At 62.6% G+C, this 56,885-nt stretch carries 53 protein-coding genes (2 of these 53 only partly in view); 27 read left to right on the top strand and 26 right to left on the bottom strand.

All coding sequences use genetic code 11. The features are described 5' to 3' along the window. From ACYQ47_RS08235 to ACYQ47_RS08190, 10 genes are all read left to right on the top strand, one after another. Positions 1-203 carry the end of a LysR family transcriptional regulator gene (locus ACYQ47_RS08235; RefSeq protein WP_459905053.1) on the top strand. The gene continues 706 nt to the left of window position 1, outside the view, so 203 of the gene's 909 nt are visible here — the last part of the coding sequence; its start codon lies off the left edge, out of view; it ends in the stop codon at positions 201-203. Between the two features lie 188 nt (positions 204-391). Further along, positions 392-1,006, top strand: coding sequence for a sigma-70 family RNA polymerase sigma factor (locus ACYQ47_RS08230; protein ID WP_244829830.1), 615 nt, complete (start codon positions 392-394; stop codon positions 1,004-1,006). Further along, positions 1,003-1,731 (top strand): anti-sigma factor, encoded by a 729-nt coding sequence (locus tag ACYQ47_RS08225; protein ID WP_244829831.1) that lies wholly within the window; start codon positions 1,003-1,005, stop codon positions 1,729-1,731. Before ACYQ47_RS08230 ends, ACYQ47_RS08225 begins: the two co-directional genes overlap by 4 nt. Before the next feature lie 233 nt (positions 1,732-1,964). Then, entirely contained in the window at positions 1,965-2,753 is a 789-nt protein-coding gene (locus tag ACYQ47_RS08220) for a DUF1295 domain-containing protein (RefSeq protein WP_459905052.1), read from the top strand. A 16-nt stretch (positions 2,754-2,769) separates the two neighbouring features. After that, a complete protein-coding gene (locus ACYQ47_RS08215; protein WP_459905051.1) occupies positions 2,770-3,912 on the top strand; it encodes an SAM-dependent methyltransferase in 1,143 nt (380 codons plus the stop codon). Then, positions 3,909-4,508, top strand: coding sequence for a lipocalin family protein (locus tag ACYQ47_RS08210; RefSeq protein WP_459905050.1), 600 nt, complete (start codon positions 3,909-3,911; stop codon positions 4,506-4,508). Before ACYQ47_RS08215 ends, ACYQ47_RS08210 begins: the two co-directional genes overlap by 4 nt. Before the next feature lie 112 nt (positions 4,509-4,620). Then, positions 4,621-5,922: an NAD(P)/FAD-dependent oxidoreductase gene (locus ACYQ47_RS08205; protein ID WP_250494407.1), complete on the top strand. Its 1,302-nt coding sequence runs from the start codon at positions 4,621-4,623 to the stop codon at positions 5,920-5,922. After that, a complete protein-coding gene (locus ACYQ47_RS08200) occupies positions 5,907-6,716 on the top strand; it encodes a DUF1365 domain-containing protein (RefSeq protein WP_309846675.1) in 810 nt (269 codons plus the stop codon). The genes ACYQ47_RS08205 and ACYQ47_RS08200 overlap by 16 nt, the downstream gene beginning before the upstream one ends. Before the next feature lie 18 nt (positions 6,717-6,734). Further along, a complete protein-coding gene (locus ACYQ47_RS08195; protein ID WP_459905049.1) occupies positions 6,735-7,937 on the top strand; it encodes a class I SAM-dependent methyltransferase in 1,203 nt (400 codons plus the stop codon). Positions 7,938-8,023: 86 nt separating this feature from the next. Beyond that, positions 8,024-9,067 (top strand): sensor domain-containing diguanylate cyclase, encoded by a 1,044-nt coding sequence (locus ACYQ47_RS08190; RefSeq protein WP_459905048.1) that lies wholly within the window; start codon positions 8,024-8,026, stop codon positions 9,065-9,067. Positions 9,068-9,131: 64 nt separating this feature from the next. On the opposite strand, the gene ACYQ47_RS08185 is transcribed toward ACYQ47_RS08190, so the two are convergent. The 8 genes from ACYQ47_RS08185 to ACYQ47_RS08150 form a co-directional block, all read right to left on the bottom strand. Then, the gene (locus tag ACYQ47_RS08185; protein WP_459905047.1) at positions 9,132-10,733 is read right to left on the bottom strand and encodes a tetratricopeptide repeat protein; all 1,602 of its coding nucleotides are present in this window, start codon (positions 10,731-10,733) and stop codon (positions 9,132-9,134) included. Positions 10,734-10,978: 245 nt separating this feature from the next. After that, complete coding sequence (locus ACYQ47_RS08180) at positions 10,979-11,677, bottom strand: SDR family oxidoreductase (protein ID WP_459905046.1); 699 nt, start codon at positions 11,675-11,677, stop codon at positions 10,979-10,981. 48 nt (positions 11,678-11,725) lie between these two features. Then, positions 11,726-12,520, bottom strand: coding sequence for an amidohydrolase family protein (locus tag ACYQ47_RS08175; RefSeq protein ID WP_459905045.1), 795 nt, complete (start codon positions 12,518-12,520; stop codon positions 11,726-11,728). Continuing rightward, positions 12,517-13,542: a hydroxyacid dehydrogenase gene (locus tag ACYQ47_RS08170; RefSeq protein WP_459905043.1), complete on the bottom strand. Its 1,026-nt coding sequence runs from the start codon at positions 13,540-13,542 to the stop codon at positions 12,517-12,519. The genes ACYQ47_RS08175 and ACYQ47_RS08170 overlap by 4 nt, the downstream gene beginning before the upstream one ends. Positions 13,543-13,562: 20 nt before the next feature. Further along, on the bottom strand, positions 13,563-14,615 hold the full coding sequence (locus tag ACYQ47_RS08165; protein ID WP_244829842.1) for a LacI family DNA-binding transcriptional regulator: 1,053 nt from the start codon (positions 14,613-14,615) through the stop codon (positions 13,563-13,565). Between the two features lie 32 nt (positions 14,616-14,647). Continuing rightward, a complete protein-coding gene (locus ACYQ47_RS08160) occupies positions 14,648-16,546 on the bottom strand; it encodes a TRAP transporter large permease (protein ID WP_459905042.1) in 1,899 nt (632 codons plus the stop codon). 5 nt (positions 16,547-16,551) lie between these two features. Beyond that, entirely contained in the window at positions 16,552-17,583 is a 1,032-nt protein-coding gene (locus ACYQ47_RS08155; protein WP_250469012.1) for a TRAP transporter substrate-binding protein, read from the bottom strand. Between the two features lie 138 nt (positions 17,584-17,721). Beyond that, positions 17,722-19,266 (bottom strand): MFS transporter, encoded by a 1,545-nt coding sequence (locus ACYQ47_RS08150; protein WP_459905041.1) that lies wholly within the window; start codon positions 19,264-19,266, stop codon positions 17,722-17,724. A gap of 113 nt (positions 19,267-19,379) precedes the next feature. Between ACYQ47_RS08150 and ACYQ47_RS08145 the strand changes: the two genes are divergently transcribed. The 5 genes from ACYQ47_RS08145 to ACYQ47_RS08125 all read left to right on the top strand — a co-directional run bounded on the left by ACYQ47_RS08145 (position 19,380) and on the right by ACYQ47_RS08125 (position 23,448). Further along, positions 19,380-20,252: a LysR substrate-binding domain-containing protein gene (locus tag ACYQ47_RS08145; protein WP_459905040.1), complete on the top strand. Its 873-nt coding sequence runs from the start codon at positions 19,380-19,382 to the stop codon at positions 20,250-20,252. Between the two features lie 220 nt (positions 20,253-20,472). After that, complete coding sequence (locus ACYQ47_RS08140) at positions 20,473-20,643, top strand: hypothetical protein (protein ID WP_244829849.1); 171 nt, start codon at positions 20,473-20,475, stop codon at positions 20,641-20,643. Between the two features lie 221 nt (positions 20,644-20,864). Further along, entirely contained in the window at positions 20,865-21,659 is a 795-nt protein-coding gene (locus ACYQ47_RS08135) for a hypothetical protein (RefSeq protein ID WP_459905039.1), read from the top strand. Between the two features lie 209 nt (positions 21,660-21,868). Then, on the top strand, positions 21,869-23,134 hold the full coding sequence (locus tag ACYQ47_RS08130) for a PQQ-dependent sugar dehydrogenase (RefSeq protein WP_244829851.1): 1,266 nt from the start codon (positions 21,869-21,871) through the stop codon (positions 23,132-23,134). Continuing rightward, positions 23,134-23,448, top strand: coding sequence for a c-type cytochrome (locus tag ACYQ47_RS08125; protein WP_459905037.1), 315 nt, complete (start codon positions 23,134-23,136; stop codon positions 23,446-23,448). The genes ACYQ47_RS08130 and ACYQ47_RS08125 overlap by 1 nt, the downstream gene beginning before the upstream one ends. Before the next feature lie 511 nt (positions 23,449-23,959). On the opposite strand, the gene ACYQ47_RS08120 is transcribed toward ACYQ47_RS08125, so the two are convergent. From ACYQ47_RS08120 to ACYQ47_RS08110, 3 genes are all read right to left on the bottom strand, one after another. Then, on the bottom strand, positions 23,960-24,145 hold the full coding sequence (locus tag ACYQ47_RS08120) for a hypothetical protein (RefSeq protein WP_250510881.1): 186 nt from the start codon (positions 24,143-24,145) through the stop codon (positions 23,960-23,962). A gap of 153 nt (positions 24,146-24,298) precedes the next feature. Further along, positions 24,299-24,979 carry a glutathione S-transferase family protein gene (locus ACYQ47_RS08115; protein WP_459905036.1) on the bottom strand — a complete coding sequence of 227 codons (681 nt, stop codon included), beginning with the start codon at positions 24,977-24,979 and terminating at the stop codon, positions 24,299-24,301. 4 nt (positions 24,980-24,983) lie between these two features. Then, positions 24,984-25,769 (bottom strand): enoyl-CoA hydratase/isomerase family protein, encoded by a 786-nt coding sequence (locus ACYQ47_RS08110; RefSeq protein ID WP_459905481.1) that lies wholly within the window; start codon positions 25,767-25,769, stop codon positions 24,984-24,986. 304 nt (positions 25,770-26,073) lie between these two features. Between ACYQ47_RS08110 and modA the strand changes: the two genes are divergently transcribed. Genes modA through modC form a run of 3 tightly spaced genes read left to right on the top strand, consistent with a single transcriptional unit; the run spans position 26,074 to position 28,624 of the window. Beyond that, entirely contained in the window at positions 26,074-26,829 is a 756-nt protein-coding gene (gene modA, locus ACYQ47_RS08105; protein WP_250510878.1) for a molybdate ABC transporter substrate-binding protein, read from the top strand. 9 nt (positions 26,830-26,838) lie between these two features. Further along, positions 26,839-27,519 (top strand): molybdate ABC transporter permease subunit, encoded by a 681-nt coding sequence (gene modB, locus ACYQ47_RS08100; RefSeq protein WP_459905035.1) that lies wholly within the window; start codon positions 26,839-26,841, stop codon positions 27,517-27,519. After that, positions 27,512-28,624 (top strand): molybdenum ABC transporter ATP-binding protein, encoded by a 1,113-nt coding sequence (gene modC, locus ACYQ47_RS08095; protein WP_459905033.1) that lies wholly within the window; start codon positions 27,512-27,514, stop codon positions 28,622-28,624. The genes modB and modC overlap by 8 nt, the downstream gene beginning before the upstream one ends. Here modC and ACYQ47_RS08090 read toward each other — a convergent pair. Beyond that, complete coding sequence (locus ACYQ47_RS08090; RefSeq protein WP_459905032.1) at positions 28,546-29,208, bottom strand: NUDIX domain-containing protein; 663 nt, start codon at positions 29,206-29,208, stop codon at positions 28,546-28,548. The two genes, modC and ACYQ47_RS08090, sit on opposite strands and share 79 nt — an antisense overlap. A gap of 80 nt (positions 29,209-29,288) precedes the next feature. On the opposite strand from ACYQ47_RS08090, the gene ACYQ47_RS08085 reads away from it, so the two are divergent. The 3 genes from ACYQ47_RS08085 to ACYQ47_RS08075 all read left to right on the top strand — a co-directional run bounded on the left by ACYQ47_RS08085 (position 29,289) and on the right by ACYQ47_RS08075 (position 31,107). After that, positions 29,289-30,044: a DeoR/GlpR family DNA-binding transcription regulator gene (locus ACYQ47_RS08085; RefSeq protein WP_309958267.1), complete on the top strand. Its 756-nt coding sequence runs from the start codon at positions 29,289-29,291 to the stop codon at positions 30,042-30,044. A gap of 171 nt (positions 30,045-30,215) precedes the next feature. Then, positions 30,216-30,566, top strand: a complete 351-nt coding sequence (locus ACYQ47_RS08080; RefSeq protein ID WP_244829861.1) for a hypothetical protein — start codon at positions 30,216-30,218, stop codon at positions 30,564-30,566. Positions 30,567-30,582: 16 nt separating this feature from the next. Next, entirely contained in the window at positions 30,583-31,107 is a 525-nt protein-coding gene (locus ACYQ47_RS08075) for a YMGG-like glycine zipper-containing protein (protein WP_244829862.1), read from the top strand. 60 nt (positions 31,108-31,167) lie between these two features. Here ACYQ47_RS08075 and ACYQ47_RS08070 read toward each other — a convergent pair whose 3' ends face one another. The 7 genes from ACYQ47_RS08070 to ACYQ47_RS08040 form a co-directional block, all read right to left on the bottom strand. Beyond that, a complete protein-coding gene (locus tag ACYQ47_RS08070) occupies positions 31,168-31,998 on the bottom strand; it encodes a hypothetical protein (protein WP_250494389.1) in 831 nt (276 codons plus the stop codon). Positions 31,999-32,027: 29 nt separating this feature from the next. After that, positions 32,028-32,777: a lipoate--protein ligase family protein gene (locus ACYQ47_RS08065; protein WP_250468967.1), complete on the bottom strand. Its 750-nt coding sequence runs from the start codon at positions 32,775-32,777 to the stop codon at positions 32,028-32,030. Between the two features lie 114 nt (positions 32,778-32,891). Continuing rightward, positions 32,892-34,019: an acetoin dehydrogenase dihydrolipoyllysine-residue acetyltransferase subunit gene (locus ACYQ47_RS08060; RefSeq protein WP_459905029.1), complete on the bottom strand. Its 1,128-nt coding sequence runs from the start codon at positions 34,017-34,019 to the stop codon at positions 32,892-32,894. Beyond that, on the bottom strand, positions 34,019-35,035 hold the full coding sequence (locus ACYQ47_RS08055; protein ID WP_244829866.1) for an alpha-ketoacid dehydrogenase subunit beta: 1,017 nt from the start codon (positions 35,033-35,035) through the stop codon (positions 34,019-34,021). Before ACYQ47_RS08055 ends, ACYQ47_RS08060 begins: the two co-directional genes overlap by 1 nt. Positions 35,036-35,070: 35 nt before the next feature. After that, positions 35,071-36,075, bottom strand: coding sequence for a thiamine pyrophosphate-dependent dehydrogenase E1 component subunit alpha (locus ACYQ47_RS08050; protein WP_459905027.1), 1,005 nt, complete (start codon positions 36,073-36,075; stop codon positions 35,071-35,073). Between the two features lie 20 nt (positions 36,076-36,095). Beyond that, the gene (locus ACYQ47_RS08045; protein WP_250468948.1) at positions 36,096-37,160 is read right to left on the bottom strand and encodes an ATP-NAD kinase family protein; all 1,065 of its coding nucleotides are present in this window, start codon (positions 37,158-37,160) and stop codon (positions 36,096-36,098) included. A gap of 226 nt (positions 37,161-37,386) precedes the next feature. Then, the gene (locus tag ACYQ47_RS08040) at positions 37,387-39,390 is read right to left on the bottom strand and encodes a sigma-54-dependent Fis family transcriptional regulator (protein ID WP_459905026.1); all 2,004 of its coding nucleotides are present in this window, start codon (positions 39,388-39,390) and stop codon (positions 37,387-37,389) included. 198 nt (positions 39,391-39,588) lie between these two features. Between ACYQ47_RS08040 and ACYQ47_RS08035 the strand changes: the two genes are divergently transcribed. After that, complete coding sequence (locus ACYQ47_RS08035; RefSeq protein ID WP_250468944.1) at positions 39,589-39,819, top strand: hypothetical protein; 231 nt, start codon at positions 39,589-39,591, stop codon at positions 39,817-39,819. An 18-nt stretch (positions 39,820-39,837) separates the two neighbouring features. Here the strand turns inward: ACYQ47_RS08035 and ACYQ47_RS08030 are convergent, their stop codons facing one another. Both ACYQ47_RS08030 and ACYQ47_RS08025 read right to left on the bottom strand, forming a co-directional pair. Beyond that, on the bottom strand, positions 39,838-40,605 hold the full coding sequence (locus ACYQ47_RS08030; protein ID WP_244829871.1) for an SDR family oxidoreductase: 768 nt from the start codon (positions 40,603-40,605) through the stop codon (positions 39,838-39,840). A gap of 122 nt (positions 40,606-40,727) precedes the next feature. Beyond that, complete coding sequence (locus tag ACYQ47_RS08025) at positions 40,728-41,225, bottom strand: hypothetical protein (RefSeq protein WP_459905025.1); 498 nt, start codon at positions 41,223-41,225, stop codon at positions 40,728-40,730. A gap of 401 nt (positions 41,226-41,626) precedes the next feature. On the opposite strand from ACYQ47_RS08025, the gene ACYQ47_RS08020 reads away from it, so the two are divergent. Next, positions 41,627-42,331, top strand: a complete 705-nt coding sequence (locus tag ACYQ47_RS08020) for a glutathione S-transferase N-terminal domain-containing protein (RefSeq protein ID WP_459905024.1) — start codon at positions 41,627-41,629, stop codon at positions 42,329-42,331. A gap of 292 nt (positions 42,332-42,623) precedes the next feature. After that, complete coding sequence (locus ACYQ47_RS08015; protein ID WP_250468939.1) at positions 42,624-42,977, top strand: hypothetical protein; 354 nt, start codon at positions 42,624-42,626, stop codon at positions 42,975-42,977. A gap of 74 nt (positions 42,978-43,051) precedes the next feature. On the opposite strand, the gene rpoD is transcribed toward ACYQ47_RS08015, so the two are convergent. The 5 genes from rpoD to ACYQ47_RS07990 all read right to left on the bottom strand — a co-directional run bounded on the left by rpoD (position 43,052) and on the right by ACYQ47_RS07990 (position 51,230). Beyond that, positions 43,052-45,055: an RNA polymerase sigma factor RpoD gene (gene rpoD / locus ACYQ47_RS08010; RefSeq protein ID WP_459905023.1), complete on the bottom strand. Its 2,004-nt coding sequence runs from the start codon at positions 45,053-45,055 to the stop codon at positions 43,052-43,054. A 229-nt stretch (positions 45,056-45,284) separates the two neighbouring features. Next, positions 45,285-46,631: a replication protein O gene (locus ACYQ47_RS08005; RefSeq protein ID WP_459905022.1), complete on the bottom strand. Its 1,347-nt coding sequence runs from the start codon at positions 46,629-46,631 to the stop codon at positions 45,285-45,287. A 316-nt stretch (positions 46,632-46,947) separates the two neighbouring features. Next, positions 46,948-47,919 carry a ParB/RepB/Spo0J family partition protein gene (locus ACYQ47_RS08000; RefSeq protein WP_459905021.1) on the bottom strand — a complete coding sequence of 324 codons (972 nt, stop codon included), beginning with the start codon at positions 47,917-47,919 and terminating at the stop codon, positions 46,948-46,950. Beyond that, positions 47,920-49,098, bottom strand: coding sequence for a ParA family protein (locus ACYQ47_RS07995; protein WP_459905020.1), 1,179 nt, complete (start codon positions 49,096-49,098; stop codon positions 47,920-47,922). Between the two features lie 155 nt (positions 49,099-49,253). Beyond that, positions 49,254-51,230 carry a phage integrase family protein gene (locus tag ACYQ47_RS07990; RefSeq protein ID WP_459905019.1) on the bottom strand — a complete coding sequence of 659 codons (1,977 nt, stop codon included), beginning with the start codon at positions 51,228-51,230 and terminating at the stop codon, positions 49,254-49,256. A 211-nt stretch (positions 51,231-51,441) separates the two neighbouring features. On the opposite strand from ACYQ47_RS07990, the gene ACYQ47_RS07985 reads away from it, so the two are divergent. From ACYQ47_RS07985 to ACYQ47_RS07975, 3 genes are all read left to right on the top strand, one after another. Further along, positions 51,442-52,785 carry an Nramp family divalent metal transporter gene (locus ACYQ47_RS07985; RefSeq protein WP_310391584.1) on the top strand — a complete coding sequence of 448 codons (1,344 nt, stop codon included), beginning with the start codon at positions 51,442-51,444 and terminating at the stop codon, positions 52,783-52,785. A gap of 273 nt (positions 52,786-53,058) precedes the next feature. After that, a complete protein-coding gene (locus tag ACYQ47_RS07980; protein WP_459905018.1) occupies positions 53,059-56,619 on the top strand; it encodes an autotransporter family protein in 3,561 nt (1,186 codons plus the stop codon). 80 nt (positions 56,620-56,699) lie between these two features. Beyond that, positions 56,700-56,885 carry the 5' end (the start) of a cytochrome P450 gene (locus ACYQ47_RS07975; protein WP_459905017.1) on the top strand. The gene runs 2,052 nt beyond the window's last position, so only the first 186 of its 2,238 coding nucleotides appear in the window; its start codon is at positions 56,700-56,702; its stop codon lies beyond the right edge, outside the window.

Below are 56,885 nucleotides of genomic sequence, written 5' to 3'. Positions count from 1 at the left end.
TGGCGGGACTCGGCGTCATTCAGACGTTCGCCTATGCGGCCAATGCCGCGATCGCGCGCGGCGAACTCGTGCCGCTGCTGCAAGGCTGGCAGCCGGCGCCTTATCCGTTCTTTCTCGTCTATCCGCCCGACCGGCATATGAGCCAGCGGTTGCGCGTGTTTATCGACTGGGCGATGGCGCGCTTTTCCGAGGCGTTCGAATAGCCGCGGCTTGCATCCCGTGCGCGTTGTGATCCGTATCTTCCCTGAGAATACGAACGGGATGCCGGAAGGACACGGACATGACGAGGCTTCTTTATAGCGCCCTGGCGACAGATTGCTTGCAGCGCGCCGGCACGGTGATATATTTCGGCAGGACCTCACCCCCGAGCGCGGCTCGACCCATTCTGCCCATGACGGACACTACCTCCGGCAGCACCGGCAATTACTCCGACCGAAACGACGGCAGCGACACCGACGCCGGCCTGTTGCGGCGCGAGCGCCTGAACGACATGCTCGTGCGTGTCGCGAAGGGAGACCAGAAAGCGTTCGCGGAGTTGTACCGCGTGACCTCGTCGCGCGTGTTCGGCGTGATCTTGCGGATGATGCACGACCGAGGCGAAGCCGAGGACATCCTGCAAGAGGTCTACGCCGCCGCCTGGCGTCGCGCCGATTCCTTCGATCCCGAACGCGGCAGCGCCATCACCTGGCTCATTACGCTCGGGCGCAATCGCACCATCGACCGCATGCGTCAGCGCCGCGAGGAATTGCTCGGCGACGACGAAACCCCCGAAATCGCCGACGATGCCCCGACGCCCGCCGCCGCGGCCGAATCGAGCGAAGAGCGGCGGCGGCTCGAACAATGTCTCGACCGTCTGGAGCCGCAGCAAGGCCGCGCGGTGCGCGAAGCGTTCTTCACGGGCGCGACGTATAACGAGCTGGCGCAACGTCTGGCAGTGCCGCTCGGCACCATGAAGAGCTGGATTCGCCGAAGCCTCATGCAACTCAGGACGTGCCTCGAACAATGAACACGCCCGCCCAAAACGAAGACGATCTGCGCTGCGCCGAGTACGCGCTCGGCGTACTCGACCTGCAGGAGCGCCGCGCGCTGGAAACGGACGTGACGCGCAATCCCGGTCTGCAACGCACGCTGGATGACTGGCACGAGCGGCTCGCTCCGCTCGCGCAGGACATCGCGCCGGTGACACCGCCCGCACGCATCTGGACGCGAATCCAGCGCGATCTCGGCTTCCTGCCGGAAGGCTCGGTGGCCAAGAAGAGCGGCTGGTGGAACAGCCTCGATCTGTGGCGCTGGCTAGCCGTCGGCGCGAGCGCCGTCGCGCTGGTGCTGGTCGCGGTGAATCTCACGCGCGCGCCGCAAGCGCCGCCGCAGCCAACCGTCGCTCAGGCGCCGCAATACATGGTGGCGACCATCGCGCAGAAGGACGGCGTCGCGCATTGGACCGCAACCGTCGATGTCTCGCGTTCGCGCATGGTGGTCGTACCGGCGGTGCAATCGGTCATCGCGGCGGATCGCGCGACCGAGCTCTGGCTGATCCCGCCAGACGCGAAGCCGATCGCGCTAGGCGTATTCCCGTCGAACACGCCTGCGACCATGAACCTTCCGCCCGAGATCATGGCGCTGCTGAGCAACAAGGCGGTGCTGGCGGTGTCGGTGGAACCGCCGGGCGGATCGCCGACCGGTGCGCCGACGGGTCCCGTGATCGGCACGGGCGAGATTCGCGGCACGTAACGCGCTACGTTACATAGGCGGTGCGCTTGCATTCTTTGCAGCGCACCGCTTGGCTTCGCGATCGAAAGTAGTCGTCGCGCTGCCTAACAAGCCTGCTTCACCGGTGATCCGACGAACCAACGCCCACGCCGACGTCGAGTTTTCGTTCGCCGTCGACAAGACGCGCTCTAACTGCATCCATCTCAAACCGGCATCCGTATTGCTCTATCGAACGCATGTTCGTGGAGCTTCGCATGCCCGTTGTCGTCTCCTTCCTGATTGCCTTGGCCGGCCTTGTGCTGCTCTTCAGCGCCGTATGGCTCTGGCAATTGCGCTCGAAAAACGCCGGCATGATCGATCCGATCTGGGCGGCATCGCTCGCACTCGTCGCGCTGTTCATCGCGGTGGCCGGGACTGGCGCGTCCATCAATCGTCTATGCGTCGCGGCTGGCGGATGCGTCTGGGGCGCGCGCCTTGCCTTGCATCTGTGGCGGCGCAATCACGGCAAACCCGAAGACCCGCGTTATCACGCGTTTCGTGAACGCTGGGGCGCGGCAGCGGCGCGCAACATGTTCTGGTTCTTCCAGTTGCAGGTGCTCATCTCCATCTTGCTCGCGCTCGCGTTCTTCGTGCCCGCATATTCGGTCGAGCCCGCGCATCCGGTGGCTATCGCGGCGGCGGTCGTGGTGTGGATCATCGCCGTGGCAGGCGAAGCGCTGGCCGACCGTCAGTTGAAGCGCTTTGCCGCCGACCCATCGCATCACGGCAAGGTGTGCCGCGACGGCCTCTGGCGTTACTCGCGTCATCCCAACTATTTCTTCGAGTGCGTGCACTGGGTTGCCTACGCGGTGCTGTCGATCGGCCTGCCGTGGAGCTGGCTCACCATCGCGCCGCCGCTGTTGATGGCGTGGCTCCTTATCAAGGTGTCGGGCATTCCGCTGCTCGAAGCGCGGCTTGCCGAAACGCGCGACGGTTATCGCGACTACATGCGCACGACCAGCGTGCTGGTGCCGTGGCCGCCGAAGCCGCCCGTGCATTCATAACCCGAGGATTTCGCCGATGAACGCATCAACACGACAAGCCAGCCCGCTCGACAATTCGAATCCCCCGTTGGACGAAAGCTGGATGATTCGCCTCTGCGAACGCGGCTGGCTTCCCGACACGCTGGTGCGCGCCGGCATGCGCGCTTTCATCCGCCAGCGTCTGCGCGACGAACACGCGGGCAACGGCGAGCGCCGCACGCAAGCGCTCGATACGCTGCTGGCCGATTTGCGCACGAGCCCCATTGCCATCGAAACGCAAGCTGCCAACACGCAGCATTATGAGTTGCCGGGCGCGTTCTTCGAAGCTCACCTCGGGCCGCGCCTCAAATATTCGTGTGGCTATTTTCCGAGCGGCCAGGAAACGCTCGCACAAAGCGAGATCGCGATGCTCGAAAGCTATGCCGAACGCGCGCAACTCGCCGATGGCCAGCGCATTCTCGATCTCGGCTGCGGCTGGGGCTCGCTCGCGTTGTGGCTCGCCGAGCGTTACCCGAATGCGCGCATCGTCGCGTTGTCGAATTCGCATGGACAGCGCGCGTTCATCGAGGCTCGCGCGGCCCAGCGCGGTCTCACGAACCTGCTGGTCACGACCGGCAATATCGTCGATTTCGATTTCCCCGCCGATGGCGACGCCGTCGCGTTCGACCGCATTCTGTCTGTCGAAATGTTCGAGCACATGAAGAATTACGGCCTGCTGCTCGAAAAGATTGCGCGCTGGCTCGCCGACGACGGCAAGCTCTTCGTGCATATTTTCGCGCATCGCACGCTCGCTTATCACTTCGCCTCGCGCGACAGTTCGGACTGGATGTCGCGCTATTTCTTCACCGGCGGAACCATGCCGTCCGCCGCGCTGCTGCTCAACTTCCAGGACGATTTGCGCGTGACGCGCCAATGGTGGGTCAACGGCTCGCACTACGCGCGCACGTCCGATCTCTGGCTCGCCGCGCTCGACGCGGCGCGCGCTCGCGTCATGCCGATGCTTCAGAACACTTATGGCGACGACGCCGCACTCTGGCTGCAACGCTGGCGCATGTTTTATATGGCAGTGTCCGAACTGTTCGGCTATGCGTCCGGTAGTGAGTGGGGCGTCGCGCACTACCTGTTCGAGAAGCGGCTGAACACTCGGCCGAACACTCTTCAGTCAAAGGTCATCTCATGAAACGCGCACTCATTGCCGCGCTCGCTGGCGCGGGCATCATCCTGCTGGTTGCAAGCTGCTCGAATGGTCCGCCGAATCCGAACCCGCGCGCCGAACAGCCTTTGGAAAGCGTGCCTGTCGATCTGCCGCGCTATATGGGACGCTGGTTCGTGATCGCGAATATCCCCTACTTCGCCGAACGCGATTTCGTCGCGAGCCATGTCATGTGGACCTTGCGCGACGACGGCAAGATCGTCGACGAGTTCTTCGGCCGCAAGAAGGGCTTCGACGCGCCCGAAACGCATCATCAGTTTCTCGATTCGGTGAAGCCCGGCAGCGGCGGCGGCGAATGGAGCGTGCGCATCTTCTGGCCGATCCACGTGACGCAGATGACGCTTTATGTCGATCCGGATTATCGCTACACCATTCTCGGCTATCCCAACAAGAAGCTCGGCTGGATCTTCTCGCGCGAGCCGACCATGAACGACGAGACGTATCGCTCGCTCCTCGCGCGTCTGGACGCAATGGGATACGACACGACGCAGTTCCGGCGCGTGCCGCAAAGCCCCGAGCAGATCGGACAGCCAGGCTTTCAGAGTCCCGGACAGGGCGACTGAAAACCTTTGCATGCCATTTGCATCCGGCGGGCGCGCCGCATCGTATTGATTTGCGACGACACGTTTGACCGCTGCCCGCAATGGCCCACTCGGCGCGAGGAGACCTCTCGACATGAACCGAAGAGCACCAGGACAAGGTCAGCGCATCGCCGTGGTCGGCGCGGGAATCGCCGGACTGGCGAGCGCGTGGCTGCTTGCGCGCAAGCATCGCGTGACGTTGTTCGAATCCGCGGATTATCTCGGCGGCCATACCAACACCGTGGACGTGGAGCTGGATGGCAAACGGCATCCCGTGGATACCGGCTTTCTCGTCTTCAACGAGCGCACGTATCCGAACCTGATCGCGATGCTCGCCGAACTCGGCGTGGCGACGCATCAAAGCGACATGTCGTTTTCCGTGTCGCTCGATGGCGGGCGGCTCGAATGGGCGGGCACGAGTCTGAACACGGTCTTCGCGCAGCGGCGCAATCTGTTTTCGCCCGCGTTCATCGGCATGTTGCGCGACATTCTGCGCTTCAATGCATCGGCGCAGCAGCATTTGGAGCGTGCAACGCTCAACCGGTGTTCGGTCGGCGAGTTGCTGCTCGAAGGCGGTTATGGCGCGCCGTTTCAGCGTCACTATCTTTTGCCGATGGCCGCCGCGATCTGGTCGAGCGCCGCCAGCGACATCTTGCGTTTTCCCGCCGCGACCTTTCTGCGCTTCTGTCTCAATCACGCGCTCTTGCAGGTCAACAATCGGCCGCGGTGGCGCACCGTGACGGGCGGCGGACGCGAGTATGTGCGGCGTATCGCGGCAACGCTCGACGATGTGCGCATCGGCACGCCCGTGCGCGGTATTCGTCGCGATGACGAAGGCGTCGTCGTCATGACCGATGACGCCGGACCCGAGCGTTTCGATGCTCTCGTCCTCGCCACCCACGCGCCAACGAGCCTGCATCTGCTCGACGACGCTTCGGCCAGCGAGCGCACATTGCTTTCTGCCGTGCGCTATCAGCGCAATCTTGCCGTGCTGCATACGGATCGCGCGTTGCTGCCGCGCCGCCGCCGCGTGTGGTCGGCGTGGAACTATCTCGGCGCGCGCGCGTGGGCGGGCCACGGTGAGGCCGAACCGGTGTGCGTGAGCTATCTGCTCAATCAGCTTCAGCCGCTGCCGTTCGAAACACCGGTGATCGTGACGCTCAATCCCGTCGATGAACCCGCGCCCGGCAGCGAACTCGGCCGCTACGAATACGAGCATCCGCTGCTCGATCTCGCCGCCGTGGATGCACAGCAGCGCCTGCCCGAGATTCAGGGCGTGCACAACACCTGGTTCGCGGGTGCGTGGACCGGATACGGCTTTCACGAGGACGGCCTGAAGTCGGCGTTGAGGATCGCGCGGGACTTCGGCGTGGAACCGGAATGGGCGCGCTTGTGAAGGTCGCGCGCGGCCACGGCGAGGCAGCACGTTTGCTCACGGGCCGCGTGATGCACGAGCGCCTGCGGCCGGTGCATCATCGCTTCGAGTATCCGGTTTGTTATGTCTCTTGCGACCTCGCGCGCCTTGGCGAAGTGAAGCGTGCGTGGTTCGGCATCGACCAGGTTCGGCCGTTCGCGTTTTTTCAGCGCGACTTCGGTCCGCGCGATGGCAGCGATCTGCAAACGTGGATGCGCGCCCGCCTCGCCGATGCCGCGATTCCCGCCGATGGCGAAATCCGGTTGCTCTCCATTCCGCGCGTCTTCGGCCATGCTTTCAATCCCGTGAGCTTCTGGTTCTGCCATGACCGCGCGGGCAACTTGCGCGCGCTGTACGCGGACGTGCGCAACACCTTCGGCGGGCATCGCGGCTATCTCTTGAGCGCGCCGGACCACGCGCCTATCGTCGATGACACCGAGCTCGCCTGCCGCAAGACGCTGCACGTATCCCCTTTCTGCGACGTCGATGGCGACTATGCCTTTCGCGTGCGGCGGCATGGCGACCGGCTGTCGGTCGCGATCGACTATCGCGACCGCGACGGGCTATTGATTCGCACGGCAATCGGCCTGAAGGCGCGGCCGCTAACCGGCCCGCTTGCCTTGCGCACGCTATTGAGCCAGCCGCTGCTGGCTGTCGCCGTCGTCGCGCGCATTTACTGGCAGGCGCTTCGGCTCTGGATCAAGCGCGTGCCGTTCCACGGCAGACATCCGCCATCGGCCGAGGACCCGAACGCGATGAAAGAACGGACCGAATAACAAAACACAAGGCTAGACATGAATCTTTTGCGGACGATTTCCGCGCAGGCGGGCATGCCGCTTTCGGCGCGGCTTTTCATGGGCCTCCTCAAACGCATACGCGTGGGTCATCTCGTGCTCGTCACGCCCGACGGCGACCGCTGTGTGTTCGGCGATGCCCTGCAGCAGCCCGCGGCTACGCTGCACCTGCACGACTGGCGCGCGTGCCGGGCCATTCTCCGTTCGGGCGATATCGGCTTTGCGCAGGCGTATCGCGATCACTGGCTCGATACGCCCGATCCCGCCGCGGTATTGCGGCTCGCGATGCGCAATCAGGAGGTCGTCGAGCGCACCGTGAACGGTGGCTGGATCGCGCAGTGCGTGCATAACGTCAGGCATCGGCTGCGGCCCAACACGCGCGCCGGCAGCCGTCGTAATATCCACGCGCATTACGACATCGGCAACGACTTTTACGCGCTCTGGCTCGACCCCACGTGGACCTATTCGAGCGCGTGGTTCGACGGCGACGCGAGCCTCTCGCTCGAAGCGGCGCAGGAACGCAAGTACCGGCGCATCGTCGAGACGCTCGGCTTGCGCGCGGGCATGCGCGTGCTCGAGATTGGCTGCGGCTGGGGCGGTTTCGCGCGGCATGCGGCGCGCGAGGGCATTCGCGTGCATGGCGTGACGATATCGGCGGCGCAGCATGCGTTTGCGCGCGAGCGCATGGAACGCGAGGGTTTGAGCGCACTCGTCGATATCGAGCTACGCGATTATCGCGATCTGCGTGAGCAATACGACGCCATCGTGTCGATCGAAATGTTCGAGGCGGTTGGCGAGCGCTTTTGGGCCACGTACTTCCGCACGCTGCGCCGCTGTCTCGCGCCGGGCGCGCAGGCGCTGGTGCAGTCGATCACGATCGAGGATGCGCGTTTTCTGGCGTATCGCGCGTCGAGCGATTTCATCCGCGAGCAGATTTTCCCTGGCGGCATGTTGCCGAGTCCCGAGCGCTTCGTGCAGGCGGCGCAGAAAGCGGGAATGAACGCGGCGCCGTCGCTTGCGTTCGGCGCGGACTATGCGCGCACGCTGCATCACTGGCGCGCCGCTTTCGAAGCGCGGCTCGACGCAGTGCGTGCGCTTGGATTCGACGATGCGTTCATTCGCACGTGGCGGCTGTATCTGGCTTTTTGCGAGGCGGGCTTTGGTGAAGGGCGGATTGATGTGATGCATTTCGTGGTGCGGTGAGGCTTCGGGACAGGGCGGAACGAATGCGTTAAAGACGTGCGCTTAACGGCCGTAAACACGCGCAACGAACCATTCCGACCGACACGATGAGCCAAGACCCATTTGAAAGCCCGCTCAAGGCTGAATTCCTGCGCCACGAAGACACGCTCGCGCCAGCCGAACGCGCGCTCGGCGAAGACGATCACGCGGTCTATCGAACGCTGCTCGAATCGACCAAGGCGATTCCGTGGAAGATCGATTGGGCCACCATGCAGTTCGCGTATATCGGACCGCAGATCGAGGCGTTGCTGGGCTGGGCGCCATCGTCGTGGAAGGACGTCAACGACTGGGCCGCGCGCATGCATCCCGACGATCGCGAGGCGGTCGTGAACTTCTGCGTGGCGCAGTCGCAGGCGGGCGCGGATCACGAAGCGGACTATCGCGCGTTGACCAAGGATGGCGGCTATGTCTGGCTGCGCGATGTCGTGCATGTAGTGCGCAACGAGGCAGGCGGCGTGGATTCGCTGATCGGCTTCATGTTCGACATCAGCGAACGCAAGCGCACCGAGGAAGAACTCGCGCGCCTGCATAAGGAACTGGAACATCTGTCGCTGAGCGACGGCCTCACGGGCGTCGGCAATCGCCGCATGTTCGACAACGTGATGCAGCGCGAATGGCAGGCCGCGAAGGAGTCGGGCAAACCGTTGTCGCTCGTGATGGTGGATATCGACTTCTTCAAGTCCTTCAACGATTACTACGGCCATCTGCAAGGCGACGAATGCCTGAAGCGCGTTGCCCGCGTGCTCGCCGAGGCGGCCGGGCCACGGCATTTTCTCGGCCGTTTCGGCGGTGAGGAGTTCGTGCTCGTGCTCGCGGATACCGACGCCGAAGCGGTCATGCGTATTGCCGAGCGCTGCCGGGAATTGATCGCGGATGAAGACATCGCGCATCTGCGCTCGCCGCATAATCAGCGCGTGACGGCGAGTTTCGGCGTGGGCACCGTCGTGCCGACCGATGGCATCGATCCGACGACGTTCATCAATCTGACCGATGCACAGCTTTATCAGGCGAAGGAACACGGGCGCAATCGCATCGCGTCCGTGGATCGGGCGGGGATTCGTGGGGAGGCGTTCAGGTTGCAGTCGCGATGAGGTGTAACACTGCCTCTCGACACAGTAAAGGCTTTCGAACGCCTCGACGCGGAGTTGGAAACCCTTACCCGCTCAAGCCACTGCAAAATGCTGTCAGCCGCTCTTTTACTCCAGCGATCACCTCATCCCAGTCGCCGCGTGTCTTTTGCGTGAAAACGCGCTCGGAGGCGTACCACGGCGAGTCTTCGCGATCGAGCAGCCAGCGCCAGTCGCCGTCGAATCGCGACAGTATCCACACCGGCTTGCCGAGCGCGCCAGCCAAGTGCGCAACCGAGGTATCCACGGTGATGACGAGATCCAGATTCTCGATAATCGCGGCCGTGTCGAGAAAATCGGTAACATTGCTCATAAGGTCGAGAGGTCGAACGGCTTCGGGAATCTCGGCGAGCTGTCTTTCTTCTCCGCCTTTCTGGAGACTGAAAAACGTACACTGCGAAATACGAAGAAGAGGAAGAAGTTGTTGGAGGCGCACGGAACGGCGAATGTTGTCGCGCAACTCGGGCGGAAGCACCGACGAAGGGTTGCCAAGATCGTTTGAACCGCTCCAAGCAAGCCCGATCTTGTATCTGCCATTCGTTAATGACGCGTTGATCCGCTGTTTCCAAAACTGCACATTCTCTTCAGGGACGTCGATATAGCGTCCGTTCGAATGCAGCATGTCCAGTGTGATGCCGAGCCTATGAGGCAGACTCATCATGTAGCACCAGAAATCGCATCCGGACAGTTCTTGCGGATGACTGACATTGCTCACGGCATCCACACCATCGACGAGAGAAAACAGGCGCATGAGCGCGGCGTCGCACACCACGGTCAGTTTGGAGACTCCAAGCCGTCGAAGTAACGGCACGAAGCGAATGCACTGGATTGCATCGCCTAACCCTTGCTCAGGCGCGATGACGAGCGACTTGCCCTCAAGTGATTCCCCTCGCCACATCGCAATCGGAATCCTCGACGCCTGTACGTAGGGAGATACCGCGCCAGCCGCTTCCCACTCCGGCGACTCCTCATAACGAGACTCGAAATTCATCAGTCCGTCTTTATATTTTCCGTCCTTCAGCAACGTCAGGCCGAGCATCAAGCGGGCACGCACGCTGCCCGGGCGCAACGCGAGCGACTGTCTGGCGGCAGCTTCAGCCTCAGGCAGGCGATTGAGCGCATACAGTACGAGTCCGAGCGAGATGTTCGCCTCAAAAGAGGCCGGGTTCAACGACAACGCTTGACGCAGTTCGGCCTCGGCTTCATCGCATCTTCCTAACAAACGGAGCACGTCTCCAAGCAACTCGTGAGCATCGACCGAGTGAGGAAGCCCGGCGATAGCCACCCGCAGAAGCGCTTCGCTCTCCACGACACGACCCGAAGTCTTGGTCAAAGCACCTAACACGAGGCTTGCTTCGGATAAGCCCGGTCGAAGCTCGAGCGCGCGACGAAATGCCGACTCTGCTTCTTCGTTGCGCTTTTCGTCGAGTAGTACAAGGCCCAAATTAAACGCTATATCCGGTGAATTTGGATTCAGGGCTGAAGCTTTTCGAAGCAGCGCTTCGGATTCCGATGTTTGGCCCAATCGGCGAAGCACTAGGGCAAGGTTGTTATGGGCGGCTGGCGAGTTCGGAGCTTGGTTAAGCTTCTGACGGAGTAGTTCTGCTTGCTTTTGAAGATCGTCCATCATTGCGTGTTGCGTCGTTCTCAGGTAGTTCAGTTGCTAAAACTGTCGCTGCACCGGCCCTTGGGTTTCAAAAACGGGCGGCTTGGCGAATATTGGTTCGCCGTGGTTGCGTAGCTTCGGACACTCGACGCAGAAAGGATAGGGCAGCGACAAAATTCTTCAAGCGGTTGTCGAGAGGAGGCGATTGATGAAGCGCACATGCGCCAGATCATTGGCTGCAGAGTACAGAGCCGGACGATTGAGCGTGCTCAAACCCGCCCCGCCACCGGAATCGCCGCGCCCGTGATCGAGCGCGCATCGTCCGACAAGAGAAACGCGATCACCGCGCCGAGTTCCTCCGGCTGCACCCAGCGCGAGAAATCCGCCGATGGCATATCGGCGCGATTCTGTGCGGTATCGATAATCGAAGGCAGGATCGCGTTCACGGTAATGGCTCGATCCTTGAGCTCTTCGGCAAGCGCTTCGGTCAGACGCAGAAGCGCCGCCTTCGAAGCCGCATAAGCGCCCATCCCCGCTCCCGCTTTCAACGCCGCCAGCGCGCCCACGTTGACGATTCGCCCGCCGCCCTCGCGCATGAGCCCGAGGGCCGCCTTCGATGCGTTGAGCGCCGTCTTCACGTTCACATCGAACATGAGGTTCCATGTGTCCACGCTGCCATCCGCGATGGTTTCCCAGCGAAACGCGCCCGCCACGTTCACCAGCGCCTGCACGCCGCCAAGCTTTTGCGCGATCGCGTCGAGCGCGGCTTGCGCGGCTTTTGCATCCGACAAATCGGCGCCCGTGACGATGAACGCATCCGCAAGCGGCGCGGGCAACGGGTCGTGCCGCGCGTCCTTGCCGATGAGCGCGATGCGTGCCCCGCGCTCGGCCAGCACGCGCGCGGTCGCAAGCCCCAGACTGCCGAAGCCGCCAGTGACGACAACGGTCTTTCCTTCGAGTGTGTTCATCGCGTGCTCCTTGAGCCGTGGCTGTTCAAGCATAGGATGGAACAGGCTTCAGAATTCGTAAAGCTCGGCGGGGTTATCGACGAGGATTTTGCCGCGCGTGGCTTTATCGGGCATGCAATGAGAAAACCAGTCGAGCAGGCTCGCGTTATCCGGAACCGGCTGCACGTTCGGATGCGGCCAGTTCGACGCCCACACGCCGCGCTGCGGATAGCGCGCGGCCAGCGTGCGCACGATCGGCGCGATGTCGTCGTATTCCGGCGCACCGCTGCGTGAACTCTCGTAAGGCGCCGAGAGCTTGATCCAGCAGCGCGGTCCGTCGAGCAGGCGGCATAGAGACGCGAAGCCATCGCTTGCAGGCGTGACCGGCCCCTGAAACTTGCCGATATGATCGATCACGAGCTTCGACGGCAAACGCGCGAGCAGCGCCTCGTGTTGCGGCAGCGTGTGTCCGTCGAGCTGAAGATCGATGTTCCAGCCAAGCGGCGCGATACGTGCCGACATCGCCTCGATGCTGTCCCACGCAAGCAGCCCGCCAGGAAACATCATGTAGCGCACGCCGCGTATGCCGGCTTCGTGCAGACGTTGCAATTCGGCATCGTCGACGTCGGGCGGAACGACCGCGATGCCGCGTGCGCCCTCGCCCAGTTGTTCGATGGCCGCGAGCGTGCAGCGATTATCGAAGCCGTAGCCGGTCGGCTGCACGACGATCGCACGCGACAAGCCCAACGCGCGCTGTACTTCGCGATAAGCCGATGCAGGCGCCGATGGCGGCCGGAACGTCGCGCTCGGTGCAAGCGGGTAAGCGTCGTCGTAGACGTGGAGGTGGCAATCGCAGGCGTTCATCGCGCGTCGCTCGAAATGGCGTCGACTTTCGGCGCTTCACGCTGCGCGAGCCTGAACGCATGCCGTGGATTGACCGCGCCCATCGGCATGCGCCCTTGAAACAGCGCTTCGGTTTGCGCGACGGTTTCCATCGACTGATGCTCGATCGCAGCCGGCGTGAGGCCGCCGACATGCGGCGTCGCGATGACACGTTCGTGCGCGCAAAGCGCCGGCGAAGGCATCTGGTCCGGCGCACGCCCCACGTCGAGCGCCGCGCCCGCAAGACGGCCGCTTTGCAGCGCGGCCAGCAAGGCATTGTCGTCGACGAGTTCGCCGCGCGCCGCATTGATGAAATACGCGTCCGGCTTCATCGTCGCGAAGGCTTGCGCGTTCATCAGATTGCGCGTCGCATCGTTCGCGGGCGCGAGGCACACCACGAAGTCGGCGGCGGCGAGCAAGGCCGGAAGATCGCTCTGACTCAGGCGATCATCGTCGATCTTCGCGTGCGGATCGGACACGACCACGCGCATGCCGAACGCCAGCGCAAGCTCGCACAGATAGCGCGAGATCTGCCCGTAGCCGATCACGCCGAGCACGCTGCCGCGCAACTCGCGACCCATCTTCGGCGCCAGCATCTCTCCGCGATGGTATGCCGACGCATAAGCCGTGGTGGCGCGGCCCAGATCGATCATCGCGCCGATTACCCATTCCGATACCGCCGGCACGAAGCCCGCGCTCGCCTGCGTGACGAGCACGCCATGATCGCTGGCGGCATCGACATCGATGGTACGGATATCCACCGCGCAGCGCACGAACGCGGCAAGCCGCGGCAAGGCTGCGAACAGTTCGCGTGGCGCGGGGGTCTGCCGGTAGCCGATGATCACGTCGGCATCGCGCGCGGCCGCGATGAGTTCGGCGGTCGTGAGTTCGCGGTCTTCCGTGTTGTAGGTCGCATCGGCGATGGCGTCGAGCGCCGCGCTCGCGCGTGCGCCGAAATAGTGTTCCAGCATGTGCCGGGGATGACTCACGAAAACCTTGTTCATGTCTCGGTCCTGAAGGGCTTCTACGTTGCTTTTGCGGCAGGCGGCGCCACCGATTCGCGCTCGACGAGCGTGATGTCGGTGAATAGCGCCTGCGCGGAATCGATTACAGCGTCGTCTTGCTGACGCATCACGCGCTCGACCATGGCCGCGGCCATCGCAGGAACGGGCAGTTGCACGGTCGTGAGCGCGGGGTTCGAGATAGCGGCGAGAAAGTGTCCGTCCATGCCGACCACGGACATATCGTCCGGTACGCGCAAGCCCGATTCGCGCAGACCGGCCATCAGACCGAGCGCCATCAGGTCGTTGACCGCGACGATTCCGGTCGGCCGCGCGGCGTCTTCCGAGAGTTGGCGTGCGAGCGCGCGACCGTTCTCCGCGATCATCGAGTCGCCGTATTCGTTCACCGGGCCGCTGTCGAGCACGCGCGCGCCGTGGCCGAGGCCCGCTTCCTCGGCGGCGGCGAGAAAGCCGCGAATCTTGTCGCGCCGGCTCAGCGTCATGCCGGCGAGCGTCGCATAACCGAGCCGTGTGTGACCATGCGCGATGAGATGCCGCGTCGCGAGCCGCGCCGCCTCGAAATTGTCCGGCGTGACGTGATCGATGCGCGTGGTCTCGCCTTCGGTCGCGCGCCGGTCGTAGCTCACGACGACCATGCCGCGCTCGGCCGCGGTTTCCAGATGGCGCTCATCCGCGAGCGATGAGATCACGATCACGCGCCGCACGCCGTGCGAGAGCAAATCTTCGAAGAACGACGCTTCCTTCGCCGGGTCGCGATACGTATTGCCGATCAGCACGCGATAACCGTAGCGCTCTTGCGCGTAAGTCTCGACCTCGCGAGCGATATAGCCGTACATCGGATTGGCGATGGACGGCACGAGCAAGCCGACGAGCGGCGTCTGACCGGTCTTCAGCTGGCGCGCGAGCGTGCTCGGACGGTATTGCAGCGCGGTCATCGCGGCCTGCACCCGCGCGAGCGTTTCCTGACGCATCTGGTCGGTGCGGCCGTTGAGCACGTTGGAAACCGTGCTTACGGATACACCAGCGTGGCGGGCCACGTCCTGAATGGTGCTCATGAAAGTTCTTGTTTCGGACTTCGGACAACAGGCTACAGGCCGAGCCGGGTCGGCAGCCACAGAGAAAACGATGGCACCAGAATGAGTACCACGAGCGCGGCGCACAGCACCACCAGATATTTGACCATCGGTTTCGCGACGGCCTTCATTTCCGTGCCGGTGATCGCGCAGGTCGCGAAAAGCCCCAAGCCGACGGGCGGCGCGAACAGACCGAGCCCCATCGCCACGACGATCACCGTGCCGAAGTGCAGCGGGTTGATGCCGAGCTGCGTGGCGATCGGCGTGAGAAGCGGTCCAAAGATGATAAGCGCGGGTGCGCCTTCCAGCACCGCGCCGAATACGATCATGATGAGCACGGACAGCAACAGGAACATCGTCGGTCCGTATTGATGCGCGAAGTTGATCATGGCATCGGAGACGAGCGCGGGAATCTGCTCGATGGTGAGCGCGAACGACACGCTCGACGCCGCCGCCACGATGAACAGGATGCTGCTCGCCATCGACGCCGAACGCACGAACACGCGCGCCACCTTGCGCGGCGTGAGTTCGCGAAACGCGAGCCAGCCGACCACGAGCGCATAGACCACGGCGAACGCCGACACTTCCGTCGATGTCGCGATACCCGAGGTCACGCCCTTGCCGATCATCGCGATCATCACGAGCGCGACGAACGCGCCGCCCATCAGCGGCAGAAACGCACGCGGGTTCTTGAGCGCATCGGCCACGTTGATACGACGCCCGAAGATCACCGCGACGACGGCAAGCGCGAGCGCCAGCACCGCCGCCGGGACCACGCCCGCGAGAAACAGCCCCGCGATGGAAATGTTCGCGACGAAACCCATGATGATCATGTTCACGCACGGCGGAATGGTCTCGGCCATCACCGCGCTGCACGCGAGGAGCGCCGCCGCTTCGTTCGGGTCCTGCTTGCTCTGACGCACGGCCGGCATGACCACGCCGCCGACCGCCGCGATATCCGCGAGCTTCGAGCCGGACACGCCTGAGAAGAACGCCGTCGCCATGATAGTGATGAGACCGAGCCCGCCGCGCACGCGACCGAAAATACGCAGCAGGAGTTCGATCAGCCGCGACGACATGCCGTTGGTTTCCATCAGCAAGCCCGCAAGCACGAAGAACGGAATGGCGAGCAGCACGAAGTGGTCGGCGCCGGCCATCACCTGTTGCGAGTAGACGAGGATCGGCAGGGTCGGCTCGGCGAGAAAATACAGCAACGCGGAAAACGCGAGCACGAAGCCGATGGGCACGCCGAGCACGAGTCCGCCGACGAAACCGGCCGCGAGCAGAATGCCCGGCTTGATCGCGTGATCGGGCATGAGCGCGTTCCAGCCGAACAGCGCCGCCGCGACCACGACGCAACCGATGAGCGCGCCGAACACCGTCTTGCGCGGCCCGTTCAATGCATTGGCGAGCGCGAACACCGCCATGAACACACTGCCCGCAACGAGCGGATACACGTTGATCCACGCGGGCAGGCCGCTTGGCGTCATCTGGCCGTAGGAATCGACGAGCAAGAGGCACGACGAGAAGCACAGATTGGCCGCCACGCCCGCGATGATCCAATGCCCGGCCTGAATCAGCGCCGGTTGCCAGCGTGCGGGCAGCGCCGCGCGAAACAGATCGACGCCGACATGCTGACTGCGCGCAAGCACGGTCGCCGCGCCGAAGAAGACCAGCACGATCATCAACGCGCGCGCGATCTCCTCGGCCCAATCGACTGGATCGTGCAGAAAGTAGCGATAGATGACGGAGACGAACACCACGATCACATCGGCCGCGAGCACGGCGGCGCAAATGTATTCGATCCAGCGCATGACGACGGCGAGCGCGCGCGTGAGCGCGGTCTTCTGGCCGAAGCCGGGCGCGGCCGCAAGCTGCGCTTCGGGGCCGGGCGTCGCGGAGAAAGAGGTCATGGCGTTTAGCCTCGTGCGGCGGCGATGGCCGGAAAAAGCGGCGCGGTCGCGGGATACTGTTTCGCGAAATTCGCGTACAACTGCGTCTGCATTTCGTGACGCGCGGTCTCGCGGTCCGCGGGCGACATCGGGAAGAAAGTCATGCCGCGCTGCTTCAGTTCCTGCTCGGCGCGCGCCGCCGTCTGCACGGCTACCGTGCGTTGCTTCGCCGTCGCATCCTGCGCGGCCTTCTGGAAGGCCGGCCGAAGATTCGCGGGAATCTTGTCGAGCGAGCGGCGGCCCATCACGACGACGAGCGGGCTGAACACGTGCTGCGTCTGCCAGCACGACTTCACCACTTCGTCGTATTTGCTCGCGAGCACGGTCGCGCAGTCGTGCTCGAAGCCGTCGACTACACCGGTTTGCGCCGCCATGTACAACTCGCCGATGGGAATGGGCGTCGGCACCGCGCCCATCAGCTTGAACGTGTCCATGAAAGCGGGCGTGGGCAGCACGCGCAGTTTCACGCCCTTGATTTCCGCGAGCGAGTGCGCGGGCTTCTTCGTGAACACGTTGCGGCCGCCGAACGAATAGCCCCACGTGATGACCGAGCAACCCGCGCGCTTTTGCAGCAGGCTGTCGAAGCTCTGGCCGACGCTGCCGTCCATCGCGCGGCCGACGTGATCGAAGTTATCGAAGACATAGCCCAGATCGAGCATGCCGAGTTCGGGCAGAACCGTTGCCCAGATGGACGAGCCCGTCACCATCATGTCGACCGCGCCGACCTTCACTTGCTGAACGACGTCGCTTTCCTTGCCGAGCTGATTGTTCGGAAAATAGTCGATGCGAATCTGCTCGCCCACGCTCGCCTTCAGGTTTTCAGCCAGGTACTGATACCAGACGTAGTGCGCGGCGTTTTGATTCGCGGGCATCGACGACGAAAGCCGCAGCGCGACCGGCGCCTGCGCGCGTGCGAGCGACGGCAACGCACCGCCCGCCACCGCGAGCGAGGCCGCCGAGGCGGTTTGAAGGAAGCGTCGCCGGGATGTCGATTGCATGTCTTGTCTCCTGAGAGCCGCGGATCGCAGTGCGCTGGTCGCGGCTGTATCGATTTAGTGTATCGATACAGTAAACGGCGGGCGGATCTTCACCCATAGGGGTTATCCCGCTGATTCTGCCGCGCACCGGATGGTTCTCTACGCGTCGACTCGCACAGCACTAGCCCGCTCGCTGCGTCCGGCAAGCACCCACACTGACGACGCCACGAGCAACGCACTCACGCCCGCCACACCTAACGCAGCCGCGAAGCCGCTCGCGAAACTCGCACGTGCGATCGCGACGACAGCCGCGTTGCCGCCCGCGCCCGCGTGTGCCAGATCGCCCGCAAGCACGCGCGAGAGGAAGGTTTCATCGAGCGCGTGCATGAGGACAGGGAAGCCGCTCGCCTGCAGATCGAGCGCGCTTTTCGTGCACGCCGCGAGCACCGCGCCGAGCACGCCCACCGACGTGACGATGGCCGTAAAGCGCGTCGTCGTGCTGATACCCGACGCCATGCCCGTGCGATGCGCCGGCACACACGCCATGATCGCCTTCTGCGTGTCGCCGTTGAGGATGCCCGCGCCGAGTCCGGTGACGATCATCGAGACCGCGATGAGCCCGTAATACGACATCGACGCGAACCACGCCGTCAGCAGATTGCCCACGCCGATGGTCGCAAGCCCGAGCGTGAGCAGCGCCATTGCAGGCACGCGCTTGCCGAGCGCCGCGCCGAGATGCGGCCCGGCGATCATCGCGAGCGCGAACGGCAACATGCCGACGCCCGCGCGCACCGCGGTCAAGCCGAACGCGTTTTGCAGATAAAGCGGCAGGAACGTCATCATGACTTGCGCGCAGGCCGCGTAGCCGAACATGGCGAGCACGGCGGCGACGAAGCGCGATTCGCGAAACAGCGAGAGATCGATCATCGGATGCGCGCGCGAGCGTTGCACGCGCACGAACACGACCAGGAGCGCCGCGCACGCGGCCAGGCGCGCTTCGGTGCGCCAGCTCGTCCAGCCATCGGCCTGACCGCCGATCAGCGCCCAGATGCCGAGCGAAAGCGACGCGGCAAAGATCGCGCTGCCGAGCAGGTCGAGCGATCCCGCATGCGGATTACGCGACTCGCGCATGCCGCGCCACGCGCACCACGCGAGCAGCGCGCAGATCGGCAGGTTCATGAGGAAGATCCAACGCCAGCCGAACCATTGCGTGATCGCGCCGCCGACGAGTGGCGCGACGGTCGTCGAAATCCCCATGCAGGTGCCCCAGATCGCCCATGCACGAGCGCGCGCCGCGCCTTCGTGGAAGGTGTTGGCGATGATCGCGAGCGCGGACGTGAGCAGCATTGCCGCGCCGACGCCCTTCGCCGCGCGCGCCAGATTCAGCGCGAACGCGGAAGGCGCGAGGCCACAGCCGAGCGAGGCCAGCGCGAACGCCGCGAGCCCGGCGATCAGCATCTTCTTTCTGCCGATGCGGTCGGCGAGCGCGCCCGCCGGCAGCAGACACGCGGCGAACGCGACCATGTAGGCGCTCACGACCCATTCGACATCGGCGAAACCGGCGTGGCAATCGCGCGCGATGGATGGCAGCGCCACGGCGACGACGTTGGTATCGAGCGTGATCAGCGCGCAAGTCGCCGATGCGGTGAGAAGCACGAAGCGCGCGGCGGACCGGTTCGGCGAGACATCGGCGGTGTCGGACATGGCGGGCGAAAGTTGACGATGAAGCTATCGATGCTAGTGAGATCGCTCTTGTCTGTCATTGACATAGAATCGCTGAATAATTGATGCATTCGACAATACGAAGCGAGGCTCTCATGCCAGTGGAATTGCGCCATGTGCGCTGCTTTTTGAGCGTCGCGCGGCATCTGCATTTCACGCGTGCCGCCGATGAACTCGGCATTGCGCCGCCCGCGCTCACGCGACAAATTCAGGAAGCGGAGCGGCTCCTTGGCGTGCGGCTTTTTCAGCGTACGAAGCGCTCGGTGGCGCTGACCGCGGCGGGCGAGGCGTATCTCGTCGAGGCATCGAGCGCGCTCGATCATCTCGCGCGCGGGGCCGAGCGCGCGGCGCTGGCGGAGCGCGGCGAGCTGGGCAGGATCGTGATCGGCTACGTCGGTTCGGCGGTTTATTCGGGCGTGCTGCAGACACACGTGCGCGGCTTTCGTGTGCGCTATCCGCAGGTTGCCATCGGTATCCGCGAGATCGTCATGCGCGAGGCGGGCGCGCTGCTCATCGACGGTCATATCGATATCGCTTACGTGCGGCCGCCCGTGCCGTATCCGGATGGCGTCGAGGTGCGCACGGTGCGTCGCGATGCGTTCATCGTCGCGCTGCCGGCCGATTCTCCGCTGACGGAAACGGAAACCATCACGCCCGCGCAACTGCGTGGTCAGTCGTTCGTGTTGCCGGAGCAGGAGTCCGGCACGCTCGAGGTTGGAAGACGCGGGCGCTTCGAGCCGCACATCGCCGGACAGCCGGGCACGCTGTCGGATGTGCTCGCGCATGTGTCGCTCGGCGGCGATGTGGCGGTCGTGCCACGATCGCTCGCGCAATGCGTGACGGTGCCGGGCGTTGAGTATCGCGAGATCGCGGGAAAGCCGGTGCCTTCGGAAGTCGCGGTGGTGTATCGGCGGTTCGAGAAAGGGGCGGCGGTGAAGGGGTTTTTGGAAATGGCTTCGAAGGCGTGAAGCGCATTTCCGGTTGCATTGTTGGCTTTGCTTGGATGATCGATACATATCAATGGGATTGGCCGATCGGGGTAGTTTTCTGATCAGGCGTCAAGATCGAAAACTGGCTCGACGGTCCCGCTTGAGACGCGCGTCCTGACGCAAGAGCCTTGCGGCCTCACGCTTTCCTAACTCTTCGCGCCCAGACTTCCCCTCACACGCTGCATGACAGGAGGGGAAAATGAAGATCGAACCGACACCCATCGCAGGCGCATCGCTCGTCGACATCGACATCGGGCGCGACGCACCCGTGATCGATACCGCGCCCACCTTGCCCGACACGCAAGCGACGGCCATGTCTTACGAAGCGCTGCTGCCCTATCTGCTGTTGCCGATCGCAGGCGCTTACTAAGCGAACAAGCCATGTTCGAACGAGACGGCGTCACTTACGAGTTTCACCACGTCTGCATTCCGATCGCATCGCCATGAAGCCGTCGTAAAGACGCTGAACGAGGAAGACTCGGCGCGCCGCACGGTCGTGCATCGTGCTTGACCTGTGCTTTTTCAGCGCCTATACAGGACGTTCACCGCGCGCATCGCACGATGCCGCCTCGATCGAGACCGGAGTCCAGAGTGACGATAACCACAAGATTCAAGCCGCCAGTCCCGCTGACTTTCACATTGCCGCTCGCCCTGAGTCTCGCGCTCGCGGCCTGCGCAACCGACTCTTCCGCTCCGCCACCGCCCGGCACCGTCACGACGACGCTGCCATCGGGCGGCGTCTACAAAGGGACAATCGACAACGGTCAGGCCGATGCCACGCTGCTCGTGCTCTTCGATGGCTCGGCGTATCTCTTCTACGGCACTCCGAACGACACGCGCGGCACGAACCTGTCGGGCGTCGCCATCGCCACGGGCGGCACGCAGACGAGCGACGGCAAGTTCGCGAGCACCTCGGCGTTCGACTATCGCGTGGGCCGGGCGCCCGCCACCGCCGCCAACTTCAGCGCAAACTTCGCGCAAGCGCCGGCCGTAAGCGGCACGGTCGCAAGCAAAAACGGCGGCGCGGGCCTCGCCTTCAACGTGAACGCCGCGCCGATGCTCGACACCGGACCGAGCCTCGCCAACGCTGGCGGCCTCTACAGCGGCCGCGGAATGTCGCTCGGAGGCGCGACGACCACGCGCATCACCGTCGCCGCCGATGGCTACGCCGCCGGCACGACGAGCGCCGGTTGCATCTTCAAGGGAACGGTGGCGCCGCGTCACGGCGCGAACGCCTACGACGTCTCGGTGACGTTCGGCCCCGCGCCCTGCCCGCTGCCCGACGCGACCGTCAAGGGCGCCGCCGTGCTCGACGGCCCGCGCCTGCTGGTCGCGCTGCCGAGCCCCGACCGTGCCAACGTCTTTCTCTTCGATGGCAGGAAATAGCTGCCGACGCTTTTTATCAGCGCGTGAAAAAAGCCGGCTCGCTGCTTGCAGCGGGCGATTCGTATTCTAAGATTGTTGCTACCGTAGGCAGCGGCGTCGTGATACGCGTGCTTGGTCGAGGTTCGCGTGACGCCGTCTCCTTCGGCGAGAGTCATCAGTCGTGTTGTTCAGTGAGGTTCAATAAGCCGTAACAACAAGGAGACAACCAGATGAACGCAACGCTCAAGCTTTTGCCGTTGGCGGTCGGCGCCATGCTCGCCTGCCTGCCGTATGCGAACGCCGCGCAAGACAATCTCAATTCGCTGTCCAACTTCAAGCAGACCGGCACGAGTCAGGCCGAAAAGGTGCCGCAAGGCGGTCAGACCGCCGACGCGCTGCGCGAAAATCTCAAGCAGATCAAACTGCCGCCAGGCTTCAAGATCGACCTGTATGCAATCGTGCCGGAAGCGCGGCACATGGCTATCGAGCCTTCGACGGGCGTGGTGTTCGTCGGCACGCGCAAGAATCGCGTATGGCAGGTGACGGATCGAACCAAAAGGCGCGTCGCGGATGACGTCGTTCAATTCGCCTCGTCGGTCACGTTCAAGGTGCCGAACGGCGTCTGCTTCTCGCCGGATGGCGTGCTTTACGTGGTCGAGCAGAATCGCGTGCTCGGTTTCCCGGCGGCCCAGTTCTTCGGCGACGGCGGGCCGGACGTGGCCGCGGCGGTCGTCGTGCCGCAAGGCAAGCTGATCCCGGCGACGTTCGAGAGCTTCAATCACGGCGCGCGCGCGTGCCGTATCGGGCCTGACAAGAAGCTATACATCGCGCTCGGCCAGCCGTGGAACGTGCCGCCGAAAGACAAACTCGCCGATATCGATAAGAACGGGCTCGCGGGCATCATCCGTCTGGATCAAGACGGCAAGAACCGCGAAACCTACGCGCACGGCGTGCGTAATTCGGTCGGCCTCGACTTCAATCCGAAGGACAAGACGCTCTGGTTCACCGACAACCAGGTCGACGGCATGGGCGACGACATTCCTCCGGGCGAACTGAACCGCGCGACCAAGGCGGGCGAGAACTTCGGCTTCCCGTGGTACGGCGGCGGCAAGGTGCGGACCGTCGACTACAAGGATCAGAATCCGCCGGCGAACCTGGTGTATCCGCAAGTCGAATTCGCGGCGCACGCGGCCGACCTCGGTATGTCGTTCTATAACGCGAAGACGTTCCCGGACAAGTACCAGGGCGGCATCTTCGTCGCGGAACACGGTTCGTGGAATCGCACGAAGCCCATCGGCGCACGCATCATGTACGTGCCCGTCAAGGACGACGGCACGGCGGGCGAACCGGAAGTCTTCGCGGATGGCTGGCTCACTTCGAGCGGCGAGTACATGGGACGCCCGGTCGATGTCCAGGTATTGCAGGACGGCTCGCTGCTGGTATCCGACGACTATGCCGGCGCCATCTATCGTATTTCGTATTCGGGGTCGAAGTGATGCGGCCGGCGCAGACAGCCGTGGTGGCGAGCCTGATGCTGGCGGTATCCAGCGTCGCGATCGCAGCGGGCGATATCAAGGCGGGGCGCGCGAAGGCGGCACAGTGTCAGGCGTGCCACGGGCTCGACGGCATGTCGAAGCTGCCGGAAGCGCCCAACCTCGCGGGTCAGACGGAGGAGTATCTCGTGAAGGCGCTGACCGACTTTCACACGGGCGCGCGCCAGAACGAAATGATGTCGATGGTCGCGAAACCCCTGTCCGAGGCGGATATCGCCAATCTCGCGGCGTACTACCACAGTCTCGGCAAGCAATGACCGAAGCAGACTTGCTTGACGATGCCCTTCCCCAGCGCAAATTTTTTGGTTTGACGCTTGACTTGGATGGGTAAGGGTTTATACTAAGCCTTGTCTCCTCCATGTCTCAACCGATATGGATTCAAGCCCGCTCAATGCAGCGGGCTTTTTTTTCGCCCGCTTGCGGCGCTTACGCACGTCTCACCACCGAAGCGCACCCCCGCGCGCCTCGTTCCCCGCATTGACTGTTGGTCTCCCCTGCGCTTTTCCGCGCGGTGAATTTTCGTTCGCATCGAACATCGAACCTATTGGCCCCGCTCGCCTGGACGCCTTCGCGTCTCATCGTATGTGGTCTCCCCAGCGCTCCCCGTGCGCCGGTTGGGGTTTTCGTTTCCAGGGCGCCCCCGGCCCTGGTTGTCCACAGATCTTCTGCACAAGCCTGTGGATATCGTTATGGAAATCAGTGCAACGTGCTGATTCGAAACCGCTAACCGGGAGCGCCTTTGCATCGTGCGGCGCGCCTCGATTAGTGTCAGTCTGCGTCTGTCACGCACGACGCCAGCATCGTCGTCATGCGATTCAATTCGCTGCTGAAGAAAGTGTGCGGCGCGGTCGCTACGCTGAGTTCGTCGGCGGCCGAGCGCGGCATCGCGAATACAATCGTGCCCGTTGCCACGAGCGCGACGATCATCGATAAGAGCCAGGAGAAGACGTACATCGCCAGTTACCTCGTCTGTCTGATTTGCGCTCGCAAACGTGAGCGCCTGATGAGCAGATTAAGGTTCGATGGCGTTCCGCACAGCCCCGCGGATGGGGGGATGTGAAGGAGGGACGACGTGCGCCCGCCTTCACGCGTCGAGCCGGAAGGCTGTTAGCGCGAGCCGAACGGCCGCATATCCGGCGATGGATCGGGCGACACGCCCTGCGCGACAGCCGCGTCGCCTTGCGCGCGCATGGCTCGCTGGAAACCATCGCGTTCGCGCAATCGGGACCAATAGCGGGCGATCGGCTCCGCGAAGCGTTCGTGCAAACCGATATGCTCCGCGAGCATCAACGCATAACCAACCGAGATATCCGCGGCCGTGAACCGCCCCGCGCACAAAAAAGCCTCGCGCTCCAGCAGCGGCACGAGCGTGCGCAGACGCGCATGAAACCACTTCGCGTAATCCTCGGCGACTTGCGGCTGCCGGCGCTCGGGCGGCTCCAGATACGTGTAACGCAAGACGAGCGTCTGTGGAAACGTGAGCGTCGCCTCGCCGAAGTGCAGGAAGTTGAGATAGCGGCCGAAGTCCGCTTCGTGCGAAGCGACATCCAGCGCGCCGGGCGAATAACGCGCCGCAAGATACTGACAAATCGCAGCCGATTCGGTCATGAAAAGCGCGTCGTCATTGAAGGCCGGAATCGTACCGAGCGGGTTCACTTGCATGAACTCGCGGGCCACCACACGCGGCGGAAACGGCAGCATCTTCAGTTGGTACGGCACGCCGATTTCCTCGAGCGCCCAAAGCGGCCGGAACGACCGCGCGCTCACGCAATGATGCAGCGTGATCATCGCGTCACCCGAGCCATGACGGCTTGCGCTTTTCGAGGAAGCTCTGCACGCCCTCGCGCCCTTCGTCCGATGCCCGAATGCGCGCGATGCGTTCGGCCGTATCGGAGATCAACGAATCGTCGATGACCTTGCCCGCGAGTTCCGACACCAGCCGCTTGCACTCGCCCACGGCGTTCGGGCTGTTGGACGCGATGTTGTTCGCCATTGCATCGACGGTTCGGTCGAGCTCGCCGCTCGTCGTCAGTTGATGCACGAAGCCGATACGCAGCGCTTCCGTCGCATCGAAACGCTCGGCCGTCACGAAGTAGCGATGCGCGGCGCGCGCGCCCATCGCGCGAATGACGTAAGGCGCGATGGTCGCGGGCATGAGCCCGAGCTTCGCCTCCGATAGGCAGAAGTTCGCGCTGTCCGCGCTCACCGCGATATCGCACGCGGCGACGAGGCCCATGCCGCCCGCGTAGGCATCGCCCTGCACGCTGGCGATCACCGGCTTCGCGCTCGTGTAGATGGTGTTGAGCATGGTCGCAAGCCGGAGCGCGTCCGCGCGGTTTTCCGCCTCCGAATAACCGGCCATGCGCTTCATATAGTTGAGGTCGGCGCCCGCGCAAAAGGCCGGGCCGTTCGCCGCGAGCACGATGACGCGCACGCTCGTGTCGTCGTTGAGCGCGCGAAAGGCGGCAGTCAGTTCGACGATGGTCGCGTCGTCGAAGGCGTTGCGTACATCGGCGCGATCCAGCGTCACGCGGGCGACGTGTCCCGTCACCGAGAGCTTGATGCGTTGCAGATTCATGGCGTCGGACATGTCCTTGTCTCCTTATGCTTGCCACCGAAAGTTGAGCCGTGCTCAGTTCCAGGCGGATGATTTGCAAAGTTTCGGCGAACATCGCGGCGGCGGTCAATCGATTTTCATGAGTCTCACTCACACGAAATCATCCGAGGAGACCCATACTCGTCATGTGATGCAGCGAGCATGCCCGAACGCAATATAGTCGTATATATTACGGTGCTCGCCGGATTCCATGACCGCGCGAAGATCCAAGACCAGCAGCGCGCAATCCGGTGCAGCCAATAAAACAGAACCCAAGGAGCTTTACGTGAAGACTCGTTTGTTGCGCACTTTGCTTTCGTTGGCGGTGGGCTTCGCCGCTTCGTCGGCGTTTGCAGGCGAAGTGCAGATTGCCGTGGCGGCCAATTTCACGGCGCCCGTGCAGGCCATTGCAGCGGACTTCGAAAAGGATACCGGCAACAAGGTCGTCGCTTCGTTCGGCGCGACGGGTCAGTTCTATGCGCAGATCAAGAACGGCGCGCCCTTCGAAGTATTCCTCGCCGCCGACGACACCACGCCCGCCAAGCTCGAAAGCGAAGGCATGACGGTGCCGGGAAGCCGCTTCACTTACGCGACCGGGGCGCTCGCGTTGTGGTCGGCGAAGGAAGGTTACGTCGACGACAAAGGCGAAGTGCTGAAGAAGAACCAGTTCACGCATCTGGCGATCGCCAATCCGAAAGCCGCGCCGTACGGACTTGCCGCCACGCAGACGCTCGACAAGCTCGGGCTCACGCAGGCGGTGGCATCGAAGATCGTCGAAGGGCAGAGCATCTCGCAAGCGCAGCAGTTCATCGCGACGGGCAATGCCGAACTCGGCTTCGTCGCACTCTCGCAGATCTACAAGAACGGCAAGATCACGAGCGGTTCGGCGTGGATCGTGCCGGAATCGCTGCACGAGCCGATCAAGCAAGACGCGGTCATTCTCAACAAGGGCAAGGACAATCCGGTCGCGAAGCAGTTCGAGGATTACCTCAAGGGACCGAAGGCCGCCGAGGTGATCCGCTCGTTCGGCTATCAGCTCTGATTGTTCGCGATGCCGCTCGATAGCGCCGATCTCCAGGCCATCACGCTGACGCTCGAACTGGCGTCGCTGGCGACGGCGCTTCTGCTCGTCATCGGCACGCCTGTCGCGTGGTGGCTATCGCGCACGCGCTCGCGAGCAAAGGGTGTCGTCGGCGCGGTGGTGGCGTTGCCGCTCGTGCTGCCGCCTACCGTCATCGGCTTTTATCTGCTCGTGCTGATGGGGCCGAACGGTTACGTCGGCAAGCTCACTCAGGCGTCGGGCATCGGCCTCTTGCCCTTCACGTTCGCGGGGCTCGTAATCGGCTCGGTCATCTATTCGATGCCGTTCGTCGTGCAGCCACTGCAGAACGCGTTCGAAGCCATCGGCAGCCGTCCGCTCGAAGCCGCCGCAACCTTGCGCGCGGGACCGTGGGACACGTTCTTCACTGTCGTGTTGCCGCTTGCGCGGCCGGGCATCGTCACCGCGACGATCCTCGGTTTTGCGCACACGGTCGGCGAATTCGGCGTCGTGCTGATGATAGGCGGCAATATTCCCGGGCGCACGCGCGTGGTTTCCGTGCAGATCTTCGATCACGTCGAAGCGCTCGAATACACGCAGGCGCACTGGCTCGCGGGCGGCATGGTGCTGTTCTCGTTCATCGTGCTGTTGCTGCTCTATTCGAGCCGTCGATCGGCGGCGGTGCATGCCTGAAATCTCATCGACCGGTCAGGCCATCGAGGCGCGCTTTCTCATCGAACAAGGCCGCTTCACGCTCGATGTCGATCTGCGCTTGCCGGGACGCGGCGTGACCGCGCTCTTCGGCCATTCGGGTTCCGGCAAGACCACGCTGCTGCGCTGTCTCGCGGGACTCGCACGGCCGCGCGCGGGAAGGCTCGTCGTCAATGGCGAAGTGTGGCTCGATACCGACCGCAACGTTTTTCTGCCGACGCACAAGCGTCCGCTCGGCTACGTTTTTCAGGAAGCCAGTCTTTTCGCGCACTTGAGCGTGCGCAAGAATCTTCGCTATGGGCTCGATCGCGTGGCGGGAAGCGAGCGACGCGTCGACCTGGAACAGGCGGCGGAACTGCTTGGCATCGGGCATCTGCTGGAGCGCGATCCGGGCGGATTGTCGGGCGGCGAACGCCAGCGCGTGGGCATTGCGCGGGCGCTGTTGACGAGTCCGCGTCTCTTGCTTCTCGACGAACCGCTCGCCGCGCTCGATCAGAAACGCAAGCTCGAAATCCTGCCGTATCTCGAACGTCTGCACGACGAACTCGATATCCCCGTGCTGTATGTGACCCACGCGCCCGAGGAAGTCGCGCGCCTCGCGGATCACCTCGTTCTGCTCGAAGCCGGCCGCGCGCTGGCGAGCGGCGCAATTGCCGATACGCTCGCGCGGCTCGATCTGCCGCTCGCGCTCGCCGACGATGCATCGGTGGTGCTGGAAGGCATCGTCGCCGATCACGATGCGCGTTATGGTTTGCTGTCGCTCGCGCTGCCGGGCGGCCGCGCCTCGCTCACCGTCGTGCATGCGCCAGTCGAACGAGGCCGCGCGATGCGTGTCGCCGTGAAAGCGCGCGACGTAAGCCTGATCGCCGGCAATGAACCGCACACGTCGAGCAGCGTTCTCAATCTGCTGCCCGCAGTCGTGTTCGACATCGCCGACGATGCCGACCCCGCGCAAGTCGTCGTGCGCCTCGACGTGGACGGCTCGCCGCTCCTCGCGCGCATCACGCGTTATTCGCTGGACCGGCTAGGGTTTGTCGCGGGCGTGCGGGTCTGGGCGCAGGTAAAGGCCGTCTCGCTGCTCGCCTGATCGCGGCGCTCTTTCAGCGCGGCGTATTGCAGCAGCATGATGGTCTTGCCGTCGGCGATTTCTCCGCTGTCGATCATGGCCAGCGCTTTCTCCAACGGCACCTCGATCACTTCGATTTCCTCGCCTTCGTCCTCCACGCCGCCGCCGTCACTGACGCGCATGGAGCCGTCGTATTCGCCGAGATAGAAGTAGAGTTTCTCCGTCACCGATCCGGGGCTCATGAACGCCTCGAAGATCTTTTCGACGTGCTGCACGCGATACCCGGTTTCCTCCTCGACTTCGGCGCGGATGCGTTCTTCCGGCGTCGAGTTGTCGAGCAGGCCACCAGGCGCTTCGATCAACATGCCGTCGTGGCCGTTGACGAAAGCCGGCATGCGAAATTGGCGCGTCAGGAGCACGTGGCCGTTATGCCGGTTACGCAGCAAGATGGTCGCGCCGTTGCCGCGATCGTAGGTCTCACGGCTCTGACGCTGCCACGTGCCGTCGCGGCGCAGAAAGTCGAAAGTCACCTTTCTCAGCACGTACCAGTCGTCGGATAAAACAGCGGTATCGAGCACGCGTACTCGTTCCTTGGTCTCAGTCATTGCAGTCTTCCATGGCGTGGTGGTGGCTTCCATGGTAACGTGCAGTTTCGTGCAATTACAAGCAAATTCGTGCAACGATCATGCTCACGAGTCAACGCAAGAAAACAATCCTCGACGCCCTCTCGCGCGACGGTCAGGTGCTCGCCAGCGAGTTGAGCGCGAGCTTCGGCGTGTCGGAAGACACGGTGCGCCGCGATCTACGCGAGTTGGCTGCGGAAGGTCTGCTGCAACGCGTGCACGGCGGCGCCCTGCCCGCTTCTCCGGCCGTGGCGCCGTTTGCGCGTCGGCAGGAAATGGAATCGGAGGCGAAGCGCCGTATCGCGCGGCGCGCCGTTGAGATGATCGAACCGGGGCAAATCGTTATCGTCGACGGCGGCACGACTTCGGCCTTGCTCGTGCAACAACTTCCCGCGAGCCTCGCGGTTACGATCGTCACGCATAGTCCGAGCGTGGCCGTCGCGCTCGCCGAACACGCGACGGTGGAAGTCGTGCTGATCGGCGGCAAGCTTTTCAAGCATTCCATCGTCACGGTCGGCGCGGCGGCCGTCGAAGCGATGTCGCATATCCACGCCGATCTGTATTTCATGGGCGTCACGGGCGTTCATCCCACTGCCGGGCTGACCACCGGCGATTTCGAGGAAGCGCATATCAAGCGCGCGCTCGCGGCGCGCGCGGCGGAGACCGTCGTGCTCGCGTCTGCCGCCAAGCTCAACGCGGCATCGCCATACCGTATCGGCGATATCGAGCTTGCACAGACGGTCATCGTCGAAAGTGCGACGGATGCACGTCTCACCGATCCCATCGAACAAGCAGGCGTGACCATCCTTCGCGCCTGATCGATGCCGCAACTTGTTACGGGGTAACGCGCCGAAAGATTCATCGGGAGAGCCGTAATTGAATTTCCTCCGCAACTGGAATAGCGTAGAAAAATACGCCAAACGCGGTCCGGGCAGGAATTCTCCATGCTGTACGGTAACGGGTCAGGCGATAATTTTTGGAGAAATGTCGTGAATCGCGTGAAGGCTCTCATCGCGTTGTCGGCGCTTGCCGCGGCGGGTTTCGCCGCCACGGCGCACGCGGGCGGTCACGTCGGCGTGTTTATCGGCGGGCCGCTGTACTACCCGTATCCGGTCGCGCCCGTGCCGTACTACTATGCGCCGCCGCAGGTCATCGTTCCGGCGCCCGCCGCGCCGACCACTTATGTCGAGCAAGGGCAGCCCGACCAATCACAGGCTCAGGCTCAGTCGGGCGGCACCTGGTATTACTGCGAGGGATCGCGCACGTACTACCCGTATGTCAAGCAGTGTCCCGGTGGATGGCGCGAAGTTCCGGCGCAACCCCCGCCGCCATCGAATTGAATCGAAGCTGGCTTTTATGAATACTCGCAGGCTCGTTATTTTTCTCGCGCTCTCAGGCTTGGGTCTGTCCGCGTGCACGGTCATGCCGACCGGACCCAGCGTGATGGCGCTGCCCGGCACCGGCAAGACCTTCGACCAGTTCCGCGCGGACGACGCGTCGTGCCGTCAGTTCGCGTTTCAGCAAACGGGCGGCGTCACCGCAGATCAGGCCGCGACGAACAGCGCGGTGGGGAGTGCCGTGGTTGGGACCGCCATCGGCGCGGCAGCGGGCGCGGCGTTCGGCGGCGGCACGGGTGCGGCTATCGGCGCAGGCGCGGGATTGTTGACCGGCAGCGCGGTCGGCATGGGTGCGGCGCAAACGTCGGGCTACGGCGTGCAGCGCCGCTACGACTACGCGTATCTGCAGTGCATGTACGCAGCGGGCGATCGTGTTCCGGTCGCAGGTCCGTTGCGCACGGCGCCACCGAACGGCGCGGCGTATTACGCGCCGCCACCGCCACCTCCGCCGGGCATGCCACCGCCTCCTCCGCCTTCGAGCTGACATCGACACGCGCCGCTTGAGCCTTCCTCAGCGGCGCTTTTTTTACGAAGGCATCGCAGCTCAGAGACGCGGTTTCCATTGATCATCGTCGGGGCGCGCCAGTGCCGGCGCCACGATTCCCGGCGCCACGAGCAGTCCGGTCACCCAGCCGATATAAAACCGCAGATCGCTGAAGAATTCGGCTGTGTCGTAAAGGCGAAACGACTGCACGTGCGCGAGCCATAGCACGCATTGCACCGCGCCCGAGAGCACGAGCCACGCAAGCGCGATCACCGCGAGTGCCCGTGCGCAGCGGCGAAACGTGTCCGCATCCCACTGTTCGCGCACGATGATGCATCCCGAGATCAGCGCGAGAATCGCCGGAATCACGCTCGTGACCAGCACGTGCGTCTGCCATTCGAAGAGCACGCCGGTCAGATAGCTGAAGATCACGGCGAGCCCGGCTGCGGTCCACATCATCCAGACTGCCCCGCGCGCCGACATCCACGCAATCGTGATGACGAACGGGATCGCCGCCCATTGCAGCGCCTGTCCCACCGCCTTCGCGAGGTTCTCGCTGGCCTGTTCGTTCGAATGGCTCGCCGCTACATACACGGTGATCGCTTCGTGCACGCACACCGCGACGACCGCGAAGCTCAACGCCTCGCAAGCGGCGAAAGCGGGCGATTTCTCCGCGCGATGCACGTGTCCCTGCAACCCGCGCAAACGCTCCAGCAGCGGCTCGACGAAGAACGCGAGAATCGCGCCGATGAGCAACGCGGCGGCGGCATCCCTGAAGGAGAAATGTCCGAAGAGCGAGAACAGCCCTTGCCAGAGAAACTCGGGCGCGGCGGCGCACACCGCCACCCACAGCGCAAAAAAGAAACCGTTCGAAGCGAGTCTGAACGGCATGATGACCTCGATGGTCGATGAGCGCTGCGTTAGAGAGGAGCTTGCGGCAAATCGGCGGCCACGACGCGCGCCGCGATGGCATTTCGCACGCGCTCGCGCAGCCCGGGCGGCATGCCGAAACCTTCGTAGGCGAGCGCTTGCGCCACGGTCACCACTTTCATCTCTTCATAGCGCCGCCCGCTGCCGATGAGCGCCTCGAACGCATTGGCGCGCTCGTTGATCTCGATGGGATCGGCATCGACGAGCAGAACGGCGTGAGCTAGCACGGCATGGCGCGGTTGCTCGTCGAGGGACGACGACACGCGCCGCCAGTATTGCGCCGTGCCGGCTATCTTGCGCGCATCGTGGCCGGGACCCCAGGCGAGATTGAAGCGGCCATCGCAGAACGAGCCTTCGACCGTTTGCCAGTGCGTGAGCACGCCGAGGGTGTTGAGCGCATCCGCGATGATGCCGCACAGATGCAGATAGACCGGCTCGGCAAGCGCGCCCATCGGCGCGTGCACGGGATACGCGAGACTCAGATTGAGAATGCCGGGACCTTGTGGAACCAGCCCGCCGCCCGACAAACGCAGCCAGACGGGACAGCCGCGTCGCGCGAATTCATCGCGAGCATCGGCCAAAGGCGCATAACGCTGATAACTGCGCGGCACGATCAGCGAGCGCGGCGCTTCCCACAGATGCGCCACCGCATCGCCCGCTTTCGCGCGGTCGAGCAGCGCTTCCTCGGCTTGCAGCGGATCGCCGGGCAGCGTTTCGAAATCGAGCAATTCGAAGGGCATGGAGTGGATGTCAGGACGCGCGGTGACAGCGACATCGCACATAGTAGCGAAGAAGCGGGCGCGCGGCTGAGAACGCGCCGCCTCGACGGCGCGTTGCCTCGACCCTGCGCGCGATCAGACGCCCTTGCCCACATGCTCCTTCAACAACGCGTTGACCTCGTTGGCTTTCTCCATCTGGCTCATGTGCCCGGCATCGTCGAATACGCGCACGGTCGCATGCTTCGGCGCGTTTTCGGCATGCGCCGCCGGGATGATCTGGTCTTTCGCGCCCCAGATCACGAGCACCGGCTTGCCGCTTTCCTCGAGCTTTCTTCCGGGCTGACCGCTCTGGCTGCCACCGCCGAAGAGCGCGCCACCGAGCGCAGTCAGTGCTTCGCTCACGCCATCCAGACGCTTGTACTTGAGCAAGTCGTCGAGCATTTGGCGGCTGACGAGCTCCGGATTGGCGAACAGCAGCTCGACCACTGGCTTCAGCTCGCGACGCGATTGTGCGCTCACGAAACCCTCGGTGTACGCGTTGTTCACTTCATCGCCGAAACCGGAGGGCGACACGAGCGCGACCGACTGCACGCGCGCGGGCGCATCGACGGCGAGTTGCGCGGCGATGCCGCCGCCCATGGAGTGCCCGACGAGATGCGCCTTTTCGATATTCACCGCGTCCATGAAGTGCGCGACGAAGCGCGCGAGATCCGCGAGCGTCGTGCCCGGCACCTTAGGCGTCGATTGCCCGTGGCCCGGCAAATCGAGCGCGAACACGCGATTGTGTTCGGCGAGCGCGTCGAGATTGAAGAGCCAGTTGTCGAGATCGCCGCCGAAGCCGTGGATGAACAGCACCGCGGACTTGCCCGCATCGTCGCCGCCGCGCGCGGCATAGCGCACGCGAATGCCGTCGACATCGACGAAGTGATATGCCGACGCCGCTTCGTCGCCCTCGCCTTCCTCGTCCGGCGGCGTTTCGTAGGACGACACATAGGCGTCGATATCGGCGTCGCTAACCTCGGCCGGCGCAAGCACGCCGAGGAGCGCTTTCACCGGCAGCGTGTCGCCCGCCGACGCAACCCTGCGGCGCAACGTACCCGCGTCGGGCGCTTCCACCGCGTTGGCGATCTTGTCGGTTTCGACATCGAGAATCGGCATGCCGACGGCGATCTGCGCGCCCTCTTCCACGAGCCACTCGTTTACCGTGCCTTCCTTCATCGACAAGCCCCATTTGGGCATGACAATAGGTGTGATTGCGGGCATCAGTGCTTTCCTCCCTTCATCGTTTTACGCGCGGCATCGGCGATTTGCGCAGCGCTCGGAATGTACAGATCTTCAAGCGTCGGCGAGAACGGCACGGGGGTGTGCGGCGGCGCGACCATTTCGATGGCCGCTTTCAGCGCGCCGAACGCTCGCTGCGCGACTTGCGCCGAGATATCCGTGGCGATGTTGCAGCGCGGACTCGCTTCATCGACGACGACGAGCCTTCCCGTGTTCTCGACCGTTTCGAGCACGGTGTCCATATCGAGCGGCGACAGCGAGCGCAGATCGACGATCTCGGCTTCGATGCCTTCCTTCGCGAGCGTCGCGGCCGCCTCCAGCGCGCGGTGCACCATCAACCCGTAAGTGACGATGGACACATCCTTGCCGTCGCGCACGATGTTGGCCTCGCCGAACGGAATGGCATACGAGTTCTCGGGCACTTCGCCTTCGAAACCGTAGAGGTTCTTGTGCTCGCAGAAGATGACCGGGTCGTTGTCGCGAATCGCCTGAATCAAGAGACCCTTGGTGTCGTAAGGCGTGGACGGACAGACGACCTTGAGACCGGGAATATGCGTGAAAAGCGGCGTCAGCATCTGGCTATGCTGAGCGGCCGCGCGAAAGCCCGCGCCGACCATCGCGCGAATCACGACGGGCGTTTCGGCCTTGCCGCCGAACATGTAGCGGAACTTGGCGGCCTGATTGAAGATCTGGTCGAAACACACGCCCATGAAGTCGATGAACATCAATTCCGCGATCGGCCGCATGCCGCACGCCGCCGCGCCGATTGCCGCGCCCACGTACGCCGATTCGGAGAGCGGCGTGTCGAGCAGCCGGTCGCCGTGCTTGGCGTACAGTCCTTTCGTGACGCCCAGCACGCCGCCCCACGCGTCTTTCTCGCCGTCCGCGCCGGCGCCGCCGACGATATCCTCGCCAAGCAGAATCACGCTCGGATCGCGGGTCATTTCCTGGTCGATGGCTTCGTTGATCGCCATCTTCATGCTCAGTTTTCGGGCCATGATGATTTGTCTCGCTAAGTGTTTTGAATGGGCGATCAATACTTCACGTACACGTCGGTGAGCAGGTCGGCCGCGGCCGGCAGTGGCGCGTCCTTCGCTTCCTGCACGGCGCGGTCGATCAGCGCGGCGACTTCGCGGTCGATGGCATCGAGTTCGCCGGGAGAGATCACGTCGGCTTGCGTCACGGCATTCGCGAACTTCTTCAGGCAATCCTTGTTCGAGCGGATATCGTCGAGTTCGCCGGGCGCGCGGTACGTCTGCGCATCGCCTTCGAAGTGGCCGTAGAAGCGGATCATCTTGCATTCGAGCAGCGCCGGGCCGCCGCCTTCACGCGCTCGGCGGATCACTTCGCCCGCTGCTTCGTGCACCGCGAAGAAGTCGGTGCCATCCACCGTCACGCCGGGAATGCCGAAGCCCGCCGCGCGATCCACGTAGCTATCCACCGCCGTGCCGTAATCGCGCGCGGTCGATTCCGCGTAGCCGTTGTTCTCGATCACGAAGATCACCGGCAGATTCCACACCGCCGCGAGATTCAGGCTTTCGAGAAAGGTGCCTTGGTTCGACGCGCCATCGCCCGCGAAGGTGATGCCCACTTCGCCCTTGCCGCGAAACTTCGCCGCGAGCGCCGCGCCGCAGATCAATGGCGCGCCCGCACCGAGAATGCCGTTCGCGCCCATCATCCCTTTGGACAGGTCGGCGATATGCATGGAGCCGCCCTTGCCGTTGCACGAGCCGCCCTTTCTGCCGTAGATCTCTTTCATCATCGCGACGGGATCGACGCCTTTCGCGATGCAGTGCCCATGTCCGCGATGCGTGCTCGCAATGCGGTCGCCGTCGTTCAGGTGATGCATGATGCCGACGCCCGCCGCCTCTTCGCCCGCATAGAGATGGACGAAACCGGGGATGTCGCCGCGACCGAAATCGACGTGCAGACGCTCTTCGAAATCGCGGATCGTGCGCATCTTGCGGTAGACACTCAGCAGTTCTTCCTTCGATAACGGCAAGCCTCCCGCATGCTGCGGGGTTTGCGACGATGTCATGTCTGTCTCCTTCGATCGGGTTAAACGACGGTGCTGGCAGTGTTGCCGGATAAGCGCATGAGTCCGGCGCGCGCGGCATAGCGCATGCACGCGGCGACATCGATGCTGCGAAACGCGTTCTCACGCAAGGTGATGGTCACTTCGTCGCCGGGGCCGAAAGCAAGCTCGCGCTCGCCGTCCAGCGCGACGATGCCCGCGCGCTGCTTGACGCGTTGCGGCACGCCATCGGCCAGGCGCTGCCAGCTTGCGATCGGCACGCGCTCCATCAAGCCCGGCGCAATGGGCGCGCAAAGTTCGAATTCGCCCTTGCCGGATGCGGCCAGTTCGACGGCGAGGCCGCCCGGCTCGTGACGGCCGATTGGTTCGAGCAAGCCCGCGATGGCCGACATGCCGATGGCCTGCGGATCGGCATAAGACACGTAGACGGCCGCGAGCGTGTCGATCTTCCAGAGCGCGCGTGCGCCGACGAATTTTTCGTGCGAGATGACGGCATCGACGAGCGCGATGTCATGGCGCACGGCGCCGTTCTGATCGCGTATGTCGATGTCGAGGCGCTTGTTCGACATGAGCGCCTGCGCGGCCGGAATGCGGCCGGTGGCGTAAAGACCCGTGGCGAGCCCGGAGATGGTCGGCTCGCGCATTTCCGGGTAGGCGTTGTTCGTGCCCGTCGATAAACCCGCGAGCGGCACCGCGCCGCACTCGCGCACCACCGCGCGATGCGTGCCGTCGCCGCCCAGCACGATGAGCGCCGCCGCGCCCGCGTCCTGCATCATGCGCGCCGCGCGAAAGGTGTCGTCGACCCGCGCGGTCACGGGCATATCGAGGAATTCGACGCTCGCGAGATCCGCGTCGTGCCCATGCTTGCGCGCGAGATGACGCGCGAGCATGACCTTGAGCCCTTCGCGATCCGGCATCATCAGGACGCGCTCGACGCCGCACGCCGCAAGCGACGACAAGAGCCGCAGCACGATATTCACGCGATCCGCGAGTTGCAGGCTGTTCGCGTTGGCGATCACGCGCCGGATGTCGCGCGCCGAAACCGGATTGGCGATGATGCCGACGAGCGGCTCGACGCTGTCACGCATGCTGGTGTCTCCGTTGACCCTGGCCGAAAGAAAGACGCTTCGTCGGGCGTTGGAATGGTTGTGAGGCGAGTAAAGGCAAGCGCTATGCCAATTGGAATAGCGAGGGATTACCCGGAAATAACGGGTGTTTTACGAGAGGTAGTGCACGTTGCACACCTGCCGCCGTGACAGGTGTCACAGCGGCAGGTGTCTCATGGAGGACAGGCGTATCGCGAAATGCGGATGCTCAACGTTCGCCCGCGTCACGTTGATTCGGCGAACGAATGCCATAGCGCGCCATGCGCCGATACAGCGTCATGCGGCTCACGCCGATCTGCCGAGCCACGGCGCTCAGGTTCCAGCTCGCCGCGCGCAGATACTGCATCAGCAACATGCCTTCGGGCGGCAGGCGATGTGTATCGAACGCTTCGTCGGCCACATGTGCATGCGGCGGTTGCGGCGCGGCGTCGTGCGCGGTCGATTCGACGAATCCATCCGGCAGATCGGCCACCTCGATCACGCCATCCGCGCACACCGCGCGCGCGTAGCGCAGCACGTTGTTGAGCTCGCGCAGATTTCCCGGCCACTCATGCCGATGCAAACAAACCCGCGCCGCCGGCGACAACGCGACGGGACCATGCGCGGTATCGGCATCGAGGAACTTGCGGATCAGCCAGTCGAGATCGGATCGTTCGCGCAGCGGCGGCAACGCGAAGCGCGCGCCGTTCAGACGGTAGTACAGGTCTTCGCGAAAGCGGCCGTCCTGCATCAGCGCGTCGAGCGAATGATGCGTCGCGGAAATTACGCGCACGTCCACGGAAACCGGACGCGACGCGCCTATCGCCAGAACTTCGCCTTCGGCCAGCACGCGCAAGAGACGAGATTGCAACTCGCGCGGCATGTCGCCGATTTCATCGAGGAAAAGCGTGCCGCCATCGGCTTCCTGAATCAGGCCGCGCTTTGCTTTTGGACCCGCGCCGGAAAAGCTGTTCGGCAGATGCCCGAACAATTCGCTTTCGATGAGCGTCTCCGGTATCGCCGCGCAGTTCACCGCGACGAACGGACCCGCGCGCCGCGCACTCGCGCGATGCAGCGCCTTCGCGAAGAATTCCTTGCCGCTGCCGGTTTCGCCGTTCACGAGCAGATTGATCGGCGAATCGACGAGTTTGGCGGCGCGTTCGAGTTGCCGCGCAAGCGCGGGATCGCCGCGGCCGAGGGCGGCCAGCGGCGCGGGAATGCCGGGCGCGCCTGCGGATTTTTCTTGCGTCGATGGCGCGAAACATGGCGCGGGCGGCATCACGCTCAGATAAAGCAGCGCGCCGCTGCGCGCAAGCGGCAGCGCGCGCAGTTCGCTCGGCCGCGAATAGACGAAACGGCTCAAATCTTCCAGACGCGCTTCGAAGAGCGCATCGAAACGCATGCCGAGAAGCGACGCCGCCGTTTCTCCCGGCGCGATAGGCTTCCCGATCTCGGCCGCCAGCATTTCGTGCGCGCGCCGGTTATGTCCGACGATGCGCCCGCCCTCATCGAGCGCGATCAGATATTCAGGATCGACATCGACGAATTCGGGCGATGTGTTGAGCTTGAGAATCCAGTCCTGCCTATGCGTGCGCAGAAAAATCGCGTTCTCGATATGCCGCACGTAGATGCGCACGAGTTGCAGCGCGAGGTTCTGGCTGTCGCGCGCTTGCGGTGAAGTCAGCGCGGAGATGTCGAGGATCGCGGTGAGCGCGCCGCGCGAATCGAAGAGCGGCGCGGCCGTGCAAGTCAGCGGAATATGCGTGGCGTCGAAGTGATCGATCTGATGCACGGTCAGCGCCTGCCCCGTCGCGAGCGCAGTGCCGACCGCACACGTGCCCGCGCCGTCCTCGCTCCATTCCGCGCCGAGATAGAGCCCGGCACGACGCAAGGCCGTATCGGCGTTCGCGTCGCCAATGTAATCGACCGTCACGCCGAGCGCGTCCGTCAGCAGCACGACGTAACCCATCCCCGCGACCTGCTCGTAAAGTGTTTCCAGTCCATGTCGAGCGATGCGTGCGAAATCGTCGATCCGTTGCTGATGCTCTCGCAAGCGCGTCTGCGTCAGGATGCGCGCTTCCTGCATGCGCGACGGATCGAGCCCGTATTGATGAACGCAACGACGCCATGAAGTCTGAATGATGCTTTCCTGCGTGCGCGCAGGCGCCAGAACCTGCGCGCGCGTCGTCGCCGCGACGACTGCCTCGATGTGCTCGCGTTGCCGCATGTCCATGCGTGCTCTCCTGGGTGTCTCGTGCCCGGACGCTCGTTGGCTGGCGTCTTTTGTCGCTCGCGCACGGTCGTGCGACCGCGGGTAAACCGCTCCGCGCGCGGCGTCGTTCAGGCCATATGATGCTCGAATCGGCAGGACGCGTCATGCAGCGCACTGGTTGCGCCGCAGCAATCAACGTGGAAAAACAGGAGACGAGCGATGGCAAAAATCGCCTACGAAGACTTCGAGCGGCAAGTCGTGCAGCATCACCTGATCAAAGGCAACGTGTATGAGAACGGTGCGACGCTGGTCGAGCGCGCGAACCGGTGGATCAAGGAAAACGGTGTGGATGTACTGAACGTCGAGAGCCTCTCGACGTTCGGCGCGGGCGACGATACCAGCGTCAGCCATTGGTACTCGGGCATTCGCGTCTGGTATCGCACCACATGAAAGGCGCGTTCGACTGAATCAGCCGCGACCGACGAACGGCATCTTGGTCGCCATCACGGTATGGAACAGTACGTTGGCTTCGAGCGGCAGATTCGCCATGTAAAGCACCGATTGGCCGACAATCTTCACGTCCATCATCGGTTCGATGGCGGTCTCGCCGTTCGCCTGCGGCACGCCGCGCGACATGCGCTCGGACAGATCCGTCAGTGCGTTGCCGACATCCACTTGACCGACCGCGATGTCGTACTTGCGGCCATCGAGCGATGCGGATTTCGTCAGTCCACCGACCGCGTGCTTGGTCGCCGTGTAGGCGGCCGAATTCGGACGCGGTGCGCTCGCCGAAATGGAACCGTTGTTGATGATGCGGCCGCCTCGCGGTGTTTGCGCGCGCATCGTCCGGAACGCCTGTTGCAGGCAATAGAACATGCCGTTCAGATTGACGTTCACCACGCCTTGCCATTGCTCGGGCGTCCATTCTTCGAACGGTCCCGGCGGATTGCTCACGCCCGCGTTGTTGAACAGCAAATCGACGCGTCCGAAGCGCTCGACCGCCGCCGCAAAGAGCTTTTCGACCGATTGCGGATCGGAGACATCCGTCGGAACGGCAAGCGCGCGTTCGCTTGCGTCGGCTTCGCCGATGACCGCTTCGAGCGGCGCAGCGCGTCGGCCCGCGAGCACGACCGACCAGCCGTCGCCGAGTAGAGCAAGCGCCGCCGCACGGCCGATGCCGCTCCCTGCTCCGGTGACGATGGCAATGCGCTTCTGCTGATTCACTGCGTCGGACATGTCGGCGTTCTCCTGTTGTGGTGCGCGCGCACCCTTGTGAGTGCATCGCGCGATTGGAAGAACATTATCGACGAATGCGGAGACAAGCGCGGCGCTTTTCAGCGAGCGCTTTCAAAGACGTTTCAACGATTACTCGATGCTTCCGTCGCCACCGTGCGCGCGGCGTTGCGCATGTTGCTGCCATCGCAGAAGACGACGGTCATCATCATCGGCACGACTTCATGGACGATTGCGTTGCTGCCGGATTCGCGCACGCGATCCTCGACCGTATCTTTCGCGCCGAGCACGACGACGCCGTAAGCCGAGTCGTTGATCGGACGGCCGTTGCCCTGCTTGAACATGGCATCGCCCTGTTCGTAGCCGAGCACGGCATATACGCGAAACCCGTAGGCCGTGAGTTCGCTGCCTTGAGTCGGCTTGAACGCGTTGACCGAGTTGGCTTCGACGCGCATCGGCGAAGCGTCGATCGAGCGGTCGTCGCGCAGTGGCGCGATGAAGCGATGCGCGCTGGATTGGCAGTCGAGCTGGCCTTCGAGCGGACGGGCAGTCGAGAGGCCGGGTATCAGCGCGCCGGCGAGTGCGGCAAGGACGGTAAGCGTGGCGAAAGGGACGGTTTTCATGGCAGCAGCAATTCAACGGTTGAGTTGATCGACACGGCGTGGACTACGTTTTGTGTAATGCAATAAGCAAGCCAATTTTTTAGTTTGTCTTTGTTTGCGGTTGCCTGGGCGGTGAGTCGTGACGGTGGTGTGCGCTAACTGCTTGTCTTCGCTGTGGTTTTTACAATTGCGCGTGTAGTTGATTCGTGCGGTTTTGTAAGCGCGATTGAATTGCTTCGATACCCGATGTGTTTGGGTTTGGACGACAAAGTTGCATGTGCAACGACAGTCGGCCCGAGTGCGCGTCGGCGAAACAACGGGACCTTTGGATAGAAGTAATTGCAAGCGCCCAGGCCAGCTAATGATGCGAGCTGTTGATTACCATCGGCTATATTGAGCAATTCTTTTCTTCTGGAACCAGCATGACTTCTTTAGTCGATTTTCCGATCACCCAGAAGTGGCCAGCACAACACCCCGAACGCATTCAGCTTTACTCGCTACCGACGCCCAATGGCGTGAAGGTGTCGATCATGCTGGAAGAGACAGGGCTGCCTTACGAGCCGCATCTCGTGCGATTCGATACCAACGATCAAATGTCGCCCGAATTCCTGTCGTTGAATCCGAACAATAAGATTCCCGCGATCATCGATCCGAACGGTCCGAACGGTCAACCGCTGCCGCTTTTCGAATCCGGGGCGATTCTGATTTATCTCGCCGATAAAAGCGGCCAATTCGTTCCGGCAGACCCGGCGCAACGCTACGAAGCCATTCAATGGCTGATGTTCCAGATGGGCGGTGTCGGCCCGATGTTCGGCCAGGTCGGATTCTTCAATAAATTTGCCGGCAAGGAATACGAGGACAAGCGTCCGCGCGATCGCTACGTCGCCGAAGCGAAACGCCTGCTCGCAGTCCTCGACAAACACCTCGCCGGCCGCGACTGGATTTCGGGGAATGAGTACAGCATCGCCGATATCGCGACGTTTCCGTGGATTCGCAATCTAGTCGGATTTTATGAAGCACGCGATCTCGTCGGTTTCGACGATTTCGCGAACGTAATGCGCGTGCTCGATGTCTTCCTCGCGCGCCCGGCGGTTCAACGTGGACTAGAGATGCCGAAGCGCGTGTGATCGTTGGATTTTTGCTTGATCAACCGTCGCTGACGATATTGCCGAAATCGTGCGGAAACGGTTAAGGGCGAACGCGCGTGCCAGTCGCAGCTTTTTGACACGTTAGACGCGTTCGCTGGGACAGGTCCACAATGTGGGGCATCGCGCGAAAATCAGACGTCGGGTTAAAAGCGTTTTGCATCAACAGTTTGCACCGACGTTGCTCAGGTTATCCACAAGCCTGTCCAGTGCGGATGTGGATAAAAAGCGAAGCGCGCCTTTTCAATGCGACCGTTTCGGGAGCCGGCAACCCATGAATGTTATTTCCTGTTCCCAAACCGCGACGCGGCCCGGCCGCCGATTCGCCGTTGCCGTGCTTGCGTTGATTTGCGTGGTCGCTCATGCGGAAACGCAGTGTCCGGGTTACGTCGAAACCGGCGCCGGCAGCGCGTTCGATCTGGCTGGCATCATCAAGGACACCGGGTCGCCGCAACTTGCGCTGGATCGGGTGCGCAAAGCGGTATCGAAAATCGATGCGGGCGGCGGCTGCTCGATATTCGCCAACACTCGTGCGTGTGAGGAAACGCTCAACCTTGCGCATAAGGCAATCGACGCGTTGCAGACGTGTTCATCGACGTCGGCGCCGAAAGGTACATCGCACGGTTGAGAAAATCGCGGACGAAAAAAACGCGCCGCCAAAACTGGCGGCGCGTTTCGATGCCTCAACAGCCCTTAAAACGATCAGCGATCCAGGAAAGGACGCAGCTTGTCCGCGCGGCTCGGATGCATGAGCTTGCGCATTGCCTTGCTTTCGATCTGGCGAATACGCTCGCGCGTCACATCGAACTGCTTGCCCAATTCTTCGAGCGTGTAGTCGGACGCCGTATCGATACCAAAGCGCATGCGCAGAACCTTCGCTTCACGCGGCGAAAGCGCATTGAGCGCATCGTCGATTGCGGCGCGCATATTCGCGTGCACGGCCGCATCCGCCGGCGATGCCGCGCCTTGGTCCTCGATCATGTCACCGAGCGTCGCGTCGGCATCTTCACCGACCGGCGTTTCGAGCGACACAGGTTGCTTCGCAATCTTCAGGATGCCGCGAATCTTCTCTTCCGGCATTTCCATGCGTTCCGCGAGCACCGACGGATGCGCTTCCTGTCCCGTCTGCTGCAGGATTTCACGCGAAATGCGGTTCAGCTTGTTGATCGTTTCGATCATGTGAACCGGCACGCGAATCGTGCGCGCCTGATCGGCAAGCGAACGCGTCACAGCCTGACGAACCCACCAGGTTGCATACGTCGAAAACTTCCAGCCACGACGATATTCGAACTTGTCCACTGCCTTCATCAAGCCGATATTGCCTTCCTGAATCAAGTCGAGAAACTGCATGCCGCGGTTGACGTACTTCTTCGCAATCGAAATCACGAGACGCAGATTTGCCTCGATCATTTCACGCTTGGCCTGACGCATCTTCAACTCGGCAGCCGTCATCTGACGATTGATCTGCTTGAGCTGCTTGAGCGGCAAGGCAACACGCGCTTCGATGTCGATGAGCTTTTGCTGTTCGGCCTGAATGGCCGGCAAACTGCGCTCGAGCGACGCGCCGTATTGACGCGAAGCCGCCGCCGTGCGCGCCGTCCATTCGAGATCGGTCTCGTTGCCAGGGAACGATTCGACGAACTTGTCGCGCGGCATGCCGCAACGATCTACCGCGATTTGCAGCACGCGACGCTCGATCTCGCGAACTTGCGCAACCTGCTGCTGGACGTCCGCGCACAAACGGTCGATGGTCTTCGCCGTGAAGCGAATTGAACCGAGCTCGCGTTGAATCTCCGTGCGTGCCCGTTCGACGGCCTTCGAAGCCGCGGCGCCTGAACTCTTCGGACTGCTTGCTTGCTCGGCAAGCTCGCTCACGCGCGCGAAAACTTCCAGGCAATCCGCTTTGAGCTGCTTCAATCGCGCTTCATTCGATGCAGCGGAATCGCCGCCTTCGAGGTCGTCTTCGGAGTCTTCATCGTCGCCGGATTCGTCGGTGTCCGTATCAATCTCGGAAGTGTCCGATGTATCGGATGCCGAAATATCTTCTTCTACCGTATCGTCTTCCTTCAGACCGTCGACGAGTTCGTCGATCTTGATCTCACCCGATTCGACCTGAGCCGCGTCCGCAAGAATAGTGGCGACCGTGGACGGGCACGCAGCGATGGCCTGAATCATTTCATGCAAGCCATCTTCAATGCGCTTCGCAATGGCGATTTCGCCAGCGCGCGTCAACAGTTCGGTTGCACCCATTTCACGCATATACATGCGAACGGGGTCCGTCGTGCGGCCGAACTCGGAATCGACGGTTTGCAGCGCGTTCTCGGCTTCTTCTTCCGACTGTTCATCGGCGACGACAGCAGGCGCGTTATCGCTCAAAAGCAGTGTTTCAGCATCGGGCGCTTGCTCATACACCGCGACGCCCATGTCGTTGAACGTGCTAACGATGGTTTCCATCGCCGCAGTTTGCGCGAAGTTGTCAGGCAAGTGGTCATTGATTTCGGCGTGGGTCAAATACCCCCGCTCCTTGCCCAACTGAATGAGCGCGCGCATTTGGCGCTGACGCTCCTCTTCCTGCTCCGCCGTCGTGGGGACATCGGGCTGCATCGTGCCGGTCTGGCCCTTACCCTTCCCTGCCCGTCGACCCGCGGACCTGCGCGCCGGCGCGACAATATCCAGCTCCGAATCTTCCCGATCAAAACTTGCCATACTTTCTCCTCGACAGGTTTGCTCGACGATGACAGGTCCGTGCGCGAGCAAAAAGGCTCGCTGACTTTGGTAAGCATTCGGCGCACGCTTTTCGTTGCCGAGACTGCTGACTCTATATGGACGGGTGGCTGAAAATCGCTTCGAGCAAAATGCACAGTCCCGTCTAGTTCGACGTACTGCACCTTCCATTCGCCCTAGCGGGCGCAACCTTAGACTATATCAGCATTCGTTACGATGTGGGCTGTTTTTTCAATATGCCAGCTTGGGCTCCAATATAGCCAGTGTCGGCGACAAGGCTCGAGATTCGCGTACGCGCTGGCACTTGTTCGATGCTCGCCTTTTCGATGACGGACGCACTGTTCAACGCTCTTGGCAGTCCATTTGGCCCTTCGGCCTGTTTAGCAAGTATGAGCAACTTCAGCGCTTTCAAGCGCGACTGCGCCGCGTGCGAGCAAGTCGACGTCTTTAGGTCATGCGTGTCATCGATTTGAGATTTAGAGCGCGAACCTTGCGCTGGCGGCGCATCAGATCTGTGCGGAACGATCTTCCCGGCTTTGATGGCCGCGAGGAGGTCGGTCGCCCAGGCGCCTGCCCTAGTGCGGGAGTGTCGCTCGTTGCGATGATGCGTGGTGACGGATTTTGCGTCCTCAGAAACGAGGAATGTTCTTGCTCCGTCATGGCTCACAAAAGATTGACCGGCAAGTTCGGCAGAGGCTCTTTGCAGTTCGATGTCGCGAGCAATTTGAGTTTGCGTCTCAACGTGTCCTTCGTGAATGGTCCGCACGCGGTATGCAAAGTCGACGGGGGCACGAAGTAGTGCCCGAAGATAGCTGATCGGATGCTTCGCCCGTTGGAGGTGTTTCCAGGAGGCTTCGACTACATCGGACAGACGCTTTGCGTGTTCAGACGCTTCGCGCATGAGCCGGAAGATCAGGAAATGACGAAAGCCCAGACCGCGCAGGCGTTCGAGGTCCGCGGGGAGCTTTCCTGGTTGTCTCTTTTGATTAGTAGGGTATAGATCCTTATATATAGTGCCGTCTGCCACCGTGGCAGACGGCGAGGCCAAGGAAGAAGGTTGCTCGCGGTTTGATTTCGGCTCGTTTAAATTTTGAGCCTGAGTTGTCGTATCGCTACCTGGCTCAACAAGACCCAGAAGCGTAACGATCTTTGGGGTGAGATGTAGATAGGCACGTCCGAACAGCCCAGCGGCGCCGTAGCGAGTCTGCGGAGGGCGTGCAATCAAGCCTTCCTTCTCCAGATCCTCAAGGCTTCGATAGAACGTACGCATAGACTGCATTGCGCGGCCGGTTAGCAATTCACGGCGAGCGAAGATTGCCGCGTAGGGACGACGTGCGTCGACAGTGCGAGCCAGAGCGGCGAGTAGGGCTCGAGCGCGGGCAGGCAGTGCGGCGAGATGATTCGCTCGGTGAGCGGCTCGAAAGATGACCCAGGGAAGATTGGACCGATCGCAAGCGTAATCATCGAGCGCTTGTTGGTCCGCAAAGTTCTCGGATAATTCGTGGTTTTCGAGGCGAGAAAAGTCCTCGCCTGCAACGGAAAGTTGCGCGATATGCATGTCAAGTACATCCATTTTTGAAAATGGAGGACAAACGCTTGACTGCCGATCGCGATCCGCTAAACTTCGATCTGTGTACTTCGTGACCCGATTGGCGTCGGGAAGCGGACCGGGCGAGCAGCAGTTGAGCCCGAATTCAAAAGCCTTCGGTTGGCGCCGAAGGCTTTTGTCTTTCTAACGCAAATTACTTACATCGTTGCCTCGCGTTTATATTTTTCAAGTGATTGATTATTAACGAGTTTCTAGTAGGCTCATCGGTTGGCGCCATCTAAGCTTGAAGTAACTCGTTGATTTGAAACTAAAATCTTTTAGAGCCTCAGTTCCTTTCGGTTTCGGTCAACGTCTTGTTGATGAAGTCTGCAATTCGTTGCCCCCATTGCTCGGCGTCACCTGCGTCGTTCTCGAAGAATCGAACTCCGACTACGCCGTTCCTCGTTGAGACCTCGCAGACTTTTCTCCGTCCCGCGCGAACAACAGTAGTACTAGGTGCGACCGCCTTAGGCTTCTCTGCCGCCAGCGCCACTGCTTTGTCTTGCGTGAAGTTTTCGTCATCAATCAATCGGCGAACTGCTTCAACGACCTTTTCCGCTTTGCCTGCCTCAGTTAAAGCGGCGAGCTTTTGTGCAGCATTGCTGCCGAGTCTTTCCGGCTTTTCCGCAAGCGCCGCTTTTGCAGCCTCTGGCAGAGCGTCGAACGAAAAAATGCGGGTAACGTGGCTTTTGCTAAGTCCCGCGCTTTCCGAAATTTCGGTGCGCGAAAGCCCGCTCAGCTCCTGCAGGCGTTTGAAATTCCAATACTTCTCGAAGTCGGTCAGAGAAGGTGAAAGCAGGTTCGAGAAGAACGCCGCAAATTCAATTTCACCTTCTTCGATCGACGCCACGTTAGCGCGGATAGTGTTGCGACCAAGCTCGCGATATGCGGCCACACGGTTGTGACCAGCCACGATTTCATAACGCCCATCGGTAAGCGTGCGCACCAAAATTGGCGTTGCGAGAGCGTGCTGGGAAAGGTTGCTCTTCAGTTCCTGGAACTGTTCGCTGGTCAGCTTCCGCCGCCGCCCGCTGACCTCGATCAGCGCGTCAAGCGGTACTTCCAAGGCGGCCCGCTCTTCGAGTTGCGTTTCCAATTCTTTGATGCGCGCCTGCGCCGTGTTGATGCGATGCTGCGCGTCCATCAACCTTCCGGGTGACGTCCGCGCCTCCGTGCTCGTGACACGCGGCTGATTTGGCTCGGCCGGCTTGGTTCCGATGTTTGCAGTTTTTGCCAGCAGTCTGTCGCCGATACCCATTTAAGCCTCCGATTGATTCCAGGCGCGGACGAACTGCGCGTCGAGATGTTCGGCGAGCCGATCGAGCGGCTCTTTGAACCGGTTGTACGCGGCAGTGCTTCCGTCGGGCTTCGACAAGTCATAGACCGTGGACAGCTGAGCAGAAGCGCCCTTCGGTACCGTCGACTCGGGAATCTCAAACGGAAGGACGCGATCCCCATAAGCTTTCTGAAGCCAGCCGCGCACGACGCGCGACACATCGTCGGACTTTGCCTTGGTCAGAATCACATTGACGAAGTCGAAGCGCTTCTGTTCGAGCACGCCGGGCAGTTTCTTCGCTATGTCCGCGAACAGATGCCAGAATTGTGTAGAGCTCGCAAAGTCGAGTGCTTCGGGCGGGCAGGGCAGCAAGATTGCGTCGGAGGCGAGCAGGGCGTTGATCGTGAGATAACTAAGCGCTGGCGGCGTATCGATAACAACGGCGTCATACTCCGCCGTCAGCGGCAACAGGCCTTTGCGCAAAATCTCCCAAAACTCGAACGTGCTGTCGTTGAGAACCTTGGCCGGAATCTCGAACTCGGCGTCAAACAAGGACGATGACGCCGGGACGAGATCCAGGTTGTGCCAATAGGTCTCCTGCACCGCGTAGTGCAGCGTTTGCTGATCGCCGTATATAAGTGGAAGGAGCGTCTGATCGTCGGAGATCTCTGCATCCGGTGCCCAGCCGCAAAGCTGCGTAGTCGTGCCTTGCGGGTCGCAATCGATTACCAGCACGCGCCGCCCGAGCAGAGTGAGCGCCTGGGCGGCGGATACTGCGGTAGTGGTTTTCGCAACACCACCTTTGAAGTTCGCGACAGTAACGATACGTCCGCGTTTACCCTCGGGTCTTCGCGCTCGATCCTTGGTAGCCCGAATCCACGTCAACGTTTCTTCAAGCGTGAACTCCTTGCTCCGGCCGGCGCCTTTCGACGTTCCAGCGGGAAGTTCACCCTTGGTTGTGAGGTACTGAAACCGCTGCTTATCGACTCCGCAAAGCGAGGCCACCTGAGCACTCGTGAAAGTCGGCGCGCTTTTGCGGGGATACGGCTCCAGCATTGCGTCGCGGATCTGATTAAGAATGTCAGTGGCTTGGGCGGCCACTCCCAAGAGCGTCTCGATTGAGACGGATTGATCGACTTCGGGAAGCCGAGCGCTTAGCATTGAATTCGCGGTCACTGGCGGGCCTGAGTAAGCTATAGATTCTTCGGTTTGTGGAAAACATGCTGCAAACCGAAGAATAAACGGCCAACCGGTAAACCTCAAGTAAACTCTGAAGTTGTTTTATCCCAAACTCGGGCGTTTTTACAACACGACGTTTACTTGACGGGCAGCGAATCAGTCGACAAGGGCCCTTGAGCGGCGAATGTTGCCCTCCGAATCAATCGTTCGACGCCTAGTAGTTTGGACGAATCCTGATTTTCCAGGTAAACCTTCGTCGTCGAAAGTTTCGAATGACCCAAGTTAGCGCTGACCTCCGGTAACGCTGCGCCGTGCGTGAGCGCATGAATGGAGTGCGTGTGTCGAATCCAATGAGTGCTGGCCTGTGCGAGGCGCTTTCCGGAGCCGGGCACATGACCCTCGGCGAGAGCGGCCGCATTTGCGAACACCCGCTTGAACAGTTTGCCGATGCCATCCGGCCCAAGTGCATTGCCGCCGCGAGTCTGCGCGAGAATCGGCGTGCCTTCTGGACAGGCCAAGGGATCAGACAAACCGCGAAGCGCCAGATTTTCGATCAGCGCTTCCGCAACGGCCGGCGGCAAAAACACTGTTCTTGGTTCGCCGCGCTGACGCGCGACGCTTACTCGCCAGATCGGACCGGCAACGCCGGAAAGCCGTCCGACCGATAGCGCGTCCGTGGTCGCTGCGGCTAGTTCTCCCCGACGCATGCCGGTGGCATACGCCAAAAGCAGCGCCAAGCGGTCACGATGCTCGGCGAAACCATAGACATCGCGCGATACCGACTGCAGCACAATCTGCCACTGATCCGTATCGAGTGAGCGGTCCACGGCGTCGAAGACCGGCGGCTCGGCCACACGCGTCTGTGCAATAAATGGGTTTGTCGCCAGATACCCCTGCGCCTCTAGCCACGCGCCCATCGCGCTTAAAATTGCGCGCGCGGATTCCCGGCTTCGATCAGAAAGTGGCCCGGCAAAAGGCCGCCAGCTCGAAAGGCATCGATCGACGCGACCTTTTGCCACCCAGCGCGCGGAAGGCTGCGGATTCGGTAAAAAAGCCGTGATGTACTCGTTGCAGTCGGCCTCGTCCAAAGACGACATCGGCTTGTGTTTTTCCACCAAGGCCCAGAGCAGCAACCGTTCTGCTTCCCGGCGATAAGCCCTTTGCGTGTGCGCGCTGGCCGTTCGCGCGGCGAGCCACGCGTGGATTGCCTGCAGATCCGTGCCAAATTCTGACGGCCGTCGATTCGTCCCCTTCGACCCATCGAGCGCCGCGGGAACTCGCAGCGCTTCGAGCGGGACAATCCGAAGCGTCTCGTCCCGCGACCCAGTCCATTCCGAACCTCGTGCCGATGCGTCACTCGGCCAATCGCGCCGCGGCACAAGAGCCAACGGTGAAAAAGTATGGCTAAGCGAGTGCGCGTGAAGCTGCAACCAGTCCACGATTCGCTGCGCGCCTTTCGGCCCGAGTCGCGGAACCACCGTGTACCAGCGGTGGCGCCGGGTTTCGATCAGCGAAACGACGTCCCCGACGGTGGAAAGCCCGGCCGCCGCGAGCCGCGCCGTCACAACCGGTTCGAACCAGCCGTCCAGCGGGTGATCCGGCCGTGGCTCTTGCGCGAGACTTGCCTCCATTCGCGATAGCGCGTCGGTCTGCCGCCGTCGCAGCCGGAGATTGCGGGAAGCCCGCCGATCCAGCGCCGGTGTGGCTCCGGGCGGATATTCTTCCTCGTAGAGCGCTAATAATTCGGCTTCGCTATAGACGCCGTCGGGGTCGATCCGCTCGCGGTATTCATCGAGCGATGGCGTGTCCTGCGATTGTGGCGGCTCGAAAAGCGGGATACTGCCCGGCCGCAACCGTAAGAGGTAAGCGGCGTCGGTGTCGTGCGCGCGTCGGGCCAGCACCGAAAGCGTGTCGCGCAACGTGACGATAAGCCGACGTGTGGTACGGACATCCGTACCGGCATCGCCGTAAGACGCGTGAAGTTTCGCTTCGGAGACGCCATCTAAATAGCCGCGATACAGCGCAAAGTGTTGGCGAGTCAGGCGGCGCGTGGGCGAAAAGCGGGGCGTGTCCGCAGCCGGATTGGTTATACTCGCCGGGTTAGCTGTTGCCATCCTGCTTGATTTCCCTTTGTATTCAACTATTTGCGGGAAGATTATCAACCAGCTTCGAATTTGACAAGGAAAATCGCACAGTCTGATAAGTGGATTTATCAGACTGTGCGATTCGAAGGCCGATGTCGAACGAACCGTCAGCTTGAATGTTCAATTCGCAAAGCGCATATTTCCAGCACGTTCATAGCGGACTTTCAGGAGAGACGTGCCGATGCGCGGACCCAGACGCCCCGAGTTGAAGCAATCGGGAGAGGACGACGCTCCCCGCCCGAGTCTTCCGGAGGTCTTCGCGTCGGTGCGCGTGCCGGTGGGCGGATGGTGGTTCAGGCGCTTTCTCGCTTTCGCCGGGCCAGGCTACATGATCTCGGTCGGCTATATGGATCCGGGCAACTGGGCGACGGACATCGCGGGGGGATCGCGCTTCGGCTATACACTGCTCGCCGTCATCCTTCTTTCCAATCTGATGGCGATTCTTCTGCAATCGCTTGCCGTGCGCCTCGGCGTCGCGACCGGCCGCGATCTGGCGCAGGCGTGCCGCGATCATTATTCGAAACCGGTGAATCTCGCACTTTGGCTCGCCTGCGAGGCGGCGATCATCGCGTGCGATCTGGCCGAAGTCATCGGCACGGCCATCGCGCTGAAGTTGCTGTTCGGTATTCCGTTGATCGCCGGCGCGCTCGTCACCGCGCTCGATGCTTTCCTGCTGCTCTTCCTGATCAACAAGGGTTTTCGCCTGCTCGAAGCGTTCGTCATCGTGTTGCTCGTCGTGATAGCAGGCTGCTTTGCCTTGCAGATCGCCGCAGCCGCGCCACCTTGGGGCGAGGTTATGCGCGGCTTCGTGCCATCGACGGAAATCGTGACGAATCGCGAAATGCTGTACGTGGCCATTGGCATCCTCGGCGCGACGGTCATGCCGCACAACCTGTATCTGCATTCTTCGGTGGTGCAGACGCGCGCGTTCGGCGATTCGATTCCCGCCCGCCGCGAGGCGATCCGTTTCGCGACCATCGACAGCACGATTGCGCTGACCCTCGCGCTCTTCGTCAACGCGGCGATCCTGATCGTGGCCGCCGCCGTGTTCCACGCGAAGGGCCATTTTGAAGTCGTCGAGATCGAGGAAGCGTTCCGGCTCTTGTCGCCGCTTTTGGGTTTCGGCATTGCATCGACCTTGTTCGCGGTCGCGCTGCTCGCGTCGGGCCTGAACTCGACCGTCACCGCGACGCTCGCCGGCCAAATCGTCATGGAAGGTTTTCTGCGACTGCGCATTCCGAACTGGGCGCGACGGCTCATCACGCGAGGTCTTGCTATCGTGCCGGTCGTTGTCGTTACCGCGCTGTATGGAGAGAAGGGCACGACGCATCTGCTCGTCCTGAGTCAGGTGATCCTGTCGATGCAATTGCCTTTTGCCGTCATCCCGCTCGTCCGATTCGTTTCGGACCGACGCAAATTAGGTGTTTTCGTCGTTTCGCGCTGGACCGCCGCGCTGGCGTGGCTGGTTGCGGCGGTGATCGTCGTGCTCAACGTGAAACTGCTCGTCGATACCTTTTTCGTTTGAACGCGCCACGTCCTCTATATAGATAGAACGGCCGAGTAGTCGAAATGGCTTAAGGACGGAGTGATGGCACAAAGCCTTTCAACGACCATCCATCAAAGACGAAGTCCCTGAAAACGCCGACGCGATAGATTTTTCAGCATGCTTTGCTTAAATGAAACCCGTGCACTAACCTGACCTTTGCACCGTGGTAGCAGGTGAGTCGGTCGTTGGCGTGCGTGCAACTCTCCGCATCCACGCCAGGAAAAACGAAACAGTCGGGGCGTCGGAAAAAACATGAACTGCTTAAGGCCCGCTGTTCACCTGACGCCGCTCGTTCGAGGGTTATCGCTCGCGTTCGGTGTCTTTTGTCTTTCGCGTGCGCTGCCGGCTCTGGGCGCATGTGATAACAACGCACCGCAATCCGGCGAGACGGCTACGTGCGATACCCGCGTGCCCAATCCCTCGACCTCGCCGGTCATGGCGGTTTCAGGCAGCGTCAACGTGACGATCGACGTGTTGCCCGGCGCCGAACTCGATGTCGGTAGCAACAACGGCATCCTCATCCGCGACACGAGCCTCGCAAGCAACAGCGGCACGCTGCGGATCAATGCTGGCGGCGCCAATGCCATGACCAGTCAAGGCATTGGCGCCGGTCGCAATACGCTGCTGAACCGCGGCGCCGTCTTTACCACCGGCTCGGGCGCAGCGGGCATCTTCAACTCCGCTGCCGCGGTCACGATCCACAACGAATCGACGGGCGTCATCCGCACGAACGGTGCGAACGCCGCAGCGATGATCGACTCTCAAAGTTCGGGCAGCGGCACGCTGATCAATGACGGAGGCGTCGCGACGAGCGGCGCGAACTCGTACGGCATGGCCGCCGTGACGCATGGCGATTCCCTCGTGAACAACGGCACGATCACGACGACCGGTGCATTGGCGCACGGCGTCTTTGTCAACGCCAGTACGGGCGGCAACGTCATCACGAACAATGGCGCGATCGACGTGTCGGGCGATGGCGCGCATGGCATCGCTTCGCTCGATGCCTCGCCAGGCGCAATCGCCAACACCGGCACGATCACGGCGCGAGGCGCTGGCGGAACGGGCGCCTCCATCACCGGGCGCGTGTCCTTCGTGAATGCGGCGGGCGCGAGCATCGTGAGTCAGCAGGCAAGCGGGATCGCAGCGAACGGCGGCGGCACGCTCGACAACGCCGGCACGATTCAAGGCGCGACCGGCGTGACGATTGCCAACGGAGCCGAGACGATCAGCAACTCCGGGACGATTCGCGGCGACACCGGTGAGGCCGTCGTGGCGAACGGGCGCATCAACGTGTCGATCAGCAATACGGGCGTGATTGCCGGAAGCGCGGGCGTTGCCGTGCGCACCGATACCGGAAGCGACACGTTCAACATGCATGGCGGAACGGTCACGGGACAGGTTCGCCAGGGCGATGGCATCGACGCCTTCACGATGACGGCGGGCCAGCTCGATTCGCTCGATCAAGGCGATGGACGCGACACGCTCACGATGTCCGGAGGACGCATCGTCGGCTTGTTCGCGAATGGCGATGTTGCGCAAATCACGGGCGGGCGCATCGGCACAGCGGACTTGAACATCGGCAACAACGTCTTCAAGATGTCCGGCGGACAAATCGATGGCAACGTCACCGCCGCCCAGAACGACGACATTTTCTCGCTTTCGGGCGGGATGATTGGCGGACGGGTCGATCTCGGCAGCGGCACGAACACGCTGACCATCACGGGCGGCACGATCGGTCAGGGCGTGACGACGACGGGCGGAGCGGACACGCTCGCCTGGAGCGGCGGCGCGATCAGCGGGCCGGTGTCGCTTGGCGCGGGCAACGACACTGCCACGATTCGCAATCTGACCGATGCGACATTCGCCGCGACGACGCGCATCGACGGCGGCGCGGGCATCGACGCTTTGACATTCGACAATTCGCAAGTGAGCGGGCTGAACCGCTTCGTCGGTTGGGAGACGATTACTGCATCGAATGCAACGCAACTCACGTTCGATGCAAACGGCCTGACGCTCGGCGATACCACGACCGGCGCCGGATTACTCGATCTCGATGCGACGAGCACGATTTTGGCGGGCGGCATCGGGCGCGCGGCGATCCAGCCCGCCGTCGCCGGACAACTCGTTACGCTGAACAACGCGGGAACGATCGACCTGACGAACGGCGGCGCGAGTACGAGCGATGCGTTCGTCGTGAATGGCAACTACACGGGCAACAACGGCCGGCTGCTGGTGCAGAGCGTCGTAGGCGCGGACGGCGCGCCGAGCGACAGACTCGTGATTGCGCAAGGCGTGGGCGCCGGGACGACTTCGATTGGCGTAACTAACGTCGGCGGCGCTGGTGGGCTCACGGCGAACGACGGGATCCAGGTCGTGCGGGCAACCAACGGCGCGACGACATCGGCGGGCGCGTTCACGCTGGCGCATCCGGTAGCGGCGGGCGCTTTCCAGTATTACCTGTTCAAGGGTGGTGTCAGTGACGGAACGGCTGACAACTGGTATCTGCGGTCGAGCGTGCCTCCGGCTCCGGTTACGCCCGCGACACCGACACCGACACCGACACCGGCACCGACACCGGCACCGACACCAACGCCAACGCCAACGCCAACGCCAACGCCAACGCCAACGCCAACGCCAACGCCAACGCCAACGCCAACGCCAACGCCAACGCCAACGCCAACGCCAACGCCAACACCAACACCAACGCCAACGCCAACGCCAACGCCAACGCCAACGCCAACGCCAACGCCAACGCCAACACCGACACCGACACCAACACCAAACCCACCGACTCCAACCGCCGCCGCCGGAACACCACCGCTTCCGCCGCCGCCACCGCCTGGCGCGGCTCCGACGCCGCTTTATCGAACCGAAGTGCCCGTCTACACCGAAGTGCAGATCATCATGCGCGAACTGGCGATCCAGCAAATCGGCACATTCCACGAACGTCAGGGCGAGCAGTCATTGCTAGGCGAAACCGGCGCGCTGCCCGCCGCATGGGCGCGCGTCTGGGGCGGCCACGCGACGCTGCGCAACAGCGGCGCGGCGGACCCAGAATTCAGCGGTGGAATCGGCGGCGCGCAAGTCGGACACGATGTGTACGCCAATGCCAGCTCCACCGGTCATCGCAATCACTATGGCTTTTTCCTCGGCTTCGCGCGCGCAAGCGGCGATGTCAGCGGCTTCGCGCTCGGCTTCCCCAACTCGGCCGTGGGCCATCTCTCGGTCGATGCCTACAGCGCCGGCCTCTACTGGACGCATATCGGCCCCGGCGGCTGGTACACGGATGCCGTCGTGCTCGGCAGCACGCTCACCGCCGATCCGGTATCGAACCGCGGCGTCGGCGCCAGCACACACGGCACGACATTCGCCGCATCGTTCGAAGCAGGGCTGCCCATCGCGCTGCCCGCGGGCCTCGGCATCGAGCCGCAAGTGCAACTGATCTGGCAGCACGCGAGTCTCGACGATATCGATGACGGCATCTCGCACGTATCGTTCGATGAAGCGAGCGGTCTGATCGGGCGGCTCGGCCTACGTTTGTTCGCCAACTTCGATGCGGCCGGGACTTCGTGGCAGCCTTATTTGCGCGCGAACCTCTGGCGCTACTTCGGCGCCACCGATACCGTGACCTTCGCCGCATCGACCGTGATTCCGACGAGCGTATCCGCCACGACCGCGCAACTCGGTGCGGGTATCGTCGCGAAGGTGAGCGCACGCGGCAGCGCGTTCGCCAACGTGAATTACACGACGAATATCGGCGGCGCGCGTCGCAGCGCGATCGAAGGCGGTCTCGGCGTGCGGTGGAAGTGGTGAGCGCTCGTTGAAACCTGTTCGCTCGCGTGACTCCATGCATACTATTGGAGACTAAAAGAGCACGAACACAGGAGACGAAGATGAGCAGCGCGCCGCAATGCCCCCTGCACGACGATGCCTCTCTCGCCCCGAACGGCTGCCCTGTCAGCTCGCGCGCGGCCAGTTTCGATCCCTTCGGCGACGGCTATCAGCAAGACCCGCCCGAATATGTTCGCTGGGCGCGCGAGCAGGAGCCTGTCTTTTATAGTCCGAAGCTCGGCTACTGG

The sequence above is a fragment of the Caballeronia sp. HLA56 genome (assembly GCF_054655155.1).
Note: the sequence above shows the minus strand (reverse complement) of the source record. Positions and strands in the feature narration are given on the sequence as shown.

Bases quoted from the DNA above. Each gene is read 5' to 3' on its own strand.
- ACYQ47_RS08230 (WP_244829830.1), top strand. From the start codon at position 392: ATGACGGACACTACCTCCGGCAGCACCGGCAATTACTCCGACCGAAAC.
- ACYQ47_RS08225 (WP_244829831.1), top strand. From the start codon at position 1,003: ATGAACACGCCCGCCCAAAACGAAGACGATCTGCGCTGCGCCGAGTAC.
- ACYQ47_RS08220 (WP_459905052.1), top strand. From the start codon at position 1,965: ATGCCCGTTGTCGTCTCCTTCCTGATTGCCTTGGCCGGCCTTGTGCTG.
- ACYQ47_RS08215 (WP_459905051.1), top strand. From the start codon at position 2,770: ATGAACGCATCAACACGACAAGCCAGCCCGCTCGACAATTCGAATCCC.
- ACYQ47_RS08210 (WP_459905050.1), top strand. From the start codon at position 3,909: ATGAAACGCGCACTCATTGCCGCGCTCGCTGGCGCGGGCATCATCCTG.
- ACYQ47_RS08205 (WP_250494407.1), top strand. From the start codon at position 4,621: ATGAACCGAAGAGCACCAGGACAAGGTCAGCGCATCGCCGTGGTCGGC.
- ACYQ47_RS08200 (WP_309846675.1), top strand. From the start codon at position 5,907: ATGGGCGCGCTTGTGAAGGTCGCGCGCGGCCACGGCGAGGCAGCACGT.
- ACYQ47_RS08195 (WP_459905049.1), top strand. From the start codon at position 6,735: ATGAATCTTTTGCGGACGATTTCCGCGCAGGCGGGCATGCCGCTTTCG.
- ACYQ47_RS08190 (WP_459905048.1), top strand. From the start codon at position 8,024: ATGAGCCAAGACCCATTTGAAAGCCCGCTCAAGGCTGAATTCCTGCGC.
- ACYQ47_RS08185 (WP_459905047.1), bottom strand. From the start codon at position 10,733: ATGATGGACGATCTTCAAAAGCAAGCAGAACTACTCCGTCAGAAGCTT.
- ACYQ47_RS08180 (WP_459905046.1), bottom strand. From the start codon at position 11,677: ATGAACACACTCGAAGGAAAGACCGTTGTCGTCACTGGCGGCTTCGGC.
- ACYQ47_RS08175 (WP_459905045.1), bottom strand. From the start codon at position 12,520: ATGAACGCCTGCGATTGCCACCTCCACGTCTACGACGACGCTTACCCG.
- ACYQ47_RS08170 (WP_459905043.1), bottom strand. From the start codon at position 13,542: ATGAACAAGGTTTTCGTGAGTCATCCCCGGCACATGCTGGAACACTAT.
- ACYQ47_RS08165 (WP_244829842.1), bottom strand. From the start codon at position 14,615: ATGAGCACCATTCAGGACGTGGCCCGCCACGCTGGTGTATCCGTAAGC.
- ACYQ47_RS08160 (WP_459905042.1), bottom strand. From the start codon at position 16,546: ATGACCTCTTTCTCCGCGACGCCCGGCCCCGAAGCGCAGCTTGCGGCC.
- ACYQ47_RS08155 (WP_250469012.1), bottom strand. From the start codon at position 17,583: ATGCAATCGACATCCCGGCGACGCTTCCTTCAAACCGCCTCGGCGGCC.
- ACYQ47_RS08150 (WP_459905041.1), bottom strand. From the start codon at position 19,266: ATGTCCGACACCGCCGATGTCTCGCCGAACCGGTCCGCCGCGCGCTTC.
- ACYQ47_RS08145 (WP_459905040.1), top strand. From the start codon at position 19,380: ATGCCAGTGGAATTGCGCCATGTGCGCTGCTTTTTGAGCGTCGCGCGG.
- ACYQ47_RS08140 (WP_244829849.1), top strand. From the start codon at position 20,473: ATGAAGATCGAACCGACACCCATCGCAGGCGCATCGCTCGTCGACATC.
- ACYQ47_RS08130 (WP_244829851.1), top strand. From the start codon at position 21,869: ATGAACGCAACGCTCAAGCTTTTGCCGTTGGCGGTCGGCGCCATGCTC.
- ACYQ47_RS08125 (WP_459905037.1), top strand. From the start codon at position 23,134: ATGCGGCCGGCGCAGACAGCCGTGGTGGCGAGCCTGATGCTGGCGGTA.
- ACYQ47_RS08120 (WP_250510881.1), bottom strand. From the start codon at position 24,145: ATGTACGTCTTCTCCTGGCTCTTATCGATGATCGTCGCGCTCGTGGCA.
- ACYQ47_RS08115 (WP_459905036.1), bottom strand. From the start codon at position 24,979: ATGATCACGCTGCATCATTGCGTGAGCGCGCGGTCGTTCCGGCCGCTT.
- ACYQ47_RS08110 (WP_459905481.1), bottom strand. From the start codon at position 25,769: ATGAATCTGCAACGCATCAAGCTCTCGGTGACGGGACACGTCGCCCGC.
- modB (WP_459905035.1), top strand. From the start codon at position 26,839: ATGCCGCTCGATAGCGCCGATCTCCAGGCCATCACGCTGACGCTCGAA.
- modC (WP_459905033.1), top strand. From the start codon at position 27,512: ATGCCTGAAATCTCATCGACCGGTCAGGCCATCGAGGCGCGCTTTCTC.
- ACYQ47_RS08090 (WP_459905032.1), bottom strand. From the start codon at position 29,208: ATGACTGAGACCAAGGAACGAGTACGCGTGCTCGATACCGCTGTTTTA.
- ACYQ47_RS08085 (WP_309958267.1), top strand. From the start codon at position 29,289: ATGCTCACGAGTCAACGCAAGAAAACAATCCTCGACGCCCTCTCGCGC.
- ACYQ47_RS08075 (WP_244829862.1), top strand. From the start codon at position 30,583: ATGAATACTCGCAGGCTCGTTATTTTTCTCGCGCTCTCAGGCTTGGGT.
- ACYQ47_RS08070 (WP_250494389.1), bottom strand. From the start codon at position 31,998: ATGCCGTTCAGACTCGCTTCGAACGGTTTCTTTTTTGCGCTGTGGGTG.
- ACYQ47_RS08065 (WP_250468967.1), bottom strand. From the start codon at position 32,777: ATGCCCTTCGAATTGCTCGATTTCGAAACGCTGCCCGGCGATCCGCTG.
- ACYQ47_RS08060 (WP_459905029.1), bottom strand. From the start codon at position 34,019: ATGCCCGCAATCACACCTATTGTCATGCCCAAATGGGGCTTGTCGATG.
- ACYQ47_RS08055 (WP_244829866.1), bottom strand. From the start codon at position 35,035: ATGGCCCGAAAACTGAGCATGAAGATGGCGATCAACGAAGCCATCGAC.
- ACYQ47_RS08050 (WP_459905027.1), bottom strand. From the start codon at position 36,075: ATGACATCGTCGCAAACCCCGCAGCATGCGGGAGGCTTGCCGTTATCG.
- ACYQ47_RS08045 (WP_250468948.1), bottom strand. From the start codon at position 37,160: ATGCGTGACAGCGTCGAGCCGCTCGTCGGCATCATCGCCAATCCGGTT.
- ACYQ47_RS08040 (WP_459905026.1), bottom strand. From the start codon at position 39,390: ATGGACATGCGGCAACGCGAGCACATCGAGGCAGTCGTCGCGGCGACG.
- ACYQ47_RS08035 (WP_250468944.1), top strand. From the start codon at position 39,589: ATGGCAAAAATCGCCTACGAAGACTTCGAGCGGCAAGTCGTGCAGCAT.
- ACYQ47_RS08030 (WP_244829871.1), bottom strand. From the start codon at position 40,605: ATGTCCGACGCAGTGAATCAGCAGAAGCGCATTGCCATCGTCACCGGA.
- ACYQ47_RS08025 (WP_459905025.1), bottom strand. From the start codon at position 41,225: ATGAAAACCGTCCCTTTCGCCACGCTTACCGTCCTTGCCGCACTCGCC.
- ACYQ47_RS08020 (WP_459905024.1), top strand. From the start codon at position 41,627: ATGACTTCTTTAGTCGATTTTCCGATCACCCAGAAGTGGCCAGCACAA.
- ACYQ47_RS08015 (WP_250468939.1), top strand. From the start codon at position 42,624: ATGAATGTTATTTCCTGTTCCCAAACCGCGACGCGGCCCGGCCGCCGA.
- rpoD (WP_459905023.1), bottom strand. From the start codon at position 45,055: ATGGCAAGTTTTGATCGGGAAGATTCGGAGCTGGATATTGTCGCGCCG.
- ACYQ47_RS08005 (WP_459905022.1), bottom strand. From the start codon at position 46,631: ATGCATATCGCGCAACTTTCCGTTGCAGGCGAGGACTTTTCTCGCCTC.
- ACYQ47_RS08000 (WP_459905021.1), bottom strand. From the start codon at position 47,919: ATGGGTATCGGCGACAGACTGCTGGCAAAAACTGCAAACATCGGAACC.
- ACYQ47_RS07995 (WP_459905020.1), bottom strand. From the start codon at position 49,098: ATGCTAAGCGCTCGGCTTCCCGAAGTCGATCAATCCGTCTCAATCGAG.
- ACYQ47_RS07990 (WP_459905019.1), bottom strand. From the start codon at position 51,230: ATGGCAACAGCTAACCCGGCGAGTATAACCAATCCGGCTGCGGACACG.
- ACYQ47_RS07985 (WP_310391584.1), top strand. From the start codon at position 51,442: ATGCGCGGACCCAGACGCCCCGAGTTGAAGCAATCGGGAGAGGACGAC.
- ACYQ47_RS07980 (WP_459905018.1), top strand. From the start codon at position 53,059: ATGAACTGCTTAAGGCCCGCTGTTCACCTGACGCCGCTCGTTCGAGGG.